47 protein-coding genes and 1 tRNA gene (1 of these 48 running past the window's edge) are annotated in these 47,889 nt (G+C 39.8%); 20 read left to right on the forward strand and 28 right to left on the reverse strand.

All coding sequences use genetic code 11. The features are described from left to right. The 4 genes from ATS71_RS04850 to ATS71_RS04865 form a co-directional block, all read right to left on the reverse strand. On the reverse strand, positions 1 to 488 hold the start of the coding sequence (locus tag ATS71_RS04850; RefSeq protein ID WP_058403793.1) for a TolC family protein. The gene continues 871 nt to the left of window position 1, outside the view; the window shows 488 of its 1,359 coding nt (coding positions 1–488); it begins with the start codon at positions 486 to 488; its stop codon lies beyond the left edge, outside the window. A gap of 147 nt (positions 489 to 635) precedes the next feature. After that, positions 636 to 1,001: a hypothetical protein gene (locus tag ATS71_RS04855; protein WP_235591412.1), complete on the reverse strand. Its 366-nt coding sequence runs from the start codon at positions 999 to 1,001 to the stop codon at positions 636 to 638. A 68-nt stretch (positions 1,002 to 1,069) separates the two neighbouring features. Further along, entirely contained in the window at positions 1,070 to 1,687 is a 618-nt protein-coding gene (locus ATS71_RS04860; protein WP_058403795.1) for a paraquat-inducible protein A, read from the reverse strand. A 1-nt stretch (position 1,688) separates the two neighbouring features. Continuing rightward, complete coding sequence (locus ATS71_RS04865) at positions 1,689 to 2,954, reverse strand: EAL and HDOD domain-containing protein (protein WP_058403796.1); 1,266 nt, start codon at positions 2,952 to 2,954, stop codon at positions 1,689 to 1,691. A gap of 161 nt (positions 2,955 to 3,115) precedes the next feature. On the opposite strand from ATS71_RS04865, the gene ATS71_RS04870 reads away from it, so the two are divergent. After that, positions 3,116 to 3,856, forward strand: coding sequence for a transporter substrate-binding domain-containing protein (locus ATS71_RS04870; protein WP_235591411.1), 741 nt, complete (start codon positions 3,116 to 3,118; stop codon positions 3,854 to 3,856). Between the two features lie 75 nt (positions 3,857 to 3,931). Beyond that, positions 3,932 to 4,498: a PhnA domain-containing protein gene (locus tag ATS71_RS04875; protein WP_058403798.1), complete on the forward strand. Its 567-nt coding sequence runs from the start codon at positions 3,932 to 3,934 to the stop codon at positions 4,496 to 4,498. A 94-nt stretch (positions 4,499 to 4,592) separates the two neighbouring features. Here the strand turns inward: ATS71_RS04875 and ATS71_RS04880 are convergent, their stop codons facing one another. Continuing rightward, the gene (locus ATS71_RS04880; protein WP_058403799.1) at positions 4,593 to 5,432 is read right to left on the reverse strand and encodes a 23S rRNA (adenine(2030)-N(6))-methyltransferase RlmJ; all 840 of its coding nucleotides are present in this window, start codon (positions 5,430 to 5,432) and stop codon (positions 4,593 to 4,595) included. Positions 5,433 to 5,880: 448 nt separating this feature from the next. Between ATS71_RS04880 and zapB the strand changes: the two genes are divergently transcribed. The 8 genes from zapB (at position 5,881) to ATS71_RS04920 (ending at position 11,601) form a co-directional block, all read left to right on the forward strand. Continuing rightward, positions 5,881 to 6,111 (forward strand): cell division protein ZapB, encoded by a 231-nt coding sequence (zapB, locus tag ATS71_RS04885; protein ID WP_058403800.1) that lies wholly within the window; start codon positions 5,881 to 5,883, stop codon positions 6,109 to 6,111. Beyond that, positions 6,111 to 6,416: a cell division protein ZapA gene (locus tag ATS71_RS04890; protein WP_058403801.1), complete on the forward strand. Its 306-nt coding sequence runs from the start codon at positions 6,111 to 6,113 to the stop codon at positions 6,414 to 6,416. Before zapB ends, ATS71_RS04890 begins: the two co-directional genes overlap by 1 nt. Before the next feature lie 62 nt (positions 6,417 to 6,478). Further along, entirely contained in the window at positions 6,479 to 7,501 is a 1,023-nt protein-coding gene (locus ATS71_RS04895; protein WP_058403802.1) for an MBL fold metallo-hydrolase, read from the forward strand. Positions 7,502 to 7,556: 55 nt separating this feature from the next. Continuing rightward, on the forward strand, positions 7,557 to 9,044 hold the full coding sequence (locus ATS71_RS04900) for a LysM peptidoglycan-binding domain-containing protein (RefSeq protein ID WP_058403803.1): 1,488 nt from the start codon (positions 7,557 to 7,559) through the stop codon (positions 9,042 to 9,044). A 63-nt stretch (positions 9,045 to 9,107) separates the two neighbouring features. Beyond that, the gene (locus ATS71_RS04905; RefSeq protein WP_058403804.1) at positions 9,108 to 9,596 is read left to right on the forward strand and encodes an FKBP-type peptidyl-prolyl cis-trans isomerase; all 489 of its coding nucleotides are present in this window, start codon (positions 9,108 to 9,110) and stop codon (positions 9,594 to 9,596) included. Positions 9,597 to 9,616: 20 nt separating this feature from the next. Beyond that, positions 9,617 to 10,345, forward strand: a complete 729-nt coding sequence (locus ATS71_RS04910; RefSeq protein ID WP_058403805.1) for an SDR family NAD(P)-dependent oxidoreductase — start codon at positions 9,617 to 9,619, stop codon at positions 10,343 to 10,345. Then, on the forward strand, positions 10,342 to 11,181 hold the full coding sequence (locus ATS71_RS04915; protein ID WP_058403806.1) for an amidohydrolase family protein: 840 nt from the start codon (positions 10,342 to 10,344) through the stop codon (positions 11,179 to 11,181). Before ATS71_RS04910 ends, ATS71_RS04915 begins: the two co-directional genes overlap by 4 nt. Before the next feature lie 51 nt (positions 11,182 to 11,232). Then, positions 11,233 to 11,601 (forward strand): hypothetical protein, encoded by a 369-nt coding sequence (locus ATS71_RS04920; protein ID WP_058403807.1) that lies wholly within the window; start codon positions 11,233 to 11,235, stop codon positions 11,599 to 11,601. Positions 11,602 to 11,677: 76 nt separating this feature from the next. Here ATS71_RS04920 and ATS71_RS04925 read toward each other — a convergent pair whose 3' ends face one another. From ATS71_RS04925 to ATS71_RS04940, 4 genes are all read right to left on the reverse strand, one after another. Next, positions 11,678 to 12,853 carry a mandelate racemase/muconate lactonizing enzyme family protein gene (locus ATS71_RS04925; RefSeq protein WP_010556678.1) on the reverse strand — a complete coding sequence of 392 codons (1,176 nt, stop codon included), beginning with the start codon at positions 12,851 to 12,853 and terminating at the stop codon, positions 11,678 to 11,680. Between the two features lie 26 nt (positions 12,854 to 12,879). After that, positions 12,880 to 13,647, reverse strand: coding sequence for a class II aldolase/adducin family protein (locus tag ATS71_RS04930; protein WP_058403808.1), 768 nt, complete (start codon positions 13,645 to 13,647; stop codon positions 12,880 to 12,882). Positions 13,648 to 13,790: 143 nt separating this feature from the next. Further along, positions 13,791 to 14,114 (reverse strand): c-type cytochrome, encoded by a 324-nt coding sequence (locus ATS71_RS04935; protein ID WP_058403809.1) that lies wholly within the window; start codon positions 14,112 to 14,114, stop codon positions 13,791 to 13,793. Positions 14,115 to 14,296: 182 nt separating this feature from the next. Beyond that, positions 14,297 to 14,836 (reverse strand): DUF2058 domain-containing protein, encoded by a 540-nt coding sequence (locus tag ATS71_RS04940; protein ID WP_058403810.1) that lies wholly within the window; start codon positions 14,834 to 14,836, stop codon positions 14,297 to 14,299. Between the two features lie 195 nt (positions 14,837 to 15,031). Here ATS71_RS04940 and ATS71_RS04945 point away from each other — a divergent pair, with 195 nt between their 5' ends. Next, positions 15,032 to 16,180, forward strand: coding sequence for an MFS transporter (locus ATS71_RS04945; RefSeq protein ID WP_058403811.1), 1,149 nt, complete (start codon positions 15,032 to 15,034; stop codon positions 16,178 to 16,180). Here the strand turns inward: ATS71_RS04945 and ATS71_RS04950 are convergent. After that, on the reverse strand, positions 16,147 to 16,647 hold the full coding sequence (locus ATS71_RS04950; RefSeq protein ID WP_058403812.1) for a prolyl-tRNA synthetase associated domain-containing protein: 501 nt from the start codon (positions 16,645 to 16,647) through the stop codon (positions 16,147 to 16,149). The genes ATS71_RS04945 and ATS71_RS04950 overlap by 34 nt on opposite strands. Before the next feature lie 2 nt (positions 16,648 to 16,649). Next, positions 16,650 to 17,045 carry a hypothetical protein gene (locus ATS71_RS04955; RefSeq protein ID WP_058403813.1) on the reverse strand — a complete coding sequence of 132 codons (396 nt, stop codon included), beginning with the start codon at positions 17,043 to 17,045 and terminating at the stop codon, positions 16,650 to 16,652. A 166-nt stretch (positions 17,046 to 17,211) separates the two neighbouring features. On the opposite strand from ATS71_RS04955, the gene ATS71_RS04960 reads away from it, so the two are divergent. The 4 genes from ATS71_RS04960 (at position 17,212) to ATS71_RS04975 (ending at position 23,817) form a co-directional block, all read left to right on the forward strand. Then, positions 17,212 to 17,287: transfer RNA gene (locus ATS71_RS04960), tRNA-Ala, on the forward strand. A gap of 149 nt (positions 17,288 to 17,436) precedes the next feature. Beyond that, on the forward strand, positions 17,437 to 18,699 hold the full coding sequence (locus tag ATS71_RS04965) for an ABC transporter substrate-binding protein (protein WP_058403814.1): 1,263 nt from the start codon (positions 17,437 to 17,439) through the stop codon (positions 18,697 to 18,699). Next, complete coding sequence (locus ATS71_RS04970) at positions 18,699 to 21,566, forward strand: ATP-binding protein (RefSeq protein ID WP_058403815.1); 2,868 nt, start codon at positions 18,699 to 18,701, stop codon at positions 21,564 to 21,566. The genes ATS71_RS04965 and ATS71_RS04970 overlap by 1 nt, the downstream gene beginning before the upstream one ends. Before the next feature lie 43 nt (positions 21,567 to 21,609). Continuing rightward, complete coding sequence (locus tag ATS71_RS04975) at positions 21,610 to 23,817, forward strand: two-component system response regulator (RefSeq protein WP_058403816.1); 2,208 nt, start codon at positions 21,610 to 21,612, stop codon at positions 23,815 to 23,817. Between the two features lie 61 nt (positions 23,818 to 23,878). On the opposite strand, the gene ATS71_RS04980 is transcribed toward ATS71_RS04975, so the two are convergent. Both ATS71_RS04980 and proB read right to left on the reverse strand, forming a co-directional pair. After that, positions 23,879 to 25,126: a glutamate-5-semialdehyde dehydrogenase gene (locus ATS71_RS04980; protein ID WP_058403817.1), complete on the reverse strand. Its 1,248-nt coding sequence runs from the start codon at positions 25,124 to 25,126 to the stop codon at positions 23,879 to 23,881. Further along, positions 25,123 to 26,229 (reverse strand): glutamate 5-kinase, encoded by a 1,107-nt coding sequence (gene proB / locus ATS71_RS04985; RefSeq protein ID WP_058403834.1) that lies wholly within the window; start codon positions 26,227 to 26,229, stop codon positions 25,123 to 25,125. The genes ATS71_RS04980 and proB overlap by 4 nt, the downstream gene beginning before the upstream one ends. A gap of 832 nt (positions 26,230 to 27,061) precedes the next feature. Here proB and ATS71_RS04990 point away from each other — a divergent pair. Continuing rightward, positions 27,062 to 28,909: a cation:proton antiporter gene (locus ATS71_RS04990; protein ID WP_058403818.1), complete on the forward strand. Its 1,848-nt coding sequence runs from the start codon at positions 27,062 to 27,064 to the stop codon at positions 28,907 to 28,909. A 97-nt stretch (positions 28,910 to 29,006) separates the two neighbouring features. On the opposite strand, the gene ATS71_RS04995 is transcribed toward ATS71_RS04990, so the two are convergent. From ATS71_RS04995 to cutA, 15 genes are all read right to left on the reverse strand, one after another. Then, the gene (locus tag ATS71_RS04995; protein ID WP_058403819.1) at positions 29,007 to 29,645 is read right to left on the reverse strand and encodes a tetratricopeptide repeat protein; all 639 of its coding nucleotides are present in this window, start codon (positions 29,643 to 29,645) and stop codon (positions 29,007 to 29,009) included. A 110-nt stretch (positions 29,646 to 29,755) separates the two neighbouring features. Further along, a complete protein-coding gene (locus tag ATS71_RS05000) occupies positions 29,756 to 31,069 on the reverse strand; it encodes an adenylosuccinate synthase (protein ID WP_008128387.1) in 1,314 nt (437 codons plus the stop codon). A 212-nt stretch (positions 31,070 to 31,281) separates the two neighbouring features. After that, positions 31,282 to 32,160, reverse strand: coding sequence for a protease modulator HflC (gene hflC, locus ATS71_RS05005; protein WP_058403820.1), 879 nt, complete (start codon positions 32,158 to 32,160; stop codon positions 31,282 to 31,284). A gap of 14 nt (positions 32,161 to 32,174) precedes the next feature. After that, entirely contained in the window at positions 32,175 to 33,335 is a 1,161-nt protein-coding gene (gene hflK, locus ATS71_RS05010) for an FtsH protease activity modulator HflK (protein ID WP_058403821.1), read from the reverse strand. 106 nt (positions 33,336 to 33,441) lie between these two features. Further along, a complete protein-coding gene (gene hflX / locus ATS71_RS05015) occupies positions 33,442 to 34,725 on the reverse strand; it encodes a ribosome rescue GTPase HflX (protein WP_058403822.1) in 1,284 nt (427 codons plus the stop codon). Positions 34,726 to 34,740: 15 nt separating this feature from the next. Then, positions 34,741 to 35,004 carry an RNA chaperone Hfq gene (gene hfq / locus ATS71_RS05020; RefSeq protein WP_006791241.1) on the reverse strand — a complete coding sequence of 88 codons (264 nt, stop codon included), beginning with the start codon at positions 35,002 to 35,004 and terminating at the stop codon, positions 34,741 to 34,743. 81 nt (positions 35,005 to 35,085) lie between these two features. Next, positions 35,086 to 36,003: a tRNA (adenosine(37)-N6)-dimethylallyltransferase MiaA gene (gene miaA / locus ATS71_RS05025; RefSeq protein WP_058403835.1), complete on the reverse strand. Its 918-nt coding sequence runs from the start codon at positions 36,001 to 36,003 to the stop codon at positions 35,086 to 35,088. Positions 36,004 to 36,013: 10 nt separating this feature from the next. Further along, complete coding sequence (mutL, locus tag ATS71_RS05030; RefSeq protein WP_058403823.1) at positions 36,014 to 37,855, reverse strand: DNA mismatch repair endonuclease MutL; 1,842 nt, start codon at positions 37,853 to 37,855, stop codon at positions 36,014 to 36,016. Positions 37,856 to 37,891: 36 nt separating this feature from the next. Next, positions 37,892 to 39,235 carry an N-acetylmuramoyl-L-alanine amidase gene (locus ATS71_RS05035; RefSeq protein WP_058403824.1) on the reverse strand — a complete coding sequence of 448 codons (1,344 nt, stop codon included), beginning with the start codon at positions 39,233 to 39,235 and terminating at the stop codon, positions 37,892 to 37,894. Between the two features lie 27 nt (positions 39,236 to 39,262). Then, complete coding sequence (gene tsaE / locus ATS71_RS05040; RefSeq protein WP_058403825.1) at positions 39,263 to 39,730, reverse strand: tRNA (adenosine(37)-N6)-threonylcarbamoyltransferase complex ATPase subunit type 1 TsaE; 468 nt, start codon at positions 39,728 to 39,730, stop codon at positions 39,263 to 39,265. 126 nt (positions 39,731 to 39,856) lie between these two features. After that, a complete protein-coding gene (gene accC, locus ATS71_RS05045; RefSeq protein ID WP_058403826.1) occupies positions 39,857 to 41,197 on the reverse strand; it encodes an acetyl-CoA carboxylase biotin carboxylase subunit in 1,341 nt (446 codons plus the stop codon). A gap of 26 nt (positions 41,198 to 41,223) precedes the next feature. Beyond that, complete coding sequence (gene accB / locus ATS71_RS05050) at positions 41,224 to 41,691, reverse strand: acetyl-CoA carboxylase biotin carboxyl carrier protein (RefSeq protein ID WP_008128370.1); 468 nt, start codon at positions 41,689 to 41,691, stop codon at positions 41,224 to 41,226. Positions 41,692 to 41,735: 44 nt separating this feature from the next. Further along, positions 41,736 to 42,188 (reverse strand): type II 3-dehydroquinate dehydratase, encoded by a 453-nt coding sequence (gene aroQ, locus ATS71_RS05055; RefSeq protein WP_058403827.1) that lies wholly within the window; start codon positions 42,186 to 42,188, stop codon positions 41,736 to 41,738. A 229-nt stretch (positions 42,189 to 42,417) separates the two neighbouring features. Further along, positions 42,418 to 44,208, reverse strand: a complete 1,791-nt coding sequence (locus ATS71_RS05060) for a protein-disulfide reductase DsbD (RefSeq protein WP_058403828.1) — start codon at positions 44,206 to 44,208, stop codon at positions 42,418 to 42,420. Beyond that, positions 44,208 to 44,528, reverse strand: coding sequence for a divalent-cation tolerance protein CutA (gene cutA, locus ATS71_RS05065; protein ID WP_058403829.1), 321 nt, complete (start codon positions 44,526 to 44,528; stop codon positions 44,208 to 44,210). Before cutA ends, ATS71_RS05060 begins: the two co-directional genes overlap by 1 nt. 170 nt (positions 44,529 to 44,698) lie before the next feature. Here cutA and ATS71_RS05070 point away from each other — a divergent pair, with 170 nt between their 5' ends. From ATS71_RS05070 to ATS71_RS18665, 4 genes are all read left to right on the forward strand, one after another. Beyond that, the gene (locus ATS71_RS05070; protein ID WP_058403830.1) at positions 44,699 to 45,175 is read left to right on the forward strand and encodes an FxsA family protein; all 477 of its coding nucleotides are present in this window, start codon (positions 44,699 to 44,701) and stop codon (positions 45,173 to 45,175) included. Positions 45,176 to 45,285: 110 nt separating this feature from the next. After that, a complete protein-coding gene (locus ATS71_RS05075; protein WP_006791252.1) occupies positions 45,286 to 45,573 on the forward strand; it encodes a co-chaperone GroES in 288 nt (95 codons plus the stop codon). Positions 45,574 to 45,622: 49 nt separating this feature from the next. After that, complete coding sequence (gene groL, locus ATS71_RS05080; RefSeq protein ID WP_058403831.1) at positions 45,623 to 47,272, forward strand: chaperonin GroEL; 1,650 nt, start codon at positions 45,623 to 45,625, stop codon at positions 47,270 to 47,272. A 251-nt stretch (positions 47,273 to 47,523) separates the two neighbouring features. After that, entirely contained in the window at positions 47,524 to 47,679 is a 156-nt protein-coding gene (locus tag ATS71_RS18665) for a hypothetical protein (protein WP_171034630.1), read from the forward strand. Positions 47,680 to 47,889: the final 210 nt, after the last annotated feature.

The following is a 47,889-nucleotide window of genomic DNA, read 5'->3' on the forward strand; positions in this document are numbered from 1 at the left end:
AAGTTAATACTGCGCTGTGCCCTATAAGCATTTAGCCAAAACTCGGTAACTATCGCTTTTACCTGAGCTAACCTATCAGCTCGCTGCCATGGGTATTGCTGCGATGACTGTAAAAGTGACGTTTGCTTGAGTGCTAGGCTATCACCGCGGCTAAACTTTTGACTTACACTTACCTTAAATTGAGTCATCCCTTCTTGATCAAACGCATAACCATTTGTTGGTAAGTTCATCAGACCAAGCGTGAGTGTTGGGTCGGGTAAAGTGCCCGCCATAATACTCTGCGCCATAACGGCTTGCTCTTGGTGGCGGCTTGCAGATAACCACGGATCATTTGCAAGTGCATAACTAAGGGCGTGAGATAAGTTTAGCGTTCTCTGTGAGTTATACTTATCCGTTGCGCCTGTCGTGTTTTCTTCTTGGGTATTCGCCGCACTGCTGAACAAAGTCAAACAACATAGCACTGCGTTTATTTTCAAAGCGTAATTCATCGCTTGCTCCATTTAAAAATTAATAAAAATTTAAATTGGCAAGAAAGGTGTTTATATCAGCCGCACCGAATACGAAAACTAATCACGTTTTCAAAGGGTCAAAGTCAGCTAGAGGTTCATAAAATTTAGACACACCTATCCTGCTATTTAAGCAAACATAGGAGGGCGGTAAAGTGATTTGGGAGAGGTTGTTTGAGCACTTAATTCGGGCGTATTCACTTTTTCAGTAATAATAACTGCAGTAACCAATAAAATATCAACATTAAGCATTGAGTTAGCGGTACAGCCATTAACGGGGCAACTGCATTCGTTTTGAGCCGTCGCCTCGTCATCGCAGCAATCCATTTGCATCATGGTATGGTGAGCGCTGTTATTCCCTTCGCTGCTATTACCCAAGTGCATATTAACGTGAGCATTAGACTGATGAGGCATTTCACATTCACTTGCTACAGACGCAAAAGACTGACCCACAAACGTGAGCAGTAAAGTAAGCGTAAGTAAAATAGTGTACATGCGTTGCAAAATGATACCCCAATCAAAAAAAGAGAGTTTAAAGTAACTTATAAACGACTACAAATAATTTAGGGCGTGTTATGTAGTTTGGTTTGAGTTTTAATTAAATAGCTGGCAGTAACTGCAAATAGACAATAGGCACTAAAGTACCAAAACCCTTCACCAAACTGTGCATTCATAACAAGCAATTCACCACTTTTAGCATGTGCATTGCCTGCTAAATACGTAACAATTAACGCTATTACAAATACATCAACCATACTCCATTTGCTGAGCGCACACACAATATTGCCACAAACTTGCTTAAGCTTATTCACTGGTAAGCAGCAATACAGTAGCTGTAATAATAACTTTAGGCTTGGCACCACCACTGAAAAAAGACCAACCAAGATAGCAACAAACAAATTATTATTATTTGCTAGGTCTTTAATAGTGCCGTAAATACTTTGCGTTTTGCTATAGGCGCTAATCTCGCCTTCTAACTTATCTAGCCCCAACATGTTTGAAAACATCATTAGCATACTGCGCGTTCGGCCATCGCCTTCTTCCGCTAACATTTCAATACCTGCTTGAGCAAGTTTTGATTTATCAATATTTCCCTCAATTGTTAGCACTGGTTTTGTAATACCCGGAAATAACAAACATAAAGCAATAACAACACTTACAACAGATAAAAAATTACGCATCTTATTCGCTCATAACTTCTATTACATCATCACTATAAAGCATTGACTCTAATATAAAACTGTATACTTTTTCTATTTCTATCTCTGGGTTAACCAGCTTAAGTTGTGTTTCAACCATTGGCCAATTTTTAGTTTCAATCGCTTTTGTAAGCAATAAGCAATCACCTAACAAACCTGTTTGCTTAAGCAAAGCATCCGTTATGCTTTTATCAAGCGTAAACTCTTTTACAATAGTTGCTAGCTCAATATCTAATATTGCATCAAGCATCGAAAACAACCCCACCAAGTAACCTTGCTGAGATAAATTTTTGTTTGTTTCTGTTAATATAAGTTCCATTAACCGAGCGCGTACAAGAGCAAATTTAGTTAACTCTGTGGGTTTATCTATTCCTAAATCGCTAACAGCTAACACGCGCACAAATTGGCGAATTACGTCCTCACCCAAATAAACAACAGCTTGCGATATAGACGTGATAACTAAATTACTATTACCAGAGCGCGCATTTGCCAAACGTAAAATTCGCGCCGTTATTCCTACATCTTTAGCTACACGCTGATGAATTTCTTCAAAGCATAACGATTCTTTTGCTATTGCTTTAAGAAGTTCGAAAACGGTAACTTTTGAAGGGTCGACTCCACTGTAAGTGAGCATTTCTGGGCGAGCAAAAAAGAACCCCTGAAAATAATCACACCCTGCGTCGCGTAAGTTTATAAACTGATCGTAGGTTTCTATTCGCTCTACAATTATTTTGCAATGAGGGTAGCTACGTTTTAACTTTTTAACCCGCATGTTAGTTTTAATAATAGGCTCTTCAGCTTCAATTTTTATGTAGCTAACAAGGACGAGTAGCGGGTCCCATTTTTCATCGCCGTCATAATCGTCCAGTGCAAATACATAGCCCTGACCTTTTAGTGTTCTAATACGACTGGCAACCGCTGCAATATTTACCGTACGCTCTACAATCTCAATGACAGTATGCTCTGGGTTTAATAATTTAGGAAATTCATCTAACAAGGCATCTGTAGAAAGATTCACAAAAGCAAGTTGGTGGGCAGTGAGCTTTTCTGCGCCAACCAGCATCAGCGTATTAAAAAACAAACGGCTGGTTGCGTGCTCATCACTCGTACCGACAGGAAACGCATTATTTGCTGAGTTTCGGTAAAGTAGCTCGTAAGCAAACACTGCTTTTTCGGCATTAAATATTGGTTGCCGAGCAACATATTGTGTCAAAGTAGGTGTTAGCGATGGAGTATCAGACACGTTCAATATAATTCGCCTATAAGGTTATATAAGATTAAGCTTACTCCTTTGAGTCTAATCTATGTTGGATACTAAAAGTATAGTAAAAATATCTTAATCGTTGCAATACTATGCAAAGTAAATAAAACTAGTAAAAATTTCTTAGCGAAGGAGGAAGTTTGACTTGTTTGAAATGGTTACTAATAACGTGCTGTGCAATATGCTCGCTTTTTACTTTGGCAACAGAAAAACAGAATACGTTAAAATACAATATTAGCTCATCTGGGAGTCACTACCCTTATTACACAAATAACCCAGATCACCCTGGCGTATTACCTGAAATCATTGAAAAAGTCCTTGTTGATGCCAACATATCTGCTTATCACGAACCTCTACCTACAAAACGAATCACCAAATATCTTAATGAAGGCATTATAGACTTTGATGTTATTTCGCTTAATTGGTTACCCCAAAGCGAGCGCAATAACACCATGTATGTGTTTTCAGACCCTTTAATTACGGTCACCGAAATGCTTGTAACCTTGCCCGAAAACTCAAGCAAATGGAAAAACATCTCAAATCTAACAGGTAAAAATGTAGGCACCGTATTAGGGTATTATTACCATAGTGATGATTCATTTAATCGAGTGGATTTCCCCTCAGAAAAAGAACTCATGGAAGCGCTTGTTCGTAAAAGAGTCGATGTTGCCATTATAAGTAAACTACCTGCCTTATATTGGTCACAACAGCTAAATTTGAGTATGGGTTTTGGTGCTCAATATTCTCATGGCTTTTTAAGAATTCGCTTATTGAGTAAACACAAACACTTATTACCGGTTATTAATAAAACAATAAAAAATCTACATGGCAACGGCTACATAACAAATGCAGCTAAAAAATACATGCAAGATATACCCACACAAAATTAAGGGATTTATAACACACACTCATTGTGCTGAGTTATACTACGCAAAAATATCAACTCGACCAAAAAAGTAGTCCCTATGAGTATTGAAAAAGCTTTAATTGAACGCAGCAATAACCAATGTGAATTATGTACAGCTACTAATGACTTATCTGTTTATGAAGTTCCGCCGATTACGGATACCCATTCAGATAAATGCATTTACACTTGCCAAGCATGCAAAGAACAAATTGAAAACACAGTCGATATAACGCCAACACATTGGCACTGTTTAAACGACAGCATGTGGAGCCAAACACCTGCAGTTCAAGTTGTTGCGTATAGAATGCTATCTCGCTTAGCGCCAGATAATGGCTGGGCACAAGACGCTCTAGACATGATATACCTTGAAGAAGAGACCTTGGCTTGGGCTAAAAAAGCACTTGCAGAAGATGACGACGTTAAGCATATCGATAGTAATGGCGTGGTTCTTCAAGCTGGCGATACCGTGACACTCATAAAAGACTTGGATGTAAAAGGCAGTAGTCTTACAGCAAAACGCGGCACTGCGGTACGCAATATTGGTTTAACCAGTAACCCAGAGCACATTGAAGGGCGTGTTGGTGGCCAGCGAATTGTGATTCTTACTAAATTTGTAAAAAAGTAAGTGCAAAATAATTCACACTATTTTCGCTTTTAACCGAAAGTAATACAGTAGTACAAAAATGCCCAGCAATGCTGGGCATTTTTATGAATAGTCGTTATTCGTCGACGAGTTGCTCGCACCTATAAAAGCCGCTTGGTTTACTTAGTAACGAAACTAACTCAGGTAATACCGCATCCATAGTTTGTTTAAGCTTCCATGGCGGATTAATCACTATCATACCGGATGCAGTCATACCATGGACGTCAGTATCGGCCTCTGTTCCCAGCTCGAATAACTGAATATTTCGCATACCGGAGTCAATTAAACCCTGCTCCATGTTGTTAATGCGCTCTCGGTCAACAACCGGATACCAAATCATGTATGTACCCGTTGCAAATCGTTGATGCGCTTTAACTAATGTTTTTACAACGCACTCATAATCATCTTTTACTTCGTATGGCGGGTCGATTAATACACATGCCCTGCGTGATGCAGGTGGCAATAACCCAACTAAACCGGTAAACCCGTTTTCGCCGCGCACTCGAATAGAACGCTTACCCTGCATATTATCCTCTAAAAGCAATAAGTCTCGCGGGTGCAATTCAAAAAACCAGCCTTTATCTTGGCGGCGTAAATAATGTTCAGCAATTTTTGGCGAGCCCGGATAAAAATCGAGGTCACTCGTATTATTGAACGATTTAATTAGCTCAATGTATTCGTTAAGTGCTTCATGCTGGCTTGTGTGAGTCCACAACTTTTCAATACCGTCTTGGTACTCTTGCGTTTTTTGGGCATCAGCTGCAGCAAGTTCAAAAAAACCGGCGCCAGAATGCGTATCAATGTAATCAAGCGGCTTATCTTTAATTGTTTGATATTTAAGGACCTGAGCCAACACAAGGTGTTTAAGAACATCGGCCGGATTACCCGCATGAAATGAGTGTCTGTAACTAAGCATTATTTTATTTTCGCCATACGCAATTTAATATCGCAAGTGAACCATAAGCACTGGGCTTTAGCAACTTGCACTAGGGTCTGTTAACCTTCCAAGGTAAAACTTTCAGCAGCTTATTGGATTTTCAGGCAAGGTAGAACCTACATAGTGTGGTTATTCTTACATGAATGTAACTCAGAGAGTAACGCAGGAGCAGTTATCGAGTCCACTGGGTTACAAACCTCGCGCCACGATTAAATAGCCCCTAATTTAAACAAATTTCAATTCGCAAAGTCCAATAACGCCTCGGATAAGGGGCGCTTAAATGAACCGTTTCTGAACAAAAAAGCACGTTGTATGAATTATCCCTTAACAAAGAAGAAAAATCAGCTAAAACTGGCGTAAATGCTAGTAAATCAATGCACTTTGCTTTACATTTGCAAGACATTAATTACAGTTATATGAGCGCCTTATGGACAACACTACTCTTCAACAACTCGAACAACTGATCGATTCACTTATTGAACGCAATAATCAATTACAAACTGATGTTGCTAGCTTAAAAGAGCAAAATAGTAAACTCGCTGATGATAACGAACTTTTACAACTAGAAGCGCTTGAAAACGAAGAAAAGCAAAAAGATGCCAGCACAACGTTATCTGGCTTACTAGATAAATTACAAAGCGCACAACAGGCTAGCTAATGTCTGAGCTGCAAAACCAGCGGGTCACTGTTGAGTTGCTAGGTAAAGAGCAGCAATTTGCTTGTCCGCAAGGGCAAGAAGAGGCATTGATAGCAGCAGCTAAAAATCTAAACGACTTAGTTGAACAAATGAAACAGCGTTCAACCGTTCGAAACGATCAAAAAGCATTGCTTATGGCAGCACTTAATTTAAGCCACGATTTGCTTGAAGCAAAAACACAAGCAACTGTTGAGCAGCAACATCAAGACCAGCTTGTTGATAAACTGAGTCAACATTTGGCAAGTGACCCAAAACAAAAAAAATAAAAAGCGCAACCTGCGCTTTTTGTTTATCATTAGGGTAATAATTGGCCTGCAAGAGATAGTTAATGAAGTACTCCTTACCTGGTATTCACTCATCGTTAAAATATACATTCCTAATAATAGGTTTACTTTTTGTCACAGCCAATTCAAATGCAGCCATTAGCTGGCAAACCATTAACAACAACATCCAATTTTTAAAACAACAAGACGCTCTACGTTTTTACGACTCTAACCAAGTATTAATTGAGGGTGATGAATGCGCTTTACTAGTAGATACCAGTGGAAATTTTGCAGGTGTTGAACAACTTGTTGTTGAACTAAAAAAACGCCTTAAAACGCCTCTTTGTTATTTGGTTGCAACCCATTATCATGACGATCACTTACTGGGCATCGCAGTTATTCAACACTTTTATCCTAATGCCAAACTTATCACCCACCAGCAAGTAAGCGCAGACTTTAAAACCTATCAAAAAGCCTACACTGATAAACTCGACAGCTATGAAAAAAGCATTGAACTGAGCTATCAGCGTTTAGCATCAATCCCCAAAGAAGAACAAACAGCATGGCGAGAAAAGCTAGAACTGGCTAAAGCACGACTTTTTCGTTGGCGCAAATATAAGCTTAGCCCTCCAGACATAGCATTGGCAGTAAGTAAAACACTTGACCTAGGCAGTTTTGAATTAAATATTACCCCCCATATAGCGCACACTAATGGCGATTTAACCGTTACTACAAACAATGAAAGCATACTTATTGGTGGCGACATTGTTGATTGGCTTCCCTATCCGGGACACGGTGAACTTAAAAGTTGGCAAACTTTATTAAAGCAATATATTGGCAATGAAAAGCTATCACTAATTATACCCGGGCATGGCGGGATACTTAACAAGCAACAACTCAAGCAGCCTCTGGCATTTTTAAATGCACTAACTGAGCATGTCAAAAGTAATCAAAATCTTGCGACTGAATCACTCATAGAAACGTTTCCACAAAAAGTGCTTGCTCCCTACCAGCAAGACACGCTTAACAAAAAGTCGAGTCAGTTATTTTTACAAGCGGGACTTAACCGCGCTAAAAGCTCAAAATAACCCAACACAACGGATTGTGTTAAAATAATAAAAGGAATTGACTAAAGTGATCATTATGCGCAGTTTGATATTATGCTTTTTAGGACTCTTTTTGTTTGGTTGTGAATCAACCGAGCAAAAGCAGGCGGAAGCGCCTCAAATATTTACTCATTTTGAGCCTGATTACGCAAATCACGAAAACGTAACTGCCACAGTAAACCCAGAGCAACAAACCAATCTTATTGAAAAAAACACTCCCCCACTCAAAGTTAAAAATAGAGTTGTAAAAAAGCGCCCACCAAAAACAACTGATTTGTGGGTACATATTGCCAACAACTTACATTTTACGGTTTATCAAAATCGAGCTTTAAAAAAACGCATTAACTGGTATTTAAAACAGCCTAAATACCTAACCACGGTAAGCAAACGTGCAGCGCCTTATTTGTATCACATAGTAAAAAAAATAGAGCAAAGAAACCTACCAATGGAAATAGCACTGCTACCTTTTGTAGAAAGTGACTTTAGGCCCACGGTTGCCTCATCGCAACAAGCCGTTGGGGTATGGCAACTTGTAGGGGCGACAGCATATCACTTTGGTATTAAGTCAGATCAATGGTACGACGGTCGCCAAGATGTATTAGCCTCTACTGATGCGGCACTTGATTACTTGAGCTATTTACATAAGCGTTTTAACGGCAATTGGCTACATGCATTGGCAGCCTACAATAGCGGTGAAGGACGCGTAAAGCGGGCCATAGAGAAAAATACTAAACGAGGAAAAAGCACTGACTTTTGGTCGCTAAGCTTGCCAAAAGAGACCGCCGATTACGTGCCAAAATTGCTCGCTTTAAGTTATTTAGTTAAGCATCCACAAAAAGGTATGAAGCAGCCAAAACTTGCCTATAAACCACTCACCACACAAATGAATATAGGCCAGCAATTCGATTTTTCGGTTATTGCCAAGCTGTCAGGTATTGGGTCAAAGCAGCTGCATGCGATAAACCAAGGGTATTTAAAAAATCAAAGCTCGCCAAACGGACCACATACCTTATTGCTACCAATAGGCCAAGAAGCATTATTAAAAAGTCAGTTTTTTAAATCTAATTTTGCAGGTGAATACAGAGTAAAACAAAACGACACACTTTATGCTATTGCCAAACGCTTTAGCATGTCGGTAAAAATGCTAAAACAACTCAATAACAAAACCAACAACTTTATTGGCGTAGGCGAAAAGCTACTGGTTGGGCAACCCAAAACCCTACCAAGCTCCTTAACTATAGATTACAAAATAAGCCCTTATTTAGAACACCAAGAAGGCATTGCTATCCCAACCATAGAAATAGACTACACCGTAAAAACCGGTGATAGCCTGTGGAGCATTAGCCAACTTTACGATGTACCACATAGCGATTTGGCCAAATGGAATAAACTGTCGGCATCCAGCATTTTAAAACCCGGCCGTCAGTTAGTGCTTTATATCCCTCAAGCAGAAAAACCACAAGCGCAGCTAATCAAACAAGATTTACTACACGATTTGCAAAAAACACTAAATCAACCACGTTAAGTTTATAAACCAATCTATTTCGCGTAAAATCACGCCCAACATAGTTATTTTAGAGAGAACAGCATGCAAATTAGTAAAAATTCGGCAGTAGAGTTTCACTACACACTTAGTGAAGCGGGTGAACAAATTGAAAGCAGTGTAAATGATGCGCCACTTACCTACATTCATGGCAGCGAAGGTATGTTACCTGGTTTAGAAAAAGCCCTTGAGGGTAAAAACGCTGGCGAAAAATTTAGTGTAACGCTTGAGCCAAGTGAATCTTATGGTGAGCGTGTTGATGACTTAATTCAACGTATTCCACTTAAGCACTTACAAGGCGATGTTAAAGTATGGAAGCCAGGCATGACTGCAATGGTTCAGTCTAACCAAGGCCGTCATCAGGTGACGATTGTTAAAGTAGGTCGTTTTAATGCCGATTGTGACTTGAATCACCCATTTGCAGGTAAAACACTGACATTTGATGTAGAAGTTGTATCGGTACGCGAAGCAACTAGCGAAGAAATTTCGCATGGCCATGTTCATGCTGAAGGCGGCTGTGGCCACGCTCACTAATTAGCTAAAAAGGAACCCGTATGTCAAAAGTTGCAATTGTAACAGGTGGAACGAAAGGGATTGGCCTAGCGGTAATAAAACGCCTGCTAAGTAGTGGCTATGAGGTTCACAACCTTGATATCACACCGAGCGATGTGGGCGTTTTTCATCATTGCGATGTAAGTGATGTGGATGCTGTTCGACGCTCTATCAAAGCGGTATATAAACAATCTCAACGTATTGATGTACTGGTTTCTAATGCTGGAAAACACCTAAGCGCAAATATAGAAAGCACTGATGAGCAAACGCTCGATGCGCTATTTGCGCTTAATGTAAAAGGTGCCTACGCGGCTGTACAAAGTGTACTACCCTGTATGAAAGCAAATAATGCGGGTTCTATTATATTAATAGCGTCTGACCAAGCATTAATTGCTAAGCACAATTCATTTGCCTACAACCTTACTAAGCATGCTCTCGCCTCTATGGCAAAAACCACGGCACTTGATTACGCACGCTTTAACATTCGTGCTAATGCAGTGTGCCCAGGCACAATTGAAACCCCTTTATTTCATAACGCAATTGACGCTTACTGCGATAAAAGTGGTGCAAACAAAGCCGATATAGTGGCAGAAGAAGCAAGCCTGCAACCGCTAAACCGATTAGGCCAAGCCGATGAAGTAGCCGCTCTTGTGAGTTTTTTAGCAAGTGACGACGCAAGCTTTATTACTGGTAGCTTACAAAGTATTGATGGCGGCTATACAGCCCAATGAGTACCAAGATAATTGACCCGCATGTTCATTTTTTTAATTTACTTGATGGTCAGTACACTTGGTTACAAGGCAAAAACCCACCAGCATGGCCCAATTTAGACAAAATAAAACAACCAATAAGTGCAGAGCAACTTGTTAAAAGTACTGATTTTGAACTTGCGGGTATTGTACACATAGAAGCGGGCTTTGATAATTCGGCCCCTATCAATGAACTTAATTGGCTAAGTAAGCATTTAAGTGAAGTGCCATTTAAAGCCATTAGTTTTAACCAAATAGATGCGCTTGCTGAGCAATTTAGTGACGCGCTCGATGCGCTGGCGCATTCGAGCCTATGTGGCATTAGAGATATAACAGAAGGCGATGATGCTATAAGGCTAAAAAGCCCTCGTTGTATTCATAATCTTGAGTTATTAGCGACAAATAAACTGCATTTTGAAGCGCAATTTGAACTACACAACGTTAGCGTAGCTAATCATATTGCTCACTGTGCAAAACAATTACCTCATCTACAAATTATTCTTAATCATGCAGGGTTGCCTGATGACTTAACCTCTTGGCAACAAGGCGTTGAATTACTCGCCCAACATAAAAACATTGCTATTAAATTTTCTGGCTTTGAGTTATTAAGCCTGACACAAGCACAGCAAGAAGCATGCTTTAAATGGCTTTTACAACACTTTGGCGAGCAGCGTATTATGTTTGCTAGTAACTTTCCGGTATGCCAAATAAACACTCATTACAATGCCCTATGGCATCAGCATTACGCGCTGTGTAAAAGCCATAGCCTATGGCATAAGCTCAGCTACGCAAATGCAATGCACTACTACCAAGTGTAAGTAAAAGTCGTTATATTTAAATTCTATTATGCTTAAAATGGCGTAGGTTTTATGAAAAATACATTATTCATTGTGAGCTTAGCCTGGTGCGCCTTATTAAGTGGCTGTGTGTCGCAACGCGCTGAACCAACCCCCAAATTACAACATGCACTACTTTTAGCGCCTAATCAAAGCGCGGTTAACAAAGTAATTAGTACCATTACGAATATGCAAAACATAACGTTAGCTGACGATGTATTTACAAAAAATAGTGTGGTTACGCTGGGGAATCTAAACAAAAATAACATTATAAAAAGTCATCAGCTTAATCCGCCCGACCAATTTGAACTGATGATAAAAAATAAACAATGCTTTATACGCCACGTAGATAGCAAAGCCACGCGAGAGCTCAAAGATGTTGAGTGCGTAATTAACGAATGACCTTAATGTTGCTAATAAAAAGCCGATAAGTGAATAGTCACTTACCGGCTTTTTAAATTAAGACAAAGCTTAGTTATTATTTTATTTCTACACGTTGCGAACGCATCACAATTTCATCGTTTAACTCAATACCTAAACCTGGCTCCTCAGACACTTCAAAGAAACCATTTTTAGGTTGTGGATCTTGTAAACACAATTCACGGTTCCACTTTTTAATCGCATAAGTATGATGCTCATGTATCAAAAAGTTAGGAATAGCGGTTTCTAGGTGTAACGATGCAGCTGTCGCAACAGGTCCACCACACACGTGCGCCTGAATACGTACATCAAAAATATCGGCGTAATCACATACTTTTTTAGTTTCAGTAAAACCACCACATAACCCTATATCTGGCTGAAGCACGTCAATACTCTGATCTTCTAAATAAGGACGAACCCCCCAGCGGTTGTACAAGCGCTCACCGCCCGCAATGGGTACGTTAACTTTATCCGCTACTTTGGCATGCAACGAGTGATTTAAGTAGTTCACAGGCTCTTCAAAATACATACAATCAAATTCTTCGGCTATTTCACCAATTTGAATAGCTGATGTGGCACCCGGTAAACTATGACATTCAAAAATAATATCGACTTCATCGCCCACAGCTTCACGAATAGCTTGCATACGCGCGCGGTATAACTTCATTTCTGGGCGTGAAATAATATTAGTGCGATCGTAATACGTATTACCGTCTTTATCGTATTGAATTGGATCTACTTTTACTGCATCGTAACCCTCTGCTATGGCTTTTAATGCCGCCTCTGCATACTCTTGTGGCTGTACTAGTGCTTTAAATTCGCTATCCCAGTCAAACTGCAGTTGCGATGCATAAGTACGAAGTTTATCGTTAACCTTACCACCCAGTAATTGATAGACCGGTAACCCAAGCGCTTTACCTTTAATATCCCAAAGCGCGGTATCAATAGCACTCATTGCAGCGTACACAACGGGTCCACCGCCTAAACCCCAAAAGCTTTCTCGTAACATACGAGACCACAGCTTTTCTGTTTGAAACGGGTCGTGACCAATTAAAAAGGCATCTGCCATTTCTTTGATCATGGCGGCGGCCGCGCTATGGCCTAAATCGTAAGCAAGACCGGCTTCACCCACACCACTAATGCCCTCATCAGTATGGATGCGAACAAATACAGGTGTCCACGCTGGGCGCTCTGGACAGTGAATATCAAATACTTCTACGCGATTTACCTTCATAAAAATTCCTTATTAACCTGTTCGGGTTATTTTGCAAAACTGGGATCAAGCCGATATGCTTTTCGTAGCATCGCAGGCCAAGCAAGCTGGCCTCCAGTGCTGCCGCTGTGTACCACGTTGGCTTGGTTATAAATATTGTCGATAATTGGTTGAGGTACAGGAATAACTTCTTGCGAGCTAGCTTGCAGCGCTAATTGTATTTCGCAGGCGCGTTGTAAGTCGTAAAAACGCATAAACGCATCGCCTACGGTCGGGCCTACCGTTAAGCCACCATGGTTGACTAATAACATATGATTATTTGAACCTAAGTCACCCTGTAGTACTTTGCGCTCATCATCATTAACTGCAAGGCCTTCGTAACCATGATATGAAAGCGACGGTAACGAAAACATTGAATACTGGCTCAATGGCAATAAACCCTTTTTTTGGGTAGCCACAGCAATGGTTTCTTTGGTGTGTAAATGAATAACGCAATGCGCGTCTTCTCTGACCTCGTGTATTGCACTGTGAATAGTAAAGCCAGCAGGGTTAATGCTAAAGGGAGTGTCGTCAATTATATTCCCGTTTAGGTCAACCTTAACTAAGTTTGACGCGGTTACTTCGTCAAATGTTAACCCAAAAGCGTTAACTAGATAATGGTCAGTCCCGGGCAAACGAGCCGATAAATGCGTATAAATTAAGTCTCCCCAACGAAAATGCTCCACTAGCCGGTAACATGCCGCAAGATCGACACGTAGTTGCCACTCTTGAGCAGACACTTTATTTTTTAAATCAAGTTGGGGTAAATCAAACATAATAAACCTTTTAAAATACGCAGATAATGAATGCGAATAGATGTTTAGAAGTCTAAAACACTCTGCGTTTTATAGCAATCAACAAACAAAAACAGCCACACATTTGTGTGGCTGTTTTTTAAAGGGTTAATAACTACTTTGAGTTATTTTACTTTAGATAAGTAGTCTGCAATAGCTTCAAACTCTTCGTCAGTTACTGTAGCAACCATTGCCTTCATAGCCATAGACATACCATTATTACGTGCACCCGACTTAATATCTTTCATTTGTGCAACTAAATAATCTTTGTTTTGACCATTAAGTTTAGGATACATACCCATGATTGGTGCTTTACCATCTGCACCATGACAGGTTTGACAATTTTTTGCAGTGTATAATGCGGCACCATCAGCGGCAGCTGCATTAAACGAGAAACTTGCGGCTAAGCTAATGCCCGCGCCTAGTAGTAGTGTTTTCATCTTGCTCATTGTATTTACTCTTCTTTTTGACGGTTAGAAAAAACTGTTCAATTGATTGTAGTCAATAATCAAATAAAAAGCATACGTTAGAAACGATGCTAGACGATCAACTTAACCCTGCACTGCTAGCTCGTTTCTATTTACCTAAAACTAGTTTAGCAAACAAAAATGAGCAGACGCTTAATTGATTGTTACCAAACTAAATCGTCTGGTACCTCAAAGTCTGCGTATGGGTCGTCCTCATCTTTAGGCTTGTTTTCAGGTTCAACATGAAAAACAATGTATTTTTCGTCTACTTCAGCCACTTTGCGTGCTGGCTCATCTTCTAATACGTAAAACTGCCCCTCTAGAACACAGATCGCTAAACGACCACCCGACAATGCTTTTTGAGTTTTTTCATTCACTTCAATACTTTTTACTTTTTTATCGTAAGTAAAATTAAAGGTTCGCTCACCACGAATAGCATCTTGATTGTTGTGTTCTAAAATTTGCTTAACACGCGCTTCTTGCTCACGCTGTTTTAAAGTCACTTGGCGGGCTTGGTTTAACTCTTCCGCCTTTTTTTGCTGCTCAAGCTTAGTTTGTTGAATATGCTTTTGCAGATCATTAGGGTTACTTGTTGCCCCTTTTTTCTGTTTTTTTTGTTGCTTACGTTTTTCTGATTTAGCAACTTTAGCTTTATGCGATGTTGTTAACCCTGCTTGCAGCAATTGGTCTTGTAATGAACCCATGGCATTGTTCCAATAAAAACTAGTATTAGCGTTATTTTAATCACCTACGAGTTTAAATAACAGCGCTATCGACATTAATCTAATAAACTCCTTTATACTTAGCATGATATGGGACAACAGCGTACTTTATAATTATCAATTCTGGGGGATTTTTAATACAATAAAAAAGCCAACTAGTTACCTAAAAGCCAAATAATGCGCTTAATTCACCTACTTGCTTGCTCTGTTGTTATATTTTTCGTGCTTTACGCACCTCAGCCTCTACTCGGCCTATTTGCTAGTGAGTTTGGTGTATCGCCTGCCACAGCAGGCAGCTTAATGACGGCAACAATGTTGCCCTTAGCTATTGCACCATTAGTGTATGGCCTGTTTCTAGCCAAACAAAATCCTTTAAAAATACTTCGTATTGCAATGATAGTACTGGGCTTTAGCTGCTTACTATTTATTTGGGTACCAAGTTTTGAGCTCTTACTATTAGTACGATTTTTACAAGGCCTTACCCTTCCTGCAGCATTAACTGCCATGACCAGCTTTATAGGAATAAGTTTCACCGCTGATACACTTCAAAAAAATATGACTCTTTATATAGGCAGCAGTATTGCAGGCGGTTATTTTGGAAGGGTACTTGCTGCGCTATTTAGCGACTTATGGCATTGGCAAAGCTTTTATTACTTAATTGCTTTTATGCTTGTTTTTTTAGCTATGCTAATTAAGCCCCATAAATTCAACAACATTGGTACTCACGCTCAAAAATCGCCTCTAGATTACATCAAACAACTTAAGGAGGGCCCTGTTTTAAAAGTTTATGGCGCTGTATTTTGTATGTTTTTTTGTTTTGCAGCCTTACTTAATTATTTGCCATTTATACTGCAAAGTACATTTTTAATTACAAACACGCGTGATATTGGTTTGGTTTACAGTGGCTACTTAATTGGAGCCTTGGCTTCTATTGCCACGCCTTGGCTATTAAAAAAAGCGCCTTCAGCTTGGCACGTATTAGGGGCGACCTTCATTTTTTACAGCCTTAGTATTGTTGTGCTCATGAGCCACCAGCTTAGCGTCTTTTTAACTGCATTCACGCTATTTTGTGGGGCTATGTTTATTATTCATTCAACCGCAGCCCCACTGGTTAATAAAATAAGTGAGGCACCACCAAGCGTGACAAATGGAGGGTATGTTTCATTTTACTACAGTGGAGGTGCCATTGGCTCGTTATTACCAGGTGTGGTATACCAAAAATACGGACAAACACCCTTTATGCTAACCCTGCTTATTATGTGTTTGTGCGGATTATTGCTTGTGATTTGGGCTCACTTTGACGGTAAAAACATAACTCGCGGTTGATGTGCTGTGTATTCAAAAAAAGCTTCTAAGTCTGGTTTGCTCAAAATCCACGTTTGTGTATTTTCAAATGGGTGGCAATGAAATAGATCGCCAAACCAAATATCTTGATCTAACCATACGGTTACCGCACTTTGTTTGTCGTTAAGTAACGCAAGCATTGATACGCACCCTGGCGCAACTTTTAAATAGGTTGCTAAACGCTCGCTTGAAGCAAACCCTAAACGCGACAAACCTTGCTGTTTTGAAAGCGCTTTTAGATCTAACTGCTTATTGTGAGCTGTAATAACTAAAAAATGACGTTTACCTTCGTTATCACGCAAAAATAAATTTTTTAAACGTGTACCTGGACGTTCAAGCAATAATTCATCAGCTGCTAAACTAGTATGCAAAGGTGGATGTTCAATAACGTCGTAATTGATATCTAAATGCGCTAAACACGCCTCTAACTTTGTTTTGTCCGCTAACATAGTTACAAACAACGCCCTCTTAGTTGCACACTGAGATCTCGCCATAGAACTTCTGTTATTTCATGTTTGTTAGCGCAATACTCACGCGTTTTAAGCTCTTGCTTTAATAATTCAACGGCCCTGTCTTCTAACTTAAGCTTTAACACACTCGACTCTTCAAAGTGTTCTTGCTCAATATATTCTTTAACCTCACTGCGAGAAGGCCTGTTATTGCGTCCACGATCAAGGTTAAAGTTTTCACGGTGCTTAGCTTTAACCGATACAACATAAGCAAATACATTATTTCCTTGCTCGTCTTGTTTTTCAAAAAACTGTTTAGTGTTTATTTCAAAAGGCGGCTCTTCATTTGACGCACACCCCGAAAGTAAAACTACCAGTGCAAAAAAACTTTTTTTCATTATTTTCTGTCGTTTTAATGAGTAATTAAGCCGAGTCTATCAAAAATTCATCTAAACAGTGAAAATTAGCGAAAAAATACTTGACCAAATTTATAAAAAAACTTAAAGTTCGTCCCGCTTGGAACTCAGCAGCCAAGCGTTTATGTTTTACATAAACTAGGAATGTGGGGCTATAGCTCAGCTGGGAGAGCGCCTGCCTTGCACGCAGGAGGTCAGCAGTTCGATCCTGCTTAGCTCCACCACTTTCCTACTCCTTTCTTAGATATAATTTCACCTCGAAATACCCTAATTCATTAATTTTATTTTGTTTTTCATTTATCTCTATTAGCTTGAGTGTTTATCAATTATTAGCTATACATACTTGTATATCTATTAATGCCTTAGGTTAATCATGGACTCTCCAAAACGCTCAACACTCAAAAAACTTGCAGCTATAGGCTTAACTGCAGGAGCAATAACGCACGCTCCTTATGTATTTGCTCGTAATAAAACAACGATAAGAGTGCTAGGGACGCATGTAACATTACAAGATGCGATTCGTAAGCAAGCCATGAGTGATTTAGGCATTAATATTGAATTTACGCCCGCTGGCAGTGCCGCAGTTTTACAAAGAGCATCAATGGACCCTAGTTCATTTGATTTATACGAACAGTGGTCAAACAGTATTAATGTATTGTGGAACGCAGGCTCCATTCAGCCTATAGAAAAAAAACGCCTTACCTATTTTAACGAAATAAATAGCCTCACAAAAACAGGTAAGCTGTCAGAAAACGCCAATATTGGCGCCGGCGACGCCCCCTTTAAAATATTAAATGTACAACCTGATGGCACACTCAGTGAGCAAGAAAGCGACTTAATAAGCTTTTTACCCTACGTGCACAATGTAGACTCCTTTGGTTATAACACTAAATTTATTAAACCCGGAATTGCCTATGAAACTGAAAGTTGGGGATGGTTACTGGATGAGCAACACAGAGGAAAAGTAGGTATTGTAAATGCGCCTACTATTGGTTTATTTGACTTAGCGCTTGCTGCTAAAGCTAAAGGGCTTGTGAAAATTAACAATATAGGGGCAATGACTCGTATTGAATTGGATAACTTATTTAAGGTACTGCTTGAGCTCAAACGCCAAGGCCACTTTAGCGGTTATTGGAACTCAGTGCCTGAATCTGTTCAGTTTATGAAAGATGAACGCGTTCATATTGAAAGTATGTTTTCTCCTGCGGTATCTGCGCTAAATGGCCAAGGCATAAATGTGCGCTTTGCAGCACCTAAAGAAGGCTACAGAGGCTGGCATGGTGTAATGTGCTTGTCGTCACAAACCCATGATAGTGTAAAAGATGCATCTTACGATTATATGAATTGGTGGTTATCTGGATGGCCCGGTGCTTTTATTGCTCGTCAAGGTTATTACATAAGTAACCCACAACGCTCTAAACCACTACTTTCACAGGATGAATGGGACTATTGGTATGACGGCAAAACCGCAAACACTGATTTACTCGAGACAAATGGCAATATTGCAGTTAGAAAAGGCGAGCAAAGAAATGGCGGAAGCTATACTAAGCGCTTCAGTAACGTTGCAGTGTGGAATACCGTTATGCCAACCTACGACTACAGTTTACAAAAGTGGTATGAGTTAATAAGTCGATAATGCGTTCTATTAAATCAAAAATAATTGCGACCTTAGCGGTACTAGCTGGACTACTTCTTTTACAAAGTTATTTATTTAACCACTTACAAAAATCGTTAACCAGCCTGCAAAACATTCAAAACAATGCAATTAGTAAAAGTGAAGCTGTCGTAAAGCTAGAAAGAGATGTAATGGCCTTACAAAGTCATGCAGTTTCATTTATTGATGACGCTAATAAAAATAATATTGCAAAGTTTAAAACATATTTAGACCAAGCAAATAGTCATTTAGGGCAATTAACATTAAACACACTAGACAAAACCCCTGAATATAAAAATATGCTTACCCGCCTCAGCGAGCACCTAAAAAACTATGAAACTACATTTGAAAAAGTAGTTATTAACAGACAAAAGCGCGAGCAAATATACTCATCTGGATTTAAACAGCCCATTGAAGAGCTACAAAAAAAGGTAATGGCACTTGAGTCACTATCAAATGAAGATAAAAAAATTCTCTACAATGATATTTTACTAACCATTAGTAACCTTAAGCATGCAGCTGTCAGCTATCTTTATAAACCTAATTTTGATGAAGCTCAAAATGTGAAGCAAAATCTAGAGTTTTTGCACACAAAAATTAACCGTATGTCGGCTATTAATGACTCCTTGCTTGATAAAACAATTAATTTAAAAAAAACACATAACCAACTAATACTTCTAACTCGCAGTTATACGTACTCTGTAAATGTAGTGCTTACAGGGATCGAAAACGAACTTTTATACCTATCTAATAAAATTAAAAGCGCTGAAGAAGAAAAGCTAAACTTGGCTAAATTACAATTTAATAGCGAATTGACAAAAAAAACTAAGCAAAGCAGCCTGTTTACCTTTTTAATTTTAATTATCCTTTTACTCCTTTGTTATTTTATTTTTACCTTTGTTATCAAGCCTATTTCACAGCTTACCCTGTTACTTAATAGTATGAATGAAGGTGAGCCGATTAAACTAAAAAATAAGCATGCAAAGCTAACCGAAATTGCATCTGTGTTAAAAGCAGCTAATACGCTTTATTTAAAAAGTGAGGAAACGAAGCAATTACTTGATGAAACACGCGCTTTAAATGTAAAAATGGCAGAAATGAATACGGACCTTACACGTGCAATAGAAGAAACAAACAGAGCAAATAAAACAAAAATAGATTTTATAGCCAATATGAGCCATGAACTTCGCACTCCTATGAACGGAATATTGGGTATGCTTCAACTCTTACAAAGTAGTGAAATGCCCGCTAAGCAGGAGCAATATGCTAAAAAAGCATTTTCTAGTGCGCAGAGCCTGCTGCAAATTTTAAACAATATTTTAGACTTTTCAAAACTCGATTCTGATAACGTCAAACTTGAGAAAATTCCTTTTACACTTGATACGATCGTATCTAACGTTGAAGATTTATTTTCGATTAATGCACAACAAAAAGGACTAGCATTAAATTGTGTTGTGCATGCCGACAGACATATGACTCTGTTGGGCGATCCTATACAGCTAAATCAAATAATTAATAATTGCATTGGTAATGCCATTAAGTTTACCGATAAGGGTGAGGTGTCATTAACCATAGAAGTCATTTTTCAAAAAGAAAACAAAGTACAGTTGCGCTTTAGCATTAGTGATACCGGAATTGGTATGACGCAAGCCCAATCTGATAGGGTGTTTGAATCATTTGCTCAAGGCGACTCAAGTACAACAAGAAAGTACGGAGGCACAGGGCTTGGCCTAACGATTAGCAAACAGTTAACCAAATTATTAGGTGGTGACATACAAGTAAAAAGCGAACTTGGCAAAGGAAGTGAGTTTTTATTTACTCTTCCATTCACCATTGCAGAACAGCAATTAATTAATGACACTGCTGGCAAAAATGACCCATTACCTGCAAAGGTAGCCCTGCCAAAACTAACGGATTATAAAGCACTTGTTGTGGACGATAATAAACTTAACCAAGAAATAACCTCTGCAATGCTAGGTAAATTTGACCTTAATACATCAATTGCTAACGATGGGCTAGACGCTATAGATAAAGTATCAGCTCAACATTTTGACATTGTATTTATGGATATACAAATGCCCCATATGGACGGTCTTGAAGCCACTAAACAACTAAGAGCTAAAGGATACAATATGCCTATTATTGCTTTAAGTGCTGCTGTAGAGCCCAGAGATAAAAAAGCAGCCGCTGATGCAGGTATGGATGACTTTTTGGTTAAACCGATTGTATTTACCGCCCTTTGCGAAAAATTAAATAACCACCTAAAAAGTAGAGATAATTTGCAAACAATAAATTTAGTAAAAGCAAAGCAAAACGTTGATAACAATGAAACCTTACTCATGACATTGCTTACTCGGTTTATAGATGGTAATAATGACTTTTCAGCGAAGGCTGATTTATTAATAAACAATAATGATGTTGCTACTTTAAAGCGAACGGTGCATACACTGAAGGGGTTAGCGGGTACATTAGGGCTAGAAAAGTTGCAAAAATGTGCATTAGAGACTGAAAAAGCACTACTTGAGGAAAACTCGCTTAATATAGATTTATTAAAAGAAAATTTGGCAGCAACGCTTTTTTCTATTAAAGAATTATTAGCGACACTCAATTTGGAAAAAATAGAGCCGAAACGACACAATCTCGAAGATGAGCTGGTAGTGATAAATGAGATTCACTCACTAGCATTAGCGTCTCGTCCTATCCCAAACTACCTAAAAAGGCATTTAGAAGCGAATAGCTATGATACTGAACACGCCTTATCAAAACTAATAGAGGCGATTAATAATTTCGACTATCCGTCTGTAATTTCGATTATTGAAACATATAAAGCAGACACAAAGCATTTATGATTGAGTGATTCAGAATTTAAATACTATGTAAAAAGGATTAATAGTGCATTTAACTTATTCCACCACAAATAAAAGTGAAGAAAAAGCGCAACGACAAAAACCTTTAATTCTAATTGTTGATGACGAACCAAGTAACTTACATGTTTTGGTAGAAGGACTTTCAACCGACTACGATGTTCGAATATCGATAAGTGGAGAACAAGCACTAACGTTTATTGAGTCTACCCGCCCAGATTTAATTTTACTCGACATAATGATGCCGGGAATGAATGGTTATGAAGTGTGCACCATAATAAAAGGGAAACCCAAAACAAAAAGCGTTCCGATCATATTTGTTACCGCACTGACAGAAGAAGAGTCAGAAGAAAAAGGCTTTGCTACGGGCGCCATAGACTATATTCACAAGCCTTATAAATTAGCCTTGGTCAGAGCTCGCATTCGTACACATATAACAGCACAAGGTATGCTAGACCGATTAATAGAGAAAAACTTTGACCTAAATGACAAGCTGCTTGAAATAGAATCTTTAGCGATGGAGCTCGATGTTAGAGAAAAAGAATTAAAACAACTATCATCTAAACATCAACTATTTTTTCACGCACTAACAAGTACAGCTGACGGTGTTGTGATAACCAACAGTGCAGGCAAAATAATCGCGGTTAACCCTTCATTTTGCCGCATCACGGGTTACGATGAAGATGACTCGTTAAATATGCACATTCACGATATCAAACAAAATAATCAGCCAAATGTAAACTTTGAACAAGTATGGCAACACGCAAGTGAAGCCGGCTACTGGAGTGGTGAGTTAGTTACCCGACGCAAAAGTGGTGAGTTATATCCTGAACTGCTAACGTTAAGCCTTGTAAAAAATGAACACGATACCAACGATCACTACATCGGTGTATTTAGCGATATATCAAGCCTAAAAGTGACTCAGGAGCGAATAGATTACTTAACTTGGCATGACGAATTAACCGCCCTACCTAATCGTAACAGCTTCTTAAAGCAGTTAGAGCAGCAATTACAAAACTGTTCCACTGACAAAAATTTTGCCTATATTTTTATTATCGATGTAGATGGGTTTCACTCGTTTAATGATGGAATGGGCCTGCTAGCCGGTGACCATGTCCTAAAAGAACTAACGAAGCGTATCCATGAAAATACTGATAATAGTGATATTATTGCCCGCTTGGGAAGCGATGCCTTTGCAACGTTGTCAGTCCTAGATAAAGGCATTGGCAGAGCTAGGGCTCAAATTATTGCAGAGAAAAAAGCACAAGAAATTCTTACATCCGTAAGACTACCTTTTTTTGTTGATTTGCAAGAGGTTAGCCTAACAGTAAGTATTGGTATGTATATATTCCCGCAACATGGGCAATGGGAAAGCGCTATTGAGACTATCAGAAACTGTGAAGCTGCCTGCTATAAAGCAAAAGAGAAAGGGGGTAACCGAGTTACATTTTTTGACACCTCATTTGGTGAACAAGCAAAAAGACGTTTCGAAATTGAGCAAGACCTACGTAAAGCAATCGCTTATAACGAGTTATCACTTCATTTACAGTCCCAATATGATAGTAATCAAATTTTAAAAGGAGCTGAGGTTTTACTTCGTTGGAAACACACAACGAAAGGCTTTATTAGCCCCAGTGAATTTATTTCTATTGCAGAAGAGTCTGACGTTATTTATGACTTAGACTGCTGGGTATGTGAAAATGCTTTAAAAACATTAGTTAAGATTAATCAAACGCACCCTCACTTAAGTTTATCAATAAACATAAGTGGTCGACATTTCCATGAGCCACGCTTTTTAGCCTTTTTAGTTGAACAGCTAACAATTAATAATGTTATTGCGTCGCAACTCACTATAGAGATTATTGAAGGTACGCTACTAAATAATATGGACTCTGCTATTGAAGCTGTGCATAACCTCAAAAAATTGGGTGTAAAAGTATCAATTGATGATTTTGGAACTGGCTATTCAAGCCTCACATATTTAAAGCAATTACCGATTCAAGAACTTAAAATAGACCGTTCTTTTGTGCTCGAAGCGCCAACAAATAAAAATGATAAACTAATAATAGATATGATTGTGAGTTTGGGACGTTTATTTGAATTAGACGTTGTTGCAGAGGGTGTCGAAAACCAATCGCACTTCGATTTACTACAGGAATATCCGGAGGTGATACTGCAGGGTTATCATTTGCATAAACCTGAGCCAGTAAACGATTGGCTAGCTAAATTAAAATGATTTTTGTCATTAAAATAAAAAGCCGAGCTATGCTCGGCTTTTTGCTAAATTAATATAAAATTTATTCGCGAACTTGACCTTCGCCATTCACTAAATACTTTTCTGTAGTAAGTGATTCAAGTCCCATAGGACCGTACGCATGAAGCTTAGACGTTGCAATGCCAATTTCTGCGCCTAATCCTAACTGCGAACCATCAGAAAAACGAGATGATGCATTTACCATTACGACTGACGCATCTACGCTGCGTTGAAACAACTCAGCTGCGGCTTGGTTCTTAGTACAAATAACTTCTGTATGATTTGAGCCAAATTGAGCAATGTGCTCAACAGCGGCTGAAAATGTAGGCACTACGCGTATCGCAATCTCTAAATCAAGGTATTCTTCACCGAATTCATTGTCAGCCAACACCGTTGCATTATCAAAGTATTTAGCCGCAAAACTATCTGCGTTGATCTTTACACCTTCCTGACGAAGCACTACAGCACACAGGTTTAAGAGTTCATCGGCGATATCTTCGTGTACAACCAAGCCTTCAAGTGCATTACATACACCCGTTCGTTGTGTTTTACCGTTAAGTAATAAATTAATCGCAACCTCTAAATCAGCATCTTTATCTACGTACAGGTGACAAACGCCCTTGTAATGCTGAATAACAGGAATCGTACTATTCTCGGTAACAAAGTTAATTAAACCTTCACCGCCGCGAGGAATGATTAAATCGATGCTATCACGTTGTTGCATTAACTCCATAAGAAGTCCACGATCGGGATCTGGAATAACTGAGATTAATGAAACAGGTAAGTTGTGCTTTTCAAGTACAGTGTGCATTACACTTGCAATAGCTTGTGAGCTTTTAAGTGCCTCTTTACCACCGCGTAAAATAACCCCATTACCCGATTTAAAGCACAAAGCACCGGCATCTGCTGTAACATTAGGGCGTGCTTCATAAATCATACAAACAACACCTAGCGGAACGCGCATTTTACGAATTTTTATACCATTAGGTCGTTCCGTAATTTCACGAAGTTGGCCCACTGGATCATCAAGGCTCACTATTACTTCGATACCTTCAGCCATCGATTCAATGCGTTCATCGTTCAGTGTTAAACGATCAACCATTGCCGCGGGTAGATTGTTGTCGCGAGCAGCGCTTAAGTCACTTTCGTTTTCTTGAATTATAAATGCTTTTTGCTCTCTTAATGCCACAGCCATCTCTGTTAATACTTGATTTTTTGTCTCGGTGTCGAGTAAAGCAAGTGTGTTTGCAGCTTTAGCTGCTTGACGCGAAATATCCGTAATTAAACTCATGACTTCTCCAATAATGCGATATCTTTTTCTGAAATGACAGGACCAATAGAGTCCTGCATTTTTTCACTAAATTCACTTTGTTCGTTGTCCGCAATAAAATTCAACAAACAACTACTGTAATTTGCGGTCGCTTTAGCTAAACGCGTACCATCTTCACTTCTAACAAGTATGGTGTCACCAATTGCAAACTCACCATGTACTTCAACAATTTCATCACCGCGAATAATGCCTGTTTCACCTTCAATTGACTCATCAAACGATCCATCAACCACAACTTCACCCTGCTCATTTGCAGTATGTGTCATCCAGTGCACCGAGTCTTGCATTGGTTTTTCGTATGGTGAAAATATCGTGCCTGGATTGTCGCCCGCGAGTAAGCGATTAAATGTTTCTTCTTTAAAACCATTGATAATGTACGTTGCAATACCATGCGATGTTGCCTTTTCTGCAGCTTCAATCTTAGTCTTCATTCCGCCAGTACCTACAGAGCTTGTAGCACATCCTGCCATGGCATAAATAGACTCATCAATTGATTTTATTTCAGGTAATAAAACAGCATCGTCATGAAGATTCGGATTTTTATCGTATAAACCATCAACATCTGAAAAAATAAGTAAAGCGTCTGCATCGGCAGCAGCTGCCACCATTGCTGATAAATTATCGTTATCACCCACTTTTAGATCATCAGTTGTTACTGCATCATTTTCGTTAATAATTGGCAGTACACCATGTTCAAGCAAAGTGAATACGGTTTCACGAATGCTCTGATAGCGCTCACGGTCACGCAAATCACCATGAGTTAACAAAAGCTGGGCAGATGGAAAATCAAAGAAGCGGTCCCACATAGCAATCATTTCAGTTTGACCCGCTGCGGCCATTGCCTTTTTCAATACAACTGAACGAGGCTGGTCTGATGGAAATAGATGCGAGCCCGCTGCGACCGAACCTGATGAAACCAAAATTACTTCAATCCCGCGAGCACGACAACGAACAATAAACTGTGCGATAGTAAGTATGTAACGAGAACGACAGCCGTCTTGATCTGGTGCAATTAGTGCACTACCTACTTTTAATACAATGCGTCGCCAATTTAACTTTTGCATAAGTCTTCTACTTTCCATTTTATCTGTGCTCAGTGTTAATGAGCTAAACTAAATAGCTACCCGTAAATGCAGCTTCGAATTTGTGTTTTTTAGCAACACTTTTAAACGCACACAAGAAAGCCAAAATCTAAAAGTAATGTTTTAAATTTAAGCTCAGATATAAAAAAGCAGATACCTTGCAATGAAAGTAGTGCCTATAAGAAAGTTTAAAAAGTGTTGTTTATGCATCGCTGTAAAAAGCCTTGGTGGCTTTTCTATTAACAACATACATAGAGCCTCTAAAGTCTGGTACACCAACAGATAGGGTGAAGACTATAGGACCGAGATTTAACCGCCACGATGGGGATTAAACATTGAAAGATATCAATTCAACTCAAACTTTATATAGCTGAGATAAACCGTATCAAGTAATCGAATAAATTAAATTTTAGATGTTCAAATACTCAACTAGCTTCTAAATAACGATTATACCTAGCAAATATGACCGTAACATTAACGGTAAATTTATTTCCTAAATAATTTAATTAGATACCTAATTATTTGAACTCGAAGTATAATACGCCAAATAAGGGGGTAAGATCAAGGCTAAAATTCAGACGACCACATTATAAAACATTTAAAATTAGAGATTTTTAATTTTAAAACAATGAGATAGCAACGATTATTGATAATTTATAAAATATTTAGCTACGCTAACCATAATTAATACGTACTAATATTGTATAAGCGGCTAAAATTAATTAGCAATAGTTGATTTTCCCGTGTATACCCCTTTAATAACAATTAATAACGTTATACTTTAGATAAAATCATAATAAGGAATTCTTAATCTATGTCAGCAATTTACATAGCCGGTATCGCACTTTGCTCTGTGCTTGCCCAATGGGTGGCCTGGGCATTTAGAGTACCCGCTATTCTTTTTTTATTGCTCACTGGCCTCTTACTTGGGCCATTTAGTGGTGTTTTAGACCCTGATGCACTTTTAGGCGACTTACTTTTTCCAGTTGTGTCATTGAGTGTGGCTGTTATTTTATTTGAAGGTGCTCTTACTCTTCACTTTAGAGAGCTAAAAGGGATTAGTAAAGTAGTCAGAAACCTTTGCTCCATTGGTATGATTGCAACCTGTGTTGTTATTAGTTTAAGTGCTTATTGGTTACTTGAGCTCAATTGGCGAGTTGCTGCGGTGCTTGGCGCTGTTTTGGTTGTAACGGGCCCTACAGTAATAGCACCGTTATTAAATTCCATGCGCCCGACTCAAGACATAGACCGCATTTTACGCTGGGAAGGAATTGTTATTGACCCTATCGGGGCATTATTTGCTGTACTGGTTTTTGAAGCTGTCATGCTTGTTGGGCAAGGAGAAGTATTAAGCCATACTGTTATCGCCTTAGTTAAAACAGTGGGTGTTGGCTTAACAATAGGTGTTGTAGCTGGCTGGGTGACAACCCAATTAATGCGCCGTGAGTGGCTACCGTTTGAATTACATAAATTTGGTATTTTAGCACTGGTATTAATCAGTTTTTCTGTATCAAATTACTTAAGCCACGAGTCAGGCTTACTGGCAGTTACTGTGTTTGGCATTTGGCTTGCTAATCAAGACGACTTAGAAATAGATTCTGTTTTAGAGTTTAAAGAAGACTTGTCGATGATACTTATCTCAACATTGTTTATCTTACTCGCAGCCCGTCTACAGCTTTCCGATTTAATGATGTTAGACAGTGATGTATTTATATTTTTAGCAATTGTGTTATTCGTAGCACGCCCTTTATGTATTGCTATCTCAACGTTTGGCACAGACCTGCCAATTAAGTCTCGCTTAGTGCTCGCTTGGATTGCACCAAGGGGTATTGTAGCCGCAGCAGTTGGCTCGGTGTTTGCGCTGAGTATGATGGAAGCAGGTGTGGCCGATGCAGAAAAAATAGTCCCTCTTATATTTACCGTTATTATTATCACTGTGGTACTACAAAGCCTAACGGCTATACCTGTGGCTAAGCTACTCGGTGTGCGCCAACCATCGCCTAATACTATATTAATCATTGGGGCTAACCATGTGTCACGTGCAATAGGACGTGGTTTGAAAGAGCAAAATATTCCTGTACACCTTTCAGATCCAGCCTGGGAGAACTGCAAAATGGCGCGCATGGATGGCCTACCTTGCTACTACGGTAATCCACAATCAGAGCACGCTGAACGATACTTACCGCTCACCACTATTCGAAGTGTTTTAGCGCTTTCACCAAACCGTCACCATAATGCGTTAGGTGTGCAATACTTTTCTCATTTACTCAATGAAAAAAACGTGTTTTCGCTACGCTCATCGACAACACATGCTAAAGCCAACAAAGACAGTGCAACTTTTTTATCGCGTCAAATTTTATTTGGTGATGAAGGCTCATATGCTCGTTTAAGCAGCGTGATTGCTAAAGGCGGAAAAGTGAGTGCTACACGTATTTCAGATGAGTTTAGTTGGGAGCAATACCAAGAAATGAACCCTGAGGCTATTCCTTTGTTTATTCTTAAAGGGGATAAAGACAGCGATGACGATACACCAGCTAAAGTAACACCATTTACAATTAATATGGAAAAACCACCACAAGAAGGTGAGCGAATTGTTGCATTGCAACCACCAAAAATGTCGTTATTAAAAGACCCGCAGCCTAAAGACAAAGAACAAAGTTAAATAAAGTAATTTCCACAAAAAAAGCCCTAATTATGTTAGGGCTTTTGTTTTGTTAGATTTACAGTAACGCTTAATTAAGGTTTACTGCAGATTGCTATTACATAGGTAACCGTGCACGCTCTACGACACTATTTGGCATTTTTTGAGCCAGCTTTGTTAAGGCGCTTTCAATTTTCTTATGCGTTGCTTTATCTGCCACCATAGAATTAAATAACCAGCGGTACGCATCTTCAAAATCGCGTGGACTACCATAGCCATCATTAAACAACTTCACTAATCGTAGCTGCGCTTTTAAATTACCTTGCGCTGAAGCCTCGCGTAAATAGGTAATTGCCATTGCTTTATCTTGCTGCACTAACCTTCCAGTATCGTAATAGCGACCTAACTGCTCAAGCGCTGCCGCTAAACCTTGCTCAGCAGACTTTCTCATATAATACACACCTAGCTCTACGTTTCGCTCAACACACACGTTATAAGCAAGCATGTCGCCATATAAAAACTGATACGAAGGCAATGCCATTTTATTGGCTCGCGCTTCAATATCTTGAACTAGCTGGCAATCATCTGCCTTTACACGCTGCAAATGCACATTTTTATTTATAAGCGCGATAAGCTCTGACTCAGTGTATAACGGCACTGCGGCAGGCGATTCATCCGCTAACGTATTGGAAGATATAAATAAAGATACTGGCACTAACGATACAGCTAATACTGAATTTCTTAAAAATAGACGCATATTCACCACGTGCAAAAATAATCTTACCAAATAATATACAAAGATCGTTCCAAGGTGAATTTTAGACACAAAAAAAGCTGCATTAAGCAGCTTTTTTACATTTTAGGTTATTACGCAAATGGATTGCGAAGTACCATAGTTTCTACACGATCTGGACCGGTAGAAATAATATCAATTGGAACACCTGTGATTTCTTCAATACGTTTGATGTAATCAATTGCAGCTTTTGGTAAGCCTTCAAGTGAAGTTACACCTACGGTATTCTCAGACCAACCTGGCATTTCTTCATATACTGGTGTTACTTTCTCGTAACCTTCAGCAGCTAATGGTGTTACGTTTGTAACTGTACCATCTTCAAGCTGGTAGCCAGTACAGATTTTAAGTGTTTCTAAGCCATCTAAAACATCAAGCTTAGTTAAACAAAAACCCGAAATACTATTGATTTGAACCGCACGACGCATTGCTACAGCATCTAACCAACCAGTACGACGAAGTCGACCTGTTGTTGCGCCAAACTCATGGCCTTTATCACCTAAGTGCTTACCAACCGGATCTTGCTTATCAAGACCATCGTAAAGCTCTGTAGGGAAAGGACCTGAACCAACACGTGTTGTGTATGCTTTAATAATACCTAACACATAATCAAGGTTTAATGGACCAAAACCAGCACCAGTAGCAACGCCACCAGCTGTCGTGTTTGAAGAAGTTACGTAAGGGTAAGTACCATGATCAATATCAAGTAATGTACCTTGCGCACCTTCAAATAAAATGTGCTCACCTGCTAAACGTGTTTGGTCTAAAAGCTCAGTTACATCAACAACCATTGCTTTTAAGATATCTGCAACAGCCATTGCATCATCAAACGTTTTTTGGAAATCTACAGCATCTACTTTGTAGTAATTAACTAATGTGAAGTTATGATATTCAAGTACTTCTTTTAGTTTAGCTGCAAATAATTCTGGATTAAATAAGTCGCCTACGCGTAAACCACGACGTGCTACTTTATCTTCGTACGCAGGACCGATACCACGGCCAGTTGTACCAATTGGCTTATCGCCACGAGCAGTTTCACGGGCTACATCTAATGCTACATGGAAAGGCAAAATTAGCGGGCATGCTTCACTTATCAAAAGACGCTCGCGTACTGGTACGCCACGTTCTTCAAGCATGCCAATTTCTTTCATTAGCGCTTCTGGTGATAAAACAACACCATTACCAATCACACATTTAACATTGTCACGTAATACACCCGATGGAATAAGGTGTAGAACCGTCTTTTTACCTTCGATAACTAAAGTATGACCTGCATTGTGGCCACCTTGATAACGAACTACTAAAGATGCTTTGTCCGTAAGGAGGTCAACTACCTTACCCTTACCTTCGTCACCCCATTGGGTGCCTAATACAACAACGTTTTTACCCATTGTAAATTCACTTAGAGAAAATTAGGACGAGATTTTACCAGAAAACCCAAGTAAAGATCACCCCTGTTCAGCTTATTTTTTCTGCGAAGAATTATTAAATTAAAATATGAGTAGATAACCACATATATAACAGTGATTTAAAGTTCTAGATTGTATTTAACAAAAAGCCCCGCATGTGCGAGGCTTTATATTTTAAAAGTAAAAAATATAGTCTACTGCGCTTTAGCGCCTTTCATATACTGGAAGAAGTCACTGTCTGGTGAAAGTACCATAACGTCTTGCTTACCTTTAAATGTTTTCTTATACGCTTCTAAAGAACGTACAAAGCTAAAAAACTCTGGATCTTTGTTATACGCATTTGCATAAATAGCCGCAGCATCTGCATCACCTTGACCACGCACTGAACGAGAATTACGCTCAGCGTCTGCAAGCATAACCGTTACTCGACGGTCAACGCTTGCACGAATAGTCTCTGCTTTTTCCTGACCTTCAGAGCGGTGTTCTTTAGCAACAGCAGTACGCTCAGCACGCATACGTTGATAAATTGAACTACTTACTTCTTGAGGTAAGTTAATTTGCTTAACACGTACATCAAGCACCTCAATGCCTAACTCTCGAGCACTCTCAGATGCTTGAACTAATGCCTCTTCCATAAGCTCACTTCGCTCACCCGATACAATTTCACGAATTGTACGTGTACCAAAGTTAGTACGAAGGCCATTGTTAACCTTTTGCTCAAGTAGCGTTTCAGCATATTGCTTATCGCCACGGGCACGCAGGTAAAAAGCACTAAAGTCATTAACGCGCCATTTAACAAACGAATCAACAATTAAGTCTTTTTTCTCACTCGTAACAAAACGATCCGGCGTACCATCTAGCGTTTGTATACGCGCATCAATACGACGTACTTGGCTAAAAAATGGGACTTTCAAATGCAGACCCGGGCCATAAACAACCGCTTGATCATCGTTATCTTTTTGTACTTTACTAAACAATAGCACAATTGCTTTTTGCCCTTCAGGTACAACAAATACCGACGAGAAAGACATCACAATGGCAACTAGTAATATTACTAAACTAAAATTTTTCATTATGCTTATCTCCCCTAGTTAAAGCGATCGTTGTTAAAGCGGTCATTGCTGCTATTAACGGTGCTATTACGTGATGTATTTACTTTGTTCCTTAAGTCTTGAATGTCACTTGAGCTTGGTAGTGCAACACGTGTTGCTGTGCCTTGCTTTTCCATGATTTTATCAAGAGGTAAGTACATCATGTTATTACCACCCTTCACATCAACTAACACCTTAGAACTACTGCCTAACACTTCTTCCATTGCATCAATGTATAAGCGTTCGCGGGTTACTTCTTTAGCCGCTAGATACTCCGGTAATAGTTTCTCAAAACGAGCAACCTCACCTTGTGCTTCTAATGTAATGCGCTCTTGGTAACCTTCAGCTTCTTGCGTCATACGTGTTACTTGACCACGTGCACGCGGTTCAATTTCACGCGCATATGCTTCTGCTTCACGGATGAAACGTTCTTCATCTTCTTGTGCTGCAATCGCATCATCAAACGCATCTTTAACTTCAGTCGGTGGACGAGAATCTTTAAAGTTAACATCAGTAACAATTAAACCAAGATTGTATGGTTCGATTACCTTGTTAAGCTCATCCCATGTATTTTGACGCACCACTTCACGGCCGTTGGTTAAAACTTGGTCCATTTTTGCATGACCAACAACATAACGTAGTGCACTATCTAACGCTTCTTCTAAGCTGCTATCAGCATTCGTTACGCTAAACTTGTAAAGGTATGGGTCAATAACACGGTATTGCACCTGAAACTCAACGCTTACCACGTTTTCATCTTCAGTAAGCATAAAACCAGACGCCGACAGTGAACGAACGGCTTCAATATCAACTGGGATAACCGTTTCAATAAATGTCATTTTCCAACGCAGGCCTGGTTCAGCAATTCGGTCATACTTACCAAATTGTAAAACAACACCACGTTCGGCTTCTTTAACCGTGTAAATACCACTTAACGCCCACACAATAGCAGCGATAATGAGGATAAATGAAATACCGGCTCCGCCAAGTCCGCCACCGCTTCCATTGCCGGATTTTTTACCGCCAAATAAGCTGCCGAACTTGTTACTAAACTTGCGGAACACCTCGTCTAAATCAGGTGGGCCTTGATCACGTCCGCCTTTATTGTTCCACGGATCTTTGTCATTGCCATTATTACCCGGTTCATTCCAGGCCATAGCTATACTCCATTGTTATCTAAATAAATTAGGAAATTGTGTTAAATCTATCAAATCTACCGCGTTTCTCATACAAAAACCGACATTTAAACGTCAATTTTTAGTCTTAGTTGATAAAACCAACAATTTCAGGACCAAATTCTTTAATTAAGCGATTCCATTCAACCATTGGCATCCTAACATCTAGCAGCCAATTACCTTGTTCATCAAATCGCTCTTCATGCACCGCATTTAAGCTAAACAGTGAAGCCCTTAAACGCCCGTATAAAGGGGTTAATAAAAGCGTTTCACTAAACATTTTTTTAGCAAGCAACTCACTAATGGCTTCGCTTAGTAATTCACACCCTTCACCTGTTTGTGCAGACAACCATACTCTTATAGGTTGGCCTTCACTATCTCGATCAATACGCGGAGCAACATTATCAAGCGCGTCAATTTTATTATAAATTAATAGCTGCGGGACGTCATCGGCTTCAATCTCTTTAAGCACCGATTGCACTTGCTCAATATTTTCTTTAATTCGCGAATCAGCAGCATCTATTACATGTAGCTGTAAATCGGCTTCACGTGTTTCGGTTAATGTAGCTTTAAATGCAGCCACTAAATCATGAGGTAAATGACGAATAAAGCCCACGGTATCAGCTAAAATCACTTGACCAACATCACCCAACTCAAGTTTACGTAAAGTTGGATCAAGCGTCGCGAAAAGCTGGTCGGCAGCATATACCTCAGAGTCCGTTATACGATTAAATAATGTAGATTTACCCGCATTTGTGTAACCAACTAACGATACCGTTGGAATTTCATTACGATTACGCGCACGTCTGCCTTGCTCACGTTGAACAGCCACTTTTTGTAATCGCGCTCGAATACTTTGAATACGTACACGTAATAAACGTCTATCTGTTTCTAGTTGAGTTTCACCTGGTCCACGTAAACCAATACCGCCCTTTTGACGTTCAAGGTGGGTCCAACCTCGGATCAGCCGAGTAGACATGTGACGAAGTTGTGCCAATTCAACCTGAAGTTTACCCTCATGGGTACGTGCACGCTGAGCAAAAATATCAAGAATAAGGGTCGTTCTATCAAGCACACGACACTCACAAACACGCTCTAAATTACGTTCTTGTGACGGTCTGAGTTGATGATTAAAAATAACGACATCTGCATTGTGGATTTTGACAATCTCAGCTATTTCTTCTGCTTTACCGGTACCGACGAATAGTTTCGGATGTGGTGCTTGACGGCTGCCTTGCACAACCGCCAAACTACTAACACCAGCAGAAGATACCAACATTTCTAATTCATGAAGATCTTCACGATCCCCTTCTTTAGGTAAGTCGATATGAACTAAAATTGCCTGTTCGCCGGATTCATAGCGGTCAAACAAGCATTACGCTCCTAATTAAAAGTTTCCAGCTTCTGGTTCTTCAGTGTCATCGCTCCCTTGAACACCTTGGAAGTTGACTGCGCGAGCAGGTACAACTGTTGAAATTGCGTGTTTGTAAACCATTTGGTTTACCGTGTTTTCAAGTAAAATAACAAATTGATCAAATGACTGGATTTTACCTTGTAATTTTATGCCATTAACCAAAAAGATTGATACCGGAATGCGCTCACGACGTAGTGCATTCAAAAATGGGTCTTGTAACGATTGGCCTTTTGCCATGTTATTCTTCCTTCGTTCTAGGTGTTATTATAATTAAGTGGCTGAACTCATTTAATAAAGCTAAATCATATCCAACTACTACTAGCTTAGCGAACTTACTACATGATGCAAGTTTTCTTCATCGCCGGTTGTTAACCAAGTAACATCAGGCCAACTTCTCAACCAGGTTAATTGACGCTTAGCCAATTGCCGAGTTGCTGCAATACCTCGAAATACCATTTCATCATGACTTACTTCACCCGCAAGGTAATCCCACATCTGTCTATAGCCCACACAACGAATAGAAGGCATATTGTGGTGTAAATCTTTACGTAGATATAAGGCCGAAACTTCATTTTCAAACCCTTGATCTATCATTATTTTAAACCTTTCTTCAATTCGCTGGTGTAATTCACTTCGCTCTTGCGGCGCAATGGCAAATTGATGAAAAGTATACGGTAAAGGCGGCTGCTTTTGCTTTTGCAGTTCAGTCATTGTTTTACCGGTTAATCGATATACCTCTAGCGCACGGTTAATTCTTTGCGAGTCGTTTTTGCTCATTTTTTGTGCCGCTTGTGGATCTACCTTTACTAGTTCTTGGTACAAATGTGGCCAGCCAAACTCACTAGCCTCTGATTCAAGTTGAGCCCTTATAGCCGGGTTTGCCTCAGGTAAAGGCGATAAACCATCTATAAGTGCTTTGAAGTACAGCATTGTACCTCCAACCAGTACAGGCACTTTTCCTTGTTGATGAAATTCATCAATTTTTTTTATTGCATCGCGTCTAAAATCTGCAACAGAATACGTTTCACTCGGGTCAAGCAGATCAATAAGATGATGTGGGGCGCGAGCTAATTCTTCTGCGTCAGGTTTTGCGGTGCCAATATCCATACCTTTATACACTAATGCTGAATCGACGCTGATTATCTCTGTATTTAAGTGTTCACACAAAGAAATAGCCAATGCTGTTTTACCTGCAGCGGTGGGACCCATTAAAAATATAACTGGTAATTGACTCAACACGAACACCCTAATTTAATTGCGCTAAATACTGACTTAGCTCTATTTTAACTGCTTTTTCACGCAAGCGTTCAATAGTTTGCGGATTATTTTGTAAGCGCATTTGTTGAGTTATAAATACATTGCTTGCATAAAAGCGCGGCGGTATACATTCAGCCTGCCATTTTAACCAGCTCTCTATGTTTTCAAGCGATTTTTTACACGCACTGAGCAGTTCGTCAACGGCATTACTTACATCAAGTAAATACAAGCATGAAGGCAACTTTTTAACCATAACAAATTGCTTTTCAATTACTAATTCAAAGCCTAGCAGCGTGAACCACGATTGCTGTGCTTCTATTAGTAAACAATCCTCTTTTGATAAATTAACCCGTACAGGCAATAACAATGCTTTACCTTCAAGGCTCCCCAGCTCCTTAATTTGTTCATGCCAATCATCAACCAAGACGTATTTAAAATGTGAGCAATAAAGTTGCTGCTGGGCACCAAAAACGCAATTTCCATCATTCAGGCTAATAATAGACACCCTATTCATAGTACTTTGCTTAGGTACTAATGAATCTTGCTGAGTGGTTTGCGCCACCGCATCAAAGTGTGCTGCGTGTTGTTCACTCACTCCCTGATAAAACGCATTCACGTCTTGATGATTTGCACTGGATGGAGCCCTGTACTCACCACTACTATTTTTAGCCCCAGGAGCACCTGATGAGCCCGAACTAGCTGAGTAACTTGGTTGTAACTGAGACTTAGGATAGTCGAAATTGCCACTGGCTTCGTCTTTAAATGTTGACGAATGCACAGCATGAGTAAAGGGAGGAAAATGCTCATCCGTTGTCATTACTGCTTCATTGTTAAACTCACCTTGTAATGGCACTACTACTTGCTTAATAGCTTGCAATATAAAGTCGTGAACTAAACGGCCTTGGTGAAAACGTACCTCGTGTTTTGCTGGGTGCACATTTACATCAACTTGGCGTGGGTCAATATCAATATAAATCACAAACCCAGGTAACTCTTGTACCCCACTCACTTCTTCAAACGCCTGACGAATAGCGTGTAATATTAGCTTATCGCGCATCATACGATTATTTACGTACGTGTACTGTGTTGTATTAGCTGAGCCAACAGGTAAAACCCAGCCATGCAGTTGTAAACCAGCTTCTCCAGATTGGATATGGAGCCCTTGCTCTGCAAACGCTTTACCTGCAACTTGTGCAACACGCGTTATTGCTTGAGCGGGATCTGTTTTTGCACGGTATTGCCTAACTACTTTTTCGTTATGGGTCAACGTAATCGATACATCAAACCGGCTCAGCGCTATGCGCTTAATAAGCTCATCTATATGGGTAAACTCTGTTTTTTCGGTACGTAAAAATTTACGCCGTGCAGGGGTATTAAAAAATAAATCTTTAACCTCAATCGTTGTACCATCAGGATGGGCAATCGGCTTAACTTGTACAGCCATATCACGACCCTCTGCAAATGCTTGCCACGCAGCGTCTTGAGTTTTAGGTTTGGAGCTGAGTGTTAATCGCGATACTGAGCTAATAGAGGCCAATGCCTCGCCTCTAAAGCCAAGTGAGCAAATATTTTCTAAATCATCAAGTGACTTTAGCTTGCTTGTTGCATGACGGGAAAGCGCCAGTGTGAGCTCTTCTTTACCTATGCCAGAGCCATTATCACGTATACGAATTAGCTTATGACCGCCACGCTCTATATCAATTTGAATACGCGTTGCACCTGCATCAAGGCTATTTTCAACAAGCTCTTTTACTACCGACGCTGGGCGCTCAACCACTTCACCTGCGGCAATTTGGTTGGCTAAACGAGCGGGTAGTATTTCAATATTCATGATATTTCCTAGCAAACTGCATACTGATTTATGTGATTAACTTTGCGGTATGTCGAGCTCTTGACCAATAAAAAGCGTGTTTGAGCTCAGCTTATTTACTTTTTTTATTTTACTGATGCTCACCCCATAGCGATTTGCCAACATGCTTAAAGACTCACCCGGACGTACTTTATGTTTGGTGGGGTATTGCGACTTTAGTTTTGCAAACAACGAATCATCCGGTGGATTTTTCAAATAGTAATTTTTAATGGACGTGAATATCGCTTTTGCTAACCGCTCTTGATGATTTGGACTTTTTAGTAATTTTTCTTCTCGAGGGTTAGATATAAACCCAGTTTCGACCAAAATAGACGGAATATCAGGCGACTTAAGTACAGACAAACTAGCATGCTGCGGGTCTTTTTTATGAAGTTTAGCAACTTTACGAAGTTCTTTAACCACTTCTTCGGCAACGTTTAAGCCGGTTTTCATTGAATGATCCATCGACATATCAAGCAATGCTTGCGCTAAGTATTTTTCGTTAGTGGCATCTTTGATTACATCAGCCGCACCACCCAGTAACTCAGAGTGTTTTTCCTTATCCTCTATCCATTTGGCCGTTTCAGAGTTGGCTCTACGCAGTGATAAAACCCAAACGGATGCACCATTAGGGCCTGGGCTTGTGAAAGCATCAGCATGAATAGATACAAAAAAATCTGCTTTTTTCTGACGAGCTCGATGTGTACGTGTATTAAGTTTTACAAAGTAATCGCCGCTTCGTACCATTCGCGAAATCATGCCTCGTTCAGCGTCGATCATTCGCTCAAGGCGTTTAGCAATTTGCAATGTAATCGTCTTTTCATACGTACCAGATGGCCCTATTGAGCCAGGATCTTCACCGCCATGCCCTGCATCAATAGCAATTACAATATCTCGCTCTTGGCTAAGTTGGCGTTTTTTAGCAGCTTTTTGTGCAGGTGAAGGAACCACCTTAGGCTCACTTTTATTATACAAATCTACCACAAGCCTATTTTTGTAAGGCCCCGTAGGCGCAAGTGCAAAGAGTACCGGTTTTACAGGCTTGCTTAGTTCAAACACTAAGCGAACACTTTGTTTATTTTTAGGCTTTGAGTAACGTAATTTGCTAACAATCTGGTGCTTAGGTGGTACACCCGGTAGTATTTTAAGCTCTTTGGTGTTTTCTAAATCGACCACTAAACGGCTTGGGTTTTTAAGCATAAAGTAGCTAAAATCAGGTTTATCGTCTAAATCAAATACGACGCGTGTACTATCAGGAGATGGCCAAACACGTACACTATTTATTGTGTTTTGTGCCCACAAAGAAAAGCTCATGGTAAAAACCATGAGGTAAACTAATCGTTTAATTACACCTCGATTCATTTGATAATTACTGCCTTCACTATTTTATTATTTGTTTTTTAGTTTATCGACAATTGCTGCACCACGCTCACTGGCGCTATTGATTACAATTTTACGCTCGTCACCTACATAGCTTAGCGTTATATCTAAATCAGGCACAGGAATAAATTCCCCCCCCTTTTCCGGCCACTCTACAATACAAATAGCCTGTGGTGAAAAATAATCGCGTATTCCCATAAATTCGAGTTCTTCTGGATCACCTAAACGATACAAGTCAAAGTGATATACGTTCGCACGCTCAAGTTCGTAAGGTTCGACCAGTGTATAAGTTGGACTCTTAACTTTGCCTGTATGGCCAAAGCCTTGCACTACACCACGTGTAAACGTTGTTTTACCAGCGCCTAAATCACCATGTAAATAAATCACAGCACCTTGCTCAATAATCGCTGCTACTTGGTTACCCATTGCAACAGTTGCAAGTTCATCATTTAAGTGAGATTCAAAACTACGGGTCATTACTACCTCAAAATTAACTTAAAAGCGCATATTGGCTAATCATACCAGATTATTTATTTATGGCGATAAATTGAAGTTTCAGGCATAAAAAAACCGGCCTCAGCCGGTTTTTATATTTTAGGAAGATTACAAACCTAACTTTTTCTCAAGGTAGTGAATATTAGTTCCACCATTTTGAAAATTCTCATCTGCAAGAATACGCTTATGCAAAGGCGTGTTTGTTTTAATCCCATCGATTACTAATTCGTTTAGTGCATTGCGTGCACGGGCAATAGCCACATCACGGTTTTCGCCGTAAGTAATTAGCTTGCCAATCATCGAATCATAGTGCGGTGGTACTGTGTAGTCAGCATAAATATGGCTGTCCCATCGAATACCTAACCCACCAGCTGGGTGAAAACGCGTAATTTTACCCGGTGACGGGATAAACGTTTCAGGGTCTTCAGCATTAATTCGACACTCAATGGCATGGCCACGAATAACGACGTCGTCTTGCGTGAACGATAATGGCTGACCCGCTGCTATTTTTAGCTGCTCTTTGATCAAGTCGATACCTGTAACCATTTCTGTTACTGGGTGCTCAACTTGAATACGGGTATTCATTTCAATGAAATAAAACTCGCCGTTTTCGTATAAAAACTCAAACGTACCCGCACCGCGGTAGCCAATTTCAATACATGCACGTGTACAGCGCTCACCAATAAACTTACGTGTTTCAGCTGTTATACCTGGTGCAGGAGCCTCTTCAACAACCTTTTGATGACGACGCTGCATTGAACAGTCGCGCTCACCTAAGTGAACTGCATTACCTTGTCCGTCGGCTAGTACTTGTACTTCGATATGACGTGGGTTTTCAAGGTATTTCTCCATGTAAACCATACCGTTACCAAAAAACTGTTTAGCTTCTTGCTGCGTTAACGAAATTGAATTTACTAATTCAGCTTCATTACGCACTACACGCATACCACGGCCACCACCGCCACCAGCGGCTTTAATAATAACCGGATAACCAATGCGCTTAGCAATTTGCATGTTGCGTTCGTTATCGTCTGTTACAGGACCATCAGAACCCGGTACACAGGGAACGCCGGCTTTACGCATTGCGGCAATAGCAGATACTTTATCGCCCATTAGGCGAATTGTGTCGCCTTTTGGCCCAATAAATACAAAACCACTTTGCTCAACTTGATCTGCAAAATCTGCGTTTTCTGCAAGAAAACCATAACCTGGGTGAATCGCTACCGCATCAGTTATTTCGGCCGCAGCAATAATGCGCGGTATATCTAAATAACTTTCTGTTGCTGATGGCTTACCAATACAGATGGTTTCATCTGCAAGCAATACATGCTTAAGATCGCGATCCGCCGTTGAATGAACAGCAACCGTTTTGATCCCAAGCTCTTTGCAGGCGCGCAATATACGAAGTGCTATTTCACCTCGGTTTGCTATGACTACTTTATCTAACATTAGAGTTGGCCTTTTACGTTATGCTATTAGTCAATGATGAATAGAGGTTGGTCAAATTCAATTGGCTCGCCGTTTTCAGCTAAAATTGCGCGTACAGTACCCGCTTTATCAGCTTCAATTTGGTTCATCATTTTCATGGCTTCAATGATACATAAAGTATCGCCTACATTAACTTTAGAGCCCACTTCTACGTAAGCAGGTGCCTCTGGAGAAGATGCTGAGTAAAATGAGCCAACCATAGGTGATTTAACCTGATGACCCGTTGGTGCAGCAGGTGCTGCTTCTGCTTCAACTGCTACAGGTGCTGCTGGAGCTGGAGCCTGCTGTGCAGGAGCTGGTGCATATTGTTGTGGAGCAAATTGTGGGTAAGCTGGACCCGCGCTCATGTTATTACGGTTTATGCGTACTGACTCTTCACCTTCAGTGATTTCTAGCTCAGCAATGCCCGATTCTTCTACTAATTCGATCAGTTTTTTTATCTTGCGAATATCCATTACACGACCCGCCTGTTAGTTTGTTAGTGTGTTAATTTTTAAAATTAAATTGCGTTTTGCGACCGGTTAACTGCTGCATTTAATGCTGCGTGGTAACCCATTGCACCTAATCCACATATAACGCCTTGTGCCACATCTGAAAAATAAGAATGATGGCGAAAAGCTTCACGTGCGTGCACATTACTCAAGTGCACCTCATAAAACGGAATATCAACACTTAACAATGCATCACGTAATGCAACGCTTGTATGCGTAAATGCTGCGGGGTTAATAATAATAAAATCAACCGCTTGCCAAGCATTATGAATTCGTTCTATGAGCGCTTGCTCACCATTACTTTGAAAGTGCGTAAGTTCAACATTTAGACTATTAGCGGTATCTGTTAGTTCGCTCATAATCTCGCTAAGTGTTTGCGTACCGTACTTTTCTGGTTCGCGCTTTCCTAGCATGTTTAAATTTGGACCATTAACAACTAAAATCTTTAATTTTGCAGCCATAATACGCGATATACCCTCTAAGTAATGAGTTAAGCCATTGCCAGCTATTTTTTCACTTTAAACTAAGCATAAAAAAGCTAAATTGCAACATTTTCTCACGTTAGCTGGGTATTATAGTGATTTCGACGTAAATAACAGCAAAATACTGGTCCAATCACTATTATGGGTACATTTTGAAAGGTATGAAGAACAAAGCCACTTAGTAAACTTAAGTGGCTTTATTGCACTATTATTGTGCGCTGGCACGCACTGTAGCAAGATGTTTAGCAAAATCGTCAGCATTTAAAAAGCCCGTCACACGCAACGCACTTAGCTCTTGTCCTTGAGTATTAAAAAATAAAATACTCGGTAAACCGAATACGTCATACTCTTCCATTAGCGCTATGGTTTTACTGTCACTTTCAGTTAAATCGATTTGGATTAACTGATAATGACTAAACTCTTTTTGCACTCTTTCATCAGGAAAGGTGTAATGTTCAAACTCTTTACATGCCACACACCAGTCGGCGTACAAGTCGACCATAACAAGTCGGTCTTGTTTATTTGCGTCAGCAATCGCGACTTTTAGCTCGGCTAAATTGGCAACGTGTTTAAACTCATTGTTTTGTGAACTTGCTTGAATTTGTACAGGCCAAAAATAGTCTTTTGCTAAGCTAAAGCCAGTAAATACCAACAACATGGCCGCGAACCATAGCGCTGTTTTTAATTTACTTTGCTGCTGATTACTTTGCCAATGGTGTAAGTACAAAGCAGCAGCTAACGCCAATATACCTGCCATAAGTAATATAATGTTGGCACTGACCAAGCGCTCTAATAATATTAGCGGAACTACCAACATCACAAAGCCAAACAGCGTTTTAACTTGCTCCATCCAACCACCCGCTTTAGGCAGTAATTTACCGCCCGATGTACCAAGCAATAATAAAGGTAGCCCCATCCCTAAACTCAATACATACAACGTTAAGCCGCCCACTAAGTAGTCACCACTTTGCGCAACATATAATAAAGCAGCTGATAGCGGCGCCGTGGTACAAGGGGATGCAATTAAACCCGATAATACCCCCATCAAAAATACGCCAACATAATTGCCGCCTTTTTGATTATTACTTACCTGCGTGAGCTTACTCATCATGCTGCTAGGAAGTTTTATTTCGTACCACCCAAACATCGACATAGCCAGTAATACAAATAATAAGCTAAAGCTAATAAGTACATAGGGATGCTGTATATACCCCTGTACTTGCCCACCTAATGCTGCAACGACTAATCCAAGCGCCGCATAAGTTACCGCCATACCTTGTATATATATGAACGAAAGTGCAAAGGCTTTTTTAGTTGATAAGTTTTTTTGCCCGGCAATTAAACTCGACAATATAGGAAACATCGGGAACACACACGGCGTAAAAGCAAGCCCAACCCCCACTGCAAAAAATACTAATAAATTAATCGCTAAACTTTGGCTAGCGAGTTGCTCTGTAAAAGTAAGGTCTTTTTTGAGTGCTGCGGCATCTGGTTGCGATGTTGACTCGGTTAATGCGCTTGCGGTACTAGACGGTGCTGCACTTTGCGGTTGCTCGCCCGCAATTACACTTAATGGAATTGAGATAACTTCTGGCGGGTAACATAGCCCAGCCTCAGCGCAGCCTTGATATCGCACCTTTACTACAGCGCCTTCATTGACGTTACTCAGTTTGCTGATAATACTAACGCTTTGAAAAAATACCTCTGTTTTACCAAAAAATTCATCTTCGATAATTTCGCCATCACCTAAGTTTCCTACTTCAATGCTGGCGTCTTTAGCGAGTATTTCTATTTTTTGTTTATATAAATAGTAACCTGGCGCAATATCCCACCCAATAAACAAGGTGCGGCCTTGCTGATCAAAGTCAAACTCAAACGCTTGTGTTACCGGTAAAAAGGTTTGCTGCGTGGGCGCTAATAAATCGTTAAGCACATTATTTGGTGTAGCCTTCGCAGGGGCTATTAATAATGTCACTAATAGCAAAAACAAAAAGCGCATTAATGTAATACCTCATCCATCCAATTAAAATAGGCTAAGTTTCCGGTTGTTATGTCAATAACTTGTATTTCGGGTACTTCGTAACTATGCATCGCTTTTATCGTTAAAAACACATCGTTCATTTTCTCTGTTTTGGTTTTCACTAGCATTTTAACTTCTGTCATTTCTTTCACCTCGCCTTCCCACATATAAATAGAAGACATTTCGGGTAAAATATTTACACACGCAGCCAGCTTTTTTTCTACCAAGGCTTTGCCAAGCATGCGTGCTTCAGCTTCGTTTTTACAGGTAGTAAAAATTAATTTAAATTGTGTATTCATTATGAACCTTTACTTATTGAACGATGTCTAGCTTCATAGTATCTGATAGGTAAGCCAATGTGTAGAAATCCAGTTAAATGACACTACCTACTCATTAACCTTGAAAAGAGACCTATCAACCCTCACTTATATTTCATCAACTCTTACGAGTACCCTATTTAGAGAGCATTATGTTTAGATTTTTATTTGTGTTGTTTATTATCATTCCTATTATCGAAATCGCATTGTTAATTCAAGTCAGCGACGTAATAGGCGGTGTAGCGACTATTGCATTGGTTGTTATTACTGCAGTTTTAGGCGCTAAAATGGTTAAGCAACAAGGCATGGGCGCACTACAAAATGCGCAAACGCAAATGGCGCAAGGCCAAATGCCTGCTAAAGAATTATTTACGGGAATATGCGTTATTATTGCCGGTGTACTACTGTTAACGCCAGGCATTATGACAGACGTTTTTGGCTTACTTTTATTAACCCCTGCAATTCGTAATAAATTAGCTGCAGGCCTTGCAAGTCAAGCAACTGTACGAATGAGTGCGGGTATGCAACAAGGCGCTTCACCTTATACTCAACAACCACATTCAATGCGTGACCAACATCAAACCGAACAACCAACAACCATTGATGGTGAGTTTGAACGAAAAGATTAAAAAATTATCATTTTTTCTCTTGGAATTTTTCACTCTACCCCCATTAATGAATGCAAATTAGAAAAGCTTTTTTCTGTATTGTTCAGAAACTGTTAGGAGAACTAAAAAACATGAACATTCGTCCTTTACAAGATCGCGTAATCGTTAAACGTCTAGAAGAAGAAACAAAATCTGCTGGCGGTATTGTATTAACTGGCTCTGCAGCTGAAAAATCAACTCGCGGAGAAGTAGTAGCCGTAGGTAATGGTCGTATTTTAGATAACGGTGACGTTAGAGCTTTAGAAGTAAAAGCCGGTGACACTGTGTTATTTGGCTCATATGTTGAGAAAACTGAAAAGATCGAAGGTCAAGAGTACCTGATCATGCGTGAAGACAACATTTTAGGCATTGTGGGCTAAGCCTACTTTTCGTTTAACACATATTTAAGAATTTAGAGGAATTTAAAACATGGCAGCTAAAGAAGTACTTTTTGCAGGCGACGCACGCGCTAAAATGCTAACGGGCGTAAACATCCTAGCAAACGCAGTAAAAGTTACATTAGGTCCTAAAGGCCGTAACGTTATACTAGATAAATCGTTTGGCTCTCCAGTGATCACCAAAGATGGTGTATCTGTAGCAAAAGAAATCGAACTTGAAGACAAGTTTGAAAACATGGGCGCGCAAATGGTTAAAGAAGTTGCATCTAAAGCAAATGATGCAGCAGGCGATGGTACAACTACCGCTACAGTACTTGCACAATCTATTGTTAATGAAGGCCTTAAAGCGGTTGCTGCAGGCATGAACCCAATGGATCTTAAGCGCGGTATCGACAAAGCAGTCATTGCGGCTGTTGCAGAACTTAAAGCGCTTTCAGTTCCTTGTGCTGATACTAAAGCTATCGCTCAAGTAGGTACTATTTCAGCTAACTCTGATAAAGAAATTGGCGACATCATTGCAGAGGCAATGGAAAAAGTAGGCCGTAATACAGGTGTTATTACCGTTGAAGAAGGTCAATCACTTGAAAACGAACTAGATGTTGTAGAAGGCATGCAGTTTGACCGTGGTTACCTATCTCCTTACTTCATCAACAACGCTGAAAAAGGCGCCGTTGAGTTAGATAACCCATTTATTCTACTTGTAGATAAAAAAGTATCTAACATCCGTGAGTTACTACCAACACTTGAAGCCGTTGCTAAAGCAAGCAAGCCACTACTTATCATTGCAGAAGACCTTGAAGGCGAAGCACTTGCAACACTAGTAGTGAACAACATGCGCGGCATTGTTAAAGTATCTGCTGTTAAAGCACCTGGCTTTGGTGACCGTCGTAAAGCAATGTTACAAGATATTGCTGTATTAACTGGCGGTACTGTTATTTCAGAAGAAATTGGCCTTGAGCTTGAAAAAGCAACGGTTGAAGACCTAGGTACAGCTAAGCGCGTTGTTATCACTAAAGACGATACAACTATTATCGATGGTGCTGGCGAAGAAGAAGGCATTACCGGTCGTGTTGCTCAAATTAAAGCACAAATTGAAGAAGCAACATCAGACTACGATAAAGAAAAACTACAAGAGCGTATGGCTAAACTTGCCGGCGGTGTTGCAGTAATTAAAGTAGGCGCTGCGACTGAAATTGAAATGAAAGAGAAAAAAGACCGTGTTGAAGATGCATTACATGCAACGCGTGCAGCGGTTGAAGAAGGCGTAGTACCGGGTGGTGGTGTTGCCCTAGTACGTGCAGCTAGCAAGCTAGTTGAACTACTTGGCGACAACGAAGATCAAAACCACGGTATTAAAGTTGCACTTCGTGCAATGGAAGCCCCACTTCGTCAAATCGTAACTAACGCGGGTGATGAAGCATCTGTTGTTATTAACGCAGTTAAAGGCGGCGAAGGTAACTACGGTTACAATGCAGCAACTGGCGAATACAACGACATGATTGAAATGGGTATCTTAGATCCAACTAAAGTAACGCGCTCTGCACTACAGTTTGCAGGTTCTATTGCGGGTCTAATGATCACAACCGAAGCTATGGTTGCTGAAATCCCTAAAGATGAATCTGCTGGTGCACCTGATATGGGTGGCATGGGCGGAATGGGTGGAATGGGCGGCATGATGTAATCATCACCGTTTAAGCACCTTGCTTATATAAAAACCCAGCTTCGGCTGGGTTTTTGCTTTTTAATACTTTTGTTATTGATATTGTTCAATTTACCCCCAAAGTAGTAATAACGTATAAGTTAAAAAGCGACACCATGGACATACTTAATAGTAATGGAATTACTTTCTTCTCGGTGCTTGTGACCCTAGTCTCGGTATTGCTGCTTTTAATAGCTTGGCTTTTGTTAAAAATGATAGCGTAGGGCAAAAGTATGCCAAAGGGGGCATATCTATTTTTAGCGTTTTTCCCGCTTATCTCATTGATGCCTATTCCGCCACCTACCTACGAAAATGTTCAAAAAGCTAAACAAGAGCAAAGAAAACGTAAAGAAGACACAGGCGACCCGCCGGATGAAGAAATAGAATAAATGATTACGTATATTAGCTAACAATAGACAAGTACTTGCGAAACACTGTACATTTATTATTAATAATTTATGAAGTTAATTACTAAATGGGTAATCCCCCCATTTTTAATGGAGGCTATCTGTAGAATTTTCGTTGTTTAACTTTTCCAGTTTTTGTATGGGTGTTATGCCACCTATGCCCATGTTAGGGCGTTCATTATTATAAGTCCA

Origin of the sequence: Pseudoalteromonas sp. H71, from assembly GCF_001468485.1 — a bacterium.
Taxonomy (GTDB): Bacteria; Pseudomonadota; Gammaproteobacteria; order Enterobacterales; family Alteromonadaceae; genus Pseudoalteromonas.

What these genes read in the sequence shown, in the direction of transcription:
- ATS71_RS04855 (WP_235591412.1), bottom strand. Translation starts at nt 1,001, where the DNA reads ATGTACACTATTTTACTTACGCTTACTTTACTGCTCACGTTTGTGGGT.
- ATS71_RS04860 (WP_058403795.1), bottom strand. Translation starts at nt 1,687, where the DNA reads ATGCGTAATTTTTTATCTGTTGTAAGTGTTGTTATTGCTTTATGTTTG.
- ATS71_RS04875 (WP_058403798.1), top strand. Translation starts at nt 3,932, where the DNA reads ATGAGTATTGAAAAAGCTTTAATTGAACGCAGCAATAACCAATGTGAA.
- ATS71_RS04880 (WP_058403799.1), bottom strand. Translation starts at nt 5,432, where the DNA reads ATGCTTAGTTACAGACACTCATTTCATGCGGGTAATCCGGCCGATGTT.
- zapB (WP_058403800.1), top strand. Translation starts at nt 5,881, where the DNA reads ATGGACAACACTACTCTTCAACAACTCGAACAACTGATCGATTCACTT.
- ATS71_RS04890 (WP_058403801.1), top strand. Translation starts at nt 6,111, where the DNA reads ATGTCTGAGCTGCAAAACCAGCGGGTCACTGTTGAGTTGCTAGGTAAA.
- ATS71_RS04895 (WP_058403802.1), top strand. Translation starts at nt 6,479, where the DNA reads ATGAAGTACTCCTTACCTGGTATTCACTCATCGTTAAAATATACATTC.
- ATS71_RS04900 (WP_058403803.1), top strand. Translation starts at nt 7,557, where the DNA reads ATGCGCAGTTTGATATTATGCTTTTTAGGACTCTTTTTGTTTGGTTGT.
- ATS71_RS04905 (WP_058403804.1), top strand. Translation starts at nt 9,108, where the DNA reads ATGCAAATTAGTAAAAATTCGGCAGTAGAGTTTCACTACACACTTAGT.
- ATS71_RS04910 (WP_058403805.1), top strand. Translation starts at nt 9,617, where the DNA reads ATGTCAAAAGTTGCAATTGTAACAGGTGGAACGAAAGGGATTGGCCTA.
- ATS71_RS04915 (WP_058403806.1), top strand. Translation starts at nt 10,342, where the DNA reads ATGAGTACCAAGATAATTGACCCGCATGTTCATTTTTTTAATTTACTT.
- ATS71_RS04920 (WP_058403807.1), top strand. Translation starts at nt 11,233, where the DNA reads ATGAAAAATACATTATTCATTGTGAGCTTAGCCTGGTGCGCCTTATTA.
- ATS71_RS04925 (WP_010556678.1), bottom strand. Translation starts at nt 12,853, where the DNA reads ATGAAGGTAAATCGCGTAGAAGTATTTGATATTCACTGTCCAGAGCGC.
- ATS71_RS04930 (WP_058403808.1), bottom strand. Translation starts at nt 13,647, where the DNA reads ATGTTTGATTTACCCCAACTTGATTTAAAAAATAAAGTGTCTGCTCAA.
- ATS71_RS04935 (WP_058403809.1), bottom strand. Translation starts at nt 14,114, where the DNA reads ATGAGCAAGATGAAAACACTACTACTAGGCGCGGGCATTAGCTTAGCC.
- ATS71_RS04940 (WP_058403810.1), bottom strand. Translation starts at nt 14,836, where the DNA reads ATGGGTTCATTACAAGACCAATTGCTGCAAGCAGGGTTAACAACATCG.
- ATS71_RS04945 (WP_058403811.1), top strand. Translation starts at nt 15,032, where the DNA reads ATGCGCTTAATTCACCTACTTGCTTGCTCTGTTGTTATATTTTTCGTG.
- ATS71_RS04950 (WP_058403812.1), bottom strand. Translation starts at nt 16,647, where the DNA reads ATGTTAGCGGACAAAACAAAGTTAGAGGCGTGTTTAGCGCATTTAGAT.
- ATS71_RS04955 (WP_058403813.1), bottom strand. Translation starts at nt 17,045, where the DNA reads ATGAAAAAAAGTTTTTTTGCACTGGTAGTTTTACTTTCGGGGTGTGCG.
- ATS71_RS04965 (WP_058403814.1), top strand. Translation starts at nt 17,437, where the DNA reads ATGGACTCTCCAAAACGCTCAACACTCAAAAAACTTGCAGCTATAGGC.
- ATS71_RS04970 (WP_058403815.1), top strand. Translation starts at nt 18,699, where the DNA reads ATGCGTTCTATTAAATCAAAAATAATTGCGACCTTAGCGGTACTAGCT.
- ATS71_RS04980 (WP_058403817.1), bottom strand. Translation starts at nt 25,126, where the DNA reads ATGAGTTTAATTACGGATATTTCGCGTCAAGCAGCTAAAGCTGCAAAC.
- proB (WP_058403834.1), bottom strand. Translation starts at nt 26,229, where the DNA reads ATGCAAAAGTTAAATTGGCGACGCATTGTATTAAAAGTAGGTAGTGCA.
- ATS71_RS04990 (WP_058403818.1), top strand. Translation starts at nt 27,062, where the DNA reads ATGTCAGCAATTTACATAGCCGGTATCGCACTTTGCTCTGTGCTTGCC.
- ATS71_RS04995 (WP_058403819.1), bottom strand. Translation starts at nt 29,645, where the DNA reads ATGCGTCTATTTTTAAGAAATTCAGTATTAGCTGTATCGTTAGTGCCA.
- ATS71_RS05000 (WP_008128387.1), bottom strand. Translation starts at nt 31,069, where the DNA reads ATGGGTAAAAACGTTGTTGTATTAGGCACCCAATGGGGTGACGAAGGT.
- hflC (WP_058403820.1), bottom strand. Translation starts at nt 32,160, where the DNA reads ATGAAAAATTTTAGTTTAGTAATATTACTAGTTGCCATTGTGATGTCT.
- hflK (WP_058403821.1), bottom strand. Translation starts at nt 33,335, where the DNA reads ATGGCCTGGAATGAACCGGGTAATAATGGCAATGACAAAGATCCGTGG.
- hfq (WP_006791241.1), bottom strand. Translation starts at nt 35,004, where the DNA reads ATGGCAAAAGGCCAATCGTTACAAGACCCATTTTTGAATGCACTACGT.
- mutL (WP_058403823.1), bottom strand. Translation starts at nt 37,855, where the DNA reads ATGAATATTGAAATACTACCCGCTCGTTTAGCCAACCAAATTGCCGCA.
- ATS71_RS05035 (WP_058403824.1), bottom strand. Translation starts at nt 39,235, where the DNA reads ATGAATCGAGGTGTAATTAAACGATTAGTTTACCTCATGGTTTTTACC.
- tsaE (WP_058403825.1), bottom strand. Translation starts at nt 39,730, where the DNA reads ATGACCCGTAGTTTTGAATCTCACTTAAATGATGAACTTGCAACTGTT.
- accC (WP_058403826.1), bottom strand. Translation starts at nt 41,197, where the DNA reads ATGTTAGATAAAGTAGTCATAGCAAACCGAGGTGAAATAGCACTTCGT.
- accB (WP_008128370.1), bottom strand. Translation starts at nt 41,691, where the DNA reads ATGGATATTCGCAAGATAAAAAAACTGATCGAATTAGTAGAAGAATCG.
- aroQ (WP_058403827.1), bottom strand. Translation starts at nt 42,188, where the DNA reads ATGGCTGCAAAATTAAAGATTTTAGTTGTTAATGGTCCAAATTTAAAC.
- ATS71_RS05060 (WP_058403828.1), bottom strand. Translation starts at nt 44,208, where the DNA reads ATGCGCTTTTTGTTTTTGCTATTAGTGACATTATTAATAGCCCCTGCG.
- cutA (WP_058403829.1), bottom strand. Translation starts at nt 44,528, where the DNA reads ATGAATACACAATTTAAATTAATTTTTACTACCTGTAAAAACGAAGCT.
- ATS71_RS05070 (WP_058403830.1), top strand. Translation starts at nt 44,699, where the DNA reads ATGTTTAGATTTTTATTTGTGTTGTTTATTATCATTCCTATTATCGAA.
- ATS71_RS05075 (WP_006791252.1), top strand. Translation starts at nt 45,286, where the DNA reads ATGAACATTCGTCCTTTACAAGATCGCGTAATCGTTAAACGTCTAGAA.
- groL (WP_058403831.1), top strand. Translation starts at nt 45,623, where the DNA reads ATGGCAGCTAAAGAAGTACTTTTTGCAGGCGACGCACGCGCTAAAATG.
- ATS71_RS18665 (WP_171034630.1), top strand. Translation starts at nt 47,524, where the DNA reads ATGCCAAAGGGGGCATATCTATTTTTAGCGTTTTTCCCGCTTATCTCA.